Source organism: Microbacterium esteraromaticum (assembly GCF_900163815.1).
GTDB classification, from domain to species: Bacteria; Actinomycetota; Actinomycetes; order Actinomycetales; family Microbacteriaceae; genus Microbacterium; species Microbacterium esteraromaticum_B.
The window spans coordinates 56,039-113,709 of sequence record NZ_FUKO01000011.1; the positions used below are offsets into that span (position 1 = coordinate 56,039).

Here is a 57,671-nt window from a genome sequence, read left to right on the forward strand (position 1 = left end):
CCGATCATCACCAGCCGGTCAGCTTTGGCGCGCAGTGCCCGAGCGCCGGCTTCGATTTCGGCGACCGCGGTGCTGATATCGAAGGGGTTCGCCACGATGTCGCCGGCGTCGGCGACCTGGTGGGCGGCGAAGGGCGATACGTCTTGCGCCGGGTTGTAGGGGCGGAGCAGGCGCGAGGCCTCACGCACATGCGCAGGGCCGAAGCGGGCTCCGGGTCGGTAGCTCACTCCGCTGTCGAAGGGGATGCCGGCGATCGCCACCTCTGCACGCTCGACCTCGTCGAGCCTCGGCAGCCGGGCGAACGTTGCGATACCGGCGAAACGCGGCACGACGCTCGCGTCGACGGGTCCGCGGGGTGCGATCCGATCGGTGGATGCCGGCGAAGCCGCGCGCTGGGAGGGGACGGTGTTTTCGTCGGAATTGTGCGACTCAGGGTGTTGCATATTTGACAACCTTTGGTACGTTAGAAGCAACCTTTCCCCGAACCTAGTCGCGCGGCACACGTGCGTCAAGGTCATCGCCTGGAATCTGGAGCAACGATGCGAGCGATTCATCCCCATGCAGATGCGAATGCCACCCCGATCGGGGCGAAATTGCGGGCCGCGCGCACCGGTCAGGGCATGTCGCTCAGTCAGCTCGCTGCGACCAGCGGGCTGTCGAAGGGTTTCCTCAGCAGGGTGGAGCGGGATGAGACCTCACCCAGCGTTGCGACTCTGGTGCAGCTGTGTCAGGTGCTCTCGTTGCCTGTCGGAGCGCTCTTCGCCGAGCCCGAGATTCAACGCGTTACGTTTGCCGACGCACCCCGCATCAATCTCGGCGGTATGCACGCCGACGAACGGCTGCTCTCTCCCCGCAGCGAAGAACGCGTGCAGCTGCTGCGCTCGGAGTTGGAGCCTGACGCGCATGGCGGATCTGAGCTCTACACGATCAACTGCGACGTCGAGGTGCTGCATGTCGTGTCTGGAGAACTGACGGTGCGATTCGCCAGTCGGTCGGTCGAGTTGCAAGCCGGTGACGCTCTGACCTTCCCTGGGCGCGAGCCGCACACTTGGCACGTCACCGGTGATGCGCGGGCGAGTGTGATGTGGGTAATCGTTCCCGCACCGTGGAGCGGGTCGGCTTGATCGCGGCGCCGCGACGCTGCTTGTGATGCCGGCGCGGTAGCCCCAGCCCGCCGAGAAACCACCTCCTGCATGAGAAACCACCGCAGGGGTGGTTTCTCGTGCGCTATGTGGTTTCTCGGCGGTGCGCCTGACCCGGTCGATGTTCGGTCATGCGTAGCGTTTGACCGACTCTCTGATCTCCGGCGCGTGCGCGTAGATTTCGTCGAGTTCCGAGATGGGATGCCTCGTTTCCACCTTGTCGTCATCTAGCAAACCGAGATATTTTTGCTTTCCGTTAAAGTGCAGTCTCGCCACGGGCTTCCGGTTGTTGTCATCGAGCAGGATCGCGAAGTAGCTCTTGGCGTCGCGCTGCGTAATGCGCTGAGGTTTCACTTCGCCGCACGCGATCGCCTTCACAATCTGATATCCCTCGAGCTCTTCCAGCGTCGTCTCGATCTCAGTGTCTCGATCCAGATCGGCTTCGACTACTTCCGCGCTCGAAGTCGGCGCCTCTGCAGCGTGGTTCGTGCCACTGACCCCGAGCGCAGCCTTGAGCCGGTCGTTGACGCGCTCGGTCAGGAACTGCTGCGCCGCCTTTCCAACGAGACCCGTAAACTGCTGCCGAACTCGTTGAGTGAACATCCCCTCATAAACCCGTGCGGTGAAGAACTTGATCCACTCGTCAGTCGGCTCACGGAACTGCGCTGCGATCTCTCTCTTGAGCGCCCCGATGTATTTCAGCTCTTCCGCTGAACTAATGATCGACTCGAGATCAAAACTGTCTCTGCTGAGCTTCTGAATTTCCGTAATCAAGGTCTCGTCGATATCCAACAGGTCGAGCACGAGGAAGGGCTTCGCGTCCATCCGATTGGGGGCGTCAAGGTCCGTGTAGAAGTGCCACTGGACACCGTTAGTCAACACGGCGATGCGGGCATTGGTCACCGCGAAGTATCGAAACAGCTGCGAAGCGTGCTCAATTTTCAGAACGCCCAACGAAGGCTTGCACTCAATAAGGATCTGCACCTCGCCGTCACGCATGATGGCGTAGTCGACCTTCTCTCCCTTCTTCAGGCCGACATCTGCAGTGAACTCCGGGACGACCTCCAGCGGGTCGAACACGTCGTAACCCAAGATGCTCGAGATGAACGGCATGATGAACGCATTCTTCGTAGCCTCCTCGGTGCCGATCGCCTCTGCCTGGTTCCGCACCTTGACCGCGAGGGAACTAAGTCGTTCCGTGAATTCCATCCACCGCTCCAATCTCCGCTGACCGAATCTGGTCTCGACCATATCGGACGTCAGTCGTTTCATTTGGTGACCGCTCCCGGCCCGCAACACTGAACCATGCGTGCTCAGTGTTCGATCGCGAGTCGCCGCTCCTCTGTCCCGAGCCGTCGATAGGCTGGCCGCGTTCCCATCGAAGCTCGGAGTGTCAGTGAAAAAGCAGATCAACGTCGTTGGGGCCGTCGTCGTGTGCGACGGCACGATTCTGGCGGCACAGCGGAGCCCATCGATGTCTCTCCCCGGGATGTGGGAGTTCCCAGGCGGCAAAATCGAGCCGGGTGAAACACCACAGCAGGCGCTTCGCCGCGAGATGCAAGAGGAGCTTCTCTGCGTCGTCGAAATTGGCGACGAGATTGAGATCACTAGTCACGAGTACGACTTTGGAATCGTCACGCTAACGACGTTTTACGCGAAGCTCACCAAGGGACAGCCGAAGCTCACTGAGCACTCAGAAATTCGCTGGATCCCCGCCGCGCACCTCGACTCCGTCGAATGGGCACCGGCCGATATTCCCGCGGTCAATCGCATTATGCGCGACTTCGCGGCGTAGGTCAGGACATGGAAACACCACTCCAGCAGCTCCGCCTCGACAACGCGTTCGGATTCCTCGACAAGTCTGTCCAATCAGACCAGCTGTATCACCCGCTGCTCGTCGCCAACAATGGCGCGAACACGATGCTCCGCGCCATTCGCCACGAGCTGCGGCGCTCACTGACGTTCACATTTTCGACAGCGTTCGTCACTACCAGTGCGATTGCAATGCTGAAGCAGGTGCTCCTGGATTTCCCCGGTAAGGGGACAATCATCACATCCACCTACTTGGGCTTCAACTCGCCCGCCGCCTTCCGCGAGCTACTCAATCTTCCGGGCGTCGACGTATTCGTCTACTCGTCGGTCCGTGGCGGGTTCCACGCCAAGGGCTATCTGTTCGAGCAGCCGCAGAGCACGACGGCTATCGTCGGCAGCTCGAACCTGACGGAAACCGCACTCCTCACAAATCAGGAGTGGAACCTGAGGTTCTCGGCATTGCCTGATGGAGATATCGTCGATCAGCTTCAGCGAGCTATCAACACGCAGCTCACTACATCGGTGCCGCTCACGCAGTCATGGATCGCTGATTACGAGAAGACTTACGTCCCACCCGCTCCGCGCACGATCCTCGCACCGCGCACTTCTGCCACCACTTCGCCCCTCGGTCCTGTCACTCCGAACGCTATGCAATCCGAAGCTCTCCTGCAGCTTCAGAAGGTTCGGGACGTCGGCGAGCGACGCGCAGTGATCGTCTCCGCAACGGGCACGGGAAAGACCATTCTGTCCGCGCTAGACGTCCGGTCTGTGGCACCCGAGCGGATGCTTTTCGTCGTGCACCGTGAACAGATCCTTGACCGCGCGATTGAGGAATTCAGTCGAGTCCTCAACGCTCCCATCCAAGACTTCGGCAAGTTCGTTGGAACCCAGCGGGAACTTGACCGCAAGTACGTTTTCAGCACCATTCAGTCGCTCTCACGCGCCGAGAACCTGCTCGACATTCCCGCTGGGCACTTCGACTATGTCCTGATCGACGAGGTGCACCGTGCTGGCGCCGCTTCCTACCGTCGCGTGATCGATCATTTGAAGCCAGATTTTCTTCTCGGGATGACTGCCACGCCGGAGCGTACCGACGACTTCAACGTCTTCGAGCTTTTCGACTTCAATGTGCCGTACGAAATTCGTCTGCAGCAGGCGCTCGAGGAGGACATGCTCGCTCCGTTCCACTACTACGGAGTGACCGACTTCATCCAAGGCGATGACGTCATCGACGATGCCAGCCAGCTGGCGATGCTAGTCGCACCCGAACGCGCCGACCACATCATTTCCGCGATCGAAACATACGGGCATACCGGCAGCCCTGCGCGCGGCCTAATGTTCTGCAGTCGCAAGGAAGAAGTACGTGAACTAGCCAGTCTGCTGAACACCCGCGCCATTCATGGACGCAAGCTGCGGACAACCGCACTCACCGGCGACGACCCCATCCACGTTCGCGAGTCCGTGGTCACGCAACTTGAAAACGGTGAGTTGGATTACATACTCACCGTTGACGTCTTCAACGAGGGAATCGATATTCCCAGCGTCAATCAGGTCGTGATGCTGCGGCAGACAAAGTCCAGCATCGTTTTCACGCAACAGCTCGGCCGTGGCCTTCGGAAAGCCGCGGGGAAGGACCACCTGGTGGTCATCGACTTCATCGGGAACTACACCAACAACTATTTGATTCCGATTGCCCTGTTCGGCGACAACAGCCTCAACAAGGATTCAATCCGCAAAAAGATTATTGACGCGCAGGAGGCCGGCGCGATCTCCGGACTCTCCAGTGTGAACTTTGACAAGATCTCCCGACAGCGAATCTTCTCCTCCCTGGCCGCGACCAAACTCGACAGCATCCAGAACCTCAAGCGCACCATCGCAGAGTTGGAGAACAGGCTCAACCGGCCTCCAGCACTCTTGGACTTTGCTCGCTTCGATACAGCCGATCCGGTCGTCGTGGCATGCAAACGTGGAAACTACTGGAACCTCCTACATGCGTTGAAGAAGACGAACCGCGCGCCCTCCGGGTCGCAGACTGCCTGGCTGACGTTCATCTCAAACGAGATCCTCAACGGCAAGCGTCCACACGAACTCATACTGATCAGGGCGCTCCTCGACGCTCCTGGTCGTGCAATCACCGAATCGGCTTACCGCCAGCTACTGCTCGACAGCGGCGCGTCGACCGAACCCGCAACTCTTTCGTCGGTGATGCGCATTGTCACTCTCGAGTTCTTCACTGAGGCAGAGCGAGCTAAGTATGGCTCTCCCATCGCAATGGCATCCGACCACCAGATCACTTTGAATCCGGAATTGGCCGCCTCGCTCAACGGCGATGGCGAGTTCGCGGGCCACTTTGAAGACGTCATCGAGACAGGGCTATACCTGGCGCGTCATCGCTACCAGTGGAGCAACGGCCTGGAGGTTGGTCAGCGGTACTCCCGTAAAGATGCTTGCCGCCTACTCAACTGGGAGAAGAACGAACAAAGCACGATGTACGGCTACAAAGTCGATTACACCTCGCTGTCATGCCCGATCTTCATTACGTACCACAAACATGAGGACGTATCCGCGAGCACAGCATACGGTGACGAGTTCCTCAACGAATCCAGCCTGCACTGGTTTACGCGCAGCCGTCGAACTCTCCAGAGTGGCGAAGTGAAGGCCATTGTTGAGAACCGCATACCGCTCCACCTCTTCGCCAAGAAGGATGACGCGGAGGGTACTGACTTCTACTACCTCGGTGAAGCACGGTCTTCGAATGCACAACAGACGAAGATGCCGGAGTCGGATGGCGCGCCGTTGGATGTAGTCACCATGACTCTCGGCATGGAGTCTCCACTGGAGCAGAGTCTCTACGAATACCTCGTCGGCGCCGGCTCTTAGAACAGCATCTGCTCTCTGCTACCGTCGCTCCCATGCCCACTCCCGCCACCCTCGCCGCGCTCCGCGCCTTCGTCGCCGAGCGTGAGTGGGATCAGTTCCACTCCCCCGAGAACCTGGCGAAGTCGATCTCGATCGAGTCCGCTGAACTCCTCGAGCTCTACCAGTGGGGCCAAGAACCAGACCAGGAGCGCGTCGAAGAGGAACTCGCCGACGTGCTCACGTACTGCATCCACCTGGCGAACAAGATCGGCGTCGACATCGACGAGATCATCCTCAACAAGCTTGAGAAGACGCGCGCCAAGTACCCGGTCGAACTCGCAAAGGGGAGCATGACCAAGTACACGGAACTCAAGCCATGAGCGGCTTCAGCATCGAGCGACTGCCGTTCGAGCGCGAGGCTGTGAACACCTGGTCACGAAACAGCGGTCAGCACACCGACTGGCCCGTGGTCTACGTCATCGATGGCGAACGCGCACGACGTCAGCCCGCCCTCTACGTCGGTGAGACAGTCAACGCAGCATCCCGCATGCGTCAGCATCTTGCCGGCAACAAGCAGCACGAAGGCCTCGAATCCATCCGCGTCGTCATCGACGAGACGTACAACAAGTCCGTCTGCCTCGACCTTGAATCTCACCTGATCCGCTGGTTCCACGGCGACGGTCAGTACAGCATCCTCAACGGCAACGACGGTCTCAGCAACGCGCGCTACTACGACCGCGAGATCTACCGCGAGTCTTTCCGCGATGTCTTCGAAGCGCTGCGCACCGAGGGGCTGTTCAGCCGCAGCATCCCGCAGATCGAGAACACCGATCTCTTCAAGCTCTCGCCATTCAAGGCGCTCACCGACGACCAGGCCATCGCAATCGAAGACATCGTCGAAGGACTGCTCGCCGATCTGCAGCATCCTGATACCCGCTCGACGCTCGTCGTGCAGGGCGATCCGGGCACCGGCAAGACGATCATCGCGATCTTCCTGATGAAGCTGCTCGCCGACATCCGCGACTACAGCGATATCGACGACGTCGAAGCCGACTCGATGTTCGCCGAATTCTTCACCCCCGAGAATCGCGAGCTGCTACGCGACCTGAAGATGGCGCTCGTGATCCCCCAGCAGTCGCTGCGCCAATCGGTCAAGCAGGTGTTCAAGAAGACTCCGAAGCTCGACCCGAAGATGGTGCTGACACCGTTCCAAGTCGGAGAATCGGATGCTGAATTCGACCTGATCCTCGTCGACGAGACCCACCGCCTGAATCAGCGGGCGAACCAGGCATCCGGTGTGCAGAACAAGAAGTTCGGGCAGATCAACGAGCGGCTCTTCGGTGCCGACGATCAGCGATACACGCAGCTCGACTGGATCAAAGCCCGCAGCAAGCACCAGCTGCTGCTCATCGACGGCGCGCAGAGCGTGCGCCCGCACGATCTGTCGCCCGCCGTGCTCGAACGCGAGCTGCGCCACGCGGCCACCGACCACCGGCACTTCCGGCTTACGACACAGATGCGCGTCCAGGCAGGTGCGGATTACGTCGAATACATCCGTGCGATGCTGCGCGGAGAGCGTCCGCCCCGCCCCGCGCTCGGCGAATACGACCTGCGCCTCTTCGACGACCTCGGCGAGATGCGTCAGGCGATTCGCGAGCGCGACGTCGAGGTCGGGCTGTCGCGGCTCGTCGCCGGATACGCATGGGACTGGAAGTCGCGACGCGACCCGCAAGCTTTCGACATCGAGATTGACGGCGAGCGGATGCGATGGAACAGCACAGATAAGGACTGGATCAACTCACCCGGTTCGCTCGAAGAAGTCGGGTCGATTCACACGGTGCAGGGCTATGACCTCAATTACGCCGGCGTCATCATCGGGTCGGATATGCGCGTCGACGCGGATCTCGGCGAGATCGTCGCGAGCCGTGACGACTACCGCGACAAGAAGGGCAAGGAGAACACTGGGCATCTGAAAGACGCCTTCGGCGACGACGATCTGCTCGTGTTCATCCGCAATATCTACGGCGTGCTGCTGACCCGCGGGATGCTGGGGACGTATGTGTACGTGTGCGACCCGGGGCTGAGGGCGCTACTCTCGAGCTAGCGCCAGCCATACGCCTGATTCAGGCGTGATGCAGATGCGGCTCCGACTCCCATGGAAAGTCGATGTCGCTATTGCCCGCAAGGATCGCACGATACGTCAGCTCAGCTGCGTTCTCGAGGTTCAGCGCACGCCGCAACGCCATATCGCAATCGTCACCAACGGTCGTTGACCCATGGTTGCCCATGATCACGCAGTTGTGTTCGGCAAGCTGATCGGCGGCGGTGTCGGCCAATTCGTCTGAACCGTTCGGAAAATAGGGCGTACGCCCCACCGATCTCACGTAGTACGCGTGATCGAGCGTTACCAAACGGATGGGGTGGCGAAGCGCATCTAGAAGAATTGCATGGGCCGGATGCACATGGACGACCGAACCGATGTCGGCGCGCGCGCGGTACGCGCGCTGATGCAACTTCCATTCGCTAGAGGCCTTCGCCGCCCCTGCCATGACGTTTCCATCCAGGTCCATGACCGCGAAGGACGTTTCCTCAAGACGGTTGAGCCAACTGCCTGAAGCCGTCACGACGAAATGGTCGGCATCGACGCGTATCGAAAGGTTGCCTGCACTGGCCAGCGCCAGACCGGACTGCACGATCTCTGAGCCTGCGCGGATGAGCTGCTCTATCGCGTCGCCGACGGGCATGGAGTGGTTCGTCATTGAAATATGCTCCGATCACTTACTACCTGTTGTCTGACAACGATAGCGGATCGAGTTAACCACTGAACCGCTTACGCATGCCGGATGATCGAGAACGTGTAGCGACCGTCAATGAAATACGTACGCGAGTACGCGATCGCATGATCGGTCTGGTCATAGTGCACCTGATCGAGCAACAGGGCCAGGCCAGACCGGCTGGGGGGCGCGTCCCAGATGACGTGCTCGGACACTACCGGGTGGATCTCGGCGACAGCGCGCACGGGAATGATCCCGCGCACATCGCGCAGATACTCGAAGACCGAACCGTTCAGCACATCGGGCGACTCACCTTCAGGAAAGACGCCGATCGGTAGAAGGTCATACGAGTAGGCGACGACCTCGTCATCAGCAAGGATCACACGTCGAGTCTCAAGCGCTAAGTCGTTGGCTGTCAGTTCGAGCTTCGCCGCCTCCTCGGGCAGAAGAGGCCTGATAGTGCGGCTACGGTAGCGCATGCCGGGCTCGCGGCCGGTGCGGCGAATCGACTCAGTGATGGATTCAAGGCGCTCGAGCCCCGCCGTCACGACGGGCGGCTCCGCGACGAACGTCCCGACGCCATGACGTGTATACACGAGCCCGGCGGTCTTCAGTTCGCTCAGCGCCGCGCGCACCGTCGGGCGTGACACCTCAAAGCTCTCGCCGAGTTCCGACTCGGTCGGCAGCCGATGCCCCACCGGGTAAGTTCCGTCACCGATACCCGCCCGGATCCCGGCCACCACTGCATCAACGCGGGATGCCCTTCGTGCCATCGCGAGCTCTCCCTTGCTGCCCTGTCGTTCTGAACTCAGCCGCGGCAGTGCGGTCGCGGGCCGTAGAGACATCATGTCAGATCGACATGTTGTTTGTTCTGATTGACTCGGTTGTCCGACAACTGTTAGCATCCCGCTGTGCCCATAAATGGAGCGCATCGAAAGGAGAAGCACACGATGGTTAAAGCGATCGAATGGTTTGAGGATGCCGACGGCCCGGCCGTGCGGATCATCGATCAGACTGTCCTGCCGGCCATCGAGGTCTACCTTGACCTGCGCACCGTGGACCAGCTTGTAGACGCCATCGCGCGTCTCGCCGTGCGCGGTGCCCCCGCACTGGGTGCCGCGGGTGGATACGGAGTTGTCCTTGCCGAGCGCCAAGGCACCGCCGAGGGCTGGAGTGCAGACCGACTCGACGCCGAGATCGAGCGGGTTGCCCTGGCCCGACCCACCGCGGTGAACCTCGCATGGGGCGCTCGCAGAGTCGATGCAGTACGTCGCGAAGGCTCCGGGGACACGCTGGCGGAAGCGCATCGAATTGCTGAGCAGGACGAGGCCGCAAACCGGGATCTGTCACGCGCCGGTGCCGACTGGCTGCTCGAACGCATCGGCAAGCGCCCGTTGCGCGCCCTGACCCACTGCAACACCGGCGCACTGGCGACAACAGCGTGGGGCACCGCGTATGGCGTACTCAAAGAGCTGCACGCGCGCGGCGCTCTTGAATTCGTCTACGTGGACGAGACTCGTCCGCTGCTCCAGGGGACACGGCTAACGAGTTGGGAGCTCGCAAAGGACGGCATCCCTCACGTCGTCGAGGTCGATGGTGCCGCCAGCAGCACGATATTGCGCGGCCTGGTTGACTTCGCCGTGATCGGAGCTGACCGCATCGCGGCCAACGGCGACACAGCAAACAAGATCGGTTCAGTCGCCGTGGCACTAGCCGCTCACCGCGCTGGCATCCCGTTCCTCGTCGCGGCACCCCTCTCGACCGTCGATGCCACTCTGGCCTCGGGCGACCTCATCGAGATCGAGGAGCGTGACGAGAACGAGGTGCTCGCCTTCGGCGGCACCCAGATGTCGGCCCCCGGCGTGCGCGGATTCAACCCGGCCTTCGACGTCACACCGCACGACCTGATCAGCGGCATCGTCACCGAGCACGGCGTGGTCGAGCCGACGGTCACCCAACCCGCTTTCGCCTGAACGCGATCAGCCGAAGCATCCAAGAAAGGAATCGCAATGAAGCGCATGTCATCCCGGAGCCTGCGGCGCAGGCTCGCCGCGACCGGAACGGTCGGACTGACCGCCGTGCTGGCACTCACCGCCTGCAGCCAGGGCGCGCCGGCCACACAGGAGTCCGCCGACTCCGGTGCTGTCAGCGAAGCGACCAGCGAGATGCCCGCCGAGCTGGTGGGCGCTAAGGTCGCCATCGTGCAGCAGTCCGGTCAGGGCGACTACTTCCAGCAGTACCTCAACGGCACGCGCCAGCAGGCCGAAGCCCTCGGCTTCGAACTGTCGGCGTATGACGCCCAGGGCGACAACGCCACCCAGGCCACTCAGCTCGAGCAGGCGATCTCGTCGGGCGTGGATGCGATCATCGTGCGCCACGGCTTCCCCGACACGCTGTGCCCCGGCGTGAACGACGCCATCAGCAAGGGCATCGCGGTCATCGCCTACGACGTGAACGTCTCGGAGTGCGCCGACGGCGTGATCCAGACCCAGCAGTCCGACGAGATCATGGCCCAGCTGGTGCTCGACCGCATGCTCGAAGACATCGGCGAGGGCGCGGCCGTCGGCTACGTCAACGTCGAGGGCATCGCACCGCTCGACCGCCGTGACGCCGTCTGGCGTCAGTTCGTCGCTGACAACGGTTGGGACCAGCTGTTCAAGACCGGCTCGTTCACCAGTTCGTCGGCCAGCGACAGCGCCCCGATGGTCGCCGCCGCCATGCAGGCCAACTCCTCGGTCACCGCGATCTACGCTCCCTACGACGAGTTCACCAAGGGCACGCTGACCGGTCTCGACCAGGTCAGCGGCAGTGACGACGTGCTCGTCTACGGCGCCGATATCTCGAACGCCGACATCGAGCTGATGCGTGCCGAAGGCAGCCGCTGGGTCGCCACCGGCGCGACCGACCCCAACGCGATCGGCGCCGCTGTGCTGCGTACGCTCGCGCTGTCGATGGCCGATGAGCTCGACGCCCAGCTGGTGGAGTTCCCGCCGGTGCTCGTCACGCAGGAGATGCTGCGCGAGGACGACATCAAGAACATGGAAGACCTGCGCGCCGCGGTCTCCGAGTTGAACCTCTCGCAGGTGTCGACCGCAGACTGGATGTCGGTCGTCAGCTTCTGACACTCCGCCGGTGGGGCGACGGCCTCGTCGCCCCACCGCACCCCACAGACCCGATCCGCTCAGCGAGGAGCAACCACATCATGACAACGCCGCGCGACGCCCGAACGTCGCCCGCCCCGGTGCTGGAACTGCGCGACATCCGCAAGTCGTTCGGCGCGAACACCGTTCTGAAGGGCGTGGATCTCACCCTCCGGCCCGGCCGGATCACCGCGCTCCTGGGAGCGAACGGCGCCGGGAAGTCCACCCTCATCAAGGCCCTCTCTGGCGTGCATCAGCCCACCGGCGGAGACATCCTGCTCGACGGCGCCCCGGTGCAGCTGGAGAACCCGATGGCCGCCTCCCGGCTGGGGGTGCGCACCGTGCACCAGCGGATCGACGACGCGATCATCCCCGGCCTCAGCGTCGCCGAGAACCTCGTCTTCGAGCAGATCGCGCTCGGCGAGACCCCCTCTGTCGCTTCGCCCAAGTCGCTGCTGCCCCGCGCCCGCAAGGTCGCCGCAGCCCTCGCACTCGACTGGGACGACGCGTTCCTGCGCCAAGACGTCTTCGAGCTCGGCATCGCCGACTGCCAGATGCTTCTGCTGGCGCGTGCCCTCGTCACCGACCCCAAGGTGCTCATCCTCGACGAGCCCACCTCGACCCTGTCGCAGTCCGAGGCCGAGCGACTCTTCGAGACCATCCTCGAGCTGCGCGACCGGGGCGTCGCGATCTTGCATGTCTCGCACCGGCTCGCCGAGATCGACCAGCTCGCCGACGACATCGTGGTGCTGCGCGATGGTCGCATCACGGCGGCGCAGGAACGCCCGTTCGACTTCGCGGCGGCCGTTACCTCGATGCTGGGCGAAGGCGCCGAACGCGACATCGAGCAGCTGGTGCACCTGACCGGCGAGCAAGTCGCCCTCGAGATCGACGGCCTGCGGGTCTTCCCCGAAGCACCCGAGATGTCGGTGGCGCTGCGCAGCGGAGAGGTCACCGGTGTGATCGGACTGATCGGCGCCGGCAAGACCGAGCTGGCCGAGTACGTGTTCGGCGAATCCACGGCGACCGGCACCGGCACGATGAAGCTCGGCGGCAAGGCGTACGCTCCCCGGCATCCGAAACACGCGATCGCGCGAGGGGTGTTCCTCGTGCCCGAGGACCGCGCCGCCCAGGGCATGCTGCCCGGCTGGTCGATCGCCCGCACCTTCTCGCTTCCCTTCCTCTCGCGCTTCGCGCGCGGCGCGATACTGCAACAGGGCTCCGAGACGACCCGTGCGGCGCAGGCGATCGCCGACTTCGGGGTGGTCTCGACCGGGCCCGGACAATCGGTGGATGCCCTCTCGGGCGGCAACCAGCAGAAGGTGATGGTGGCGCGCTGGATGCAGACCCCGCCCGAGGTGCTGCTGCTCGATGAGCCGTTCCGCGGCGTCGACATCGGCGCCCGGCGCGAGATCGCCAAGCGCGCACGCGAACAGGCGGCCGACGGCAGCTGCGTGGTGATGCTGTGCAGCGACGTCGACGAACTGCGCGAGATCGCCGACCGCGTGCTCGTCCTCGTCGAGGGACGCATCACCCTCGACGCCCGTATCGACACAGTTTCCGACGATGAGATCGTCCAGAGCATGACGGAGGTGGCCTGACATGGCCGACACCACGACCGTTCGCGCACAGCAGCGCGAGACCCACCTGGGCGACGTCGTCCGTGACAGCGTGGTGAAGTACGGCTTCATTGCGGTGACGATCATCGCGTTCGTCTTCTTCGCCTTCACCCAGCCCGCATTCGCCACCTCCGAGTCGCTGTTCTCGATGCTGAAGTTCGCATCGGTCACTGCGATCCTCGGGCTCGGCGTCATGTTCAGCATGATCGTCGGTGGCCTCGACCTGTCGATCGGCTCGGTCGCCGGGCTGGCCGTGCAACTCGTCGCCGTCACGATGGTCTTCTACAACCTCACCGGCGTCACCGCAGTGAGCGTCGCGCTGATCGCCGGGCTGCTGGTCGGCGTGCTCAACGCCTTCCTGATCGTGGTGTGCAAGATCCCCGACCTGCTCGCGACGCTGGGCGTGATGTTCGTCATCCAGGGTGTGAAGCTCATTCCCGTCGCCGGCCAGTCGGTGTCGTCCGGAATGATCCTGCCCAACGGCTCGACCGCCCCCGGCAAGTTCGACCCGACGTTCCTGCTCATCGACCGCGGCACCATCGGCCCGGTGCCGATCCCCGTCGTCATCATGCTCGTGCTGGTCGTCGCATCCTGGTTCGTGCTCACCCGCACCACCTGGGGCCGTGTGCTCTACGCGGTCGGCGCGAACCCCGAGGCGGCGCGCCTTTCGGGCATCCGCGTGGGGATGTACCGCGGCAGCGCGTACGTCATCTCGGCACTGTTCGCGTCGGTCGCCGGCATCATCCTCGTCTCGCGCATCGGACAGGGTGATGTGAACGCCGGATCGTCGAGCCTGCTCGAAGCCGTCGCGGTCGCCCTGGTCGGCACCTCGGTGCTCGGGATGGGCAAGCCGAACGCCTGGGGCACCCTGCTCGGTGCCGTGCTCATCGCGATCGTGCTGACCGGTATGACGATGGCCGGATTCCAGTACTACTTCCAGGACACAGCGAAGGGCCTCGTGCTGATCGTGGCGCTGCTGTTCTCGTTCACCCTGTCGCGCCGCAAGTCGCGGTACTCGCCCGCCACATAAGCGACAGCATACCCATCCATCCCGCTACGAAGGAACGGACACATGTCCCAAGAGTACGAATTTCTCGCCGAGGCGAACATCGGCGAGTACATCACCGCTCACCCCGAACTGCGCCAGCGCATCGACGGCGACAACCTGGCGCAGATCCGCGAGATCGGTGATGGCAACCTCAATCTCGTCTTCCACGTCCTCGACAACAACGGTCGCTCGCTGATCCTGAAGCAGGCGCTGCCATACGTGCGCATGACAGGCGAAGGCTGGCCGATGACTCCGGACCGTGCGCGGCGCGAGGCCGAGTCGCTGGTCGCCCACGGCGCGGTCAATCCCGACCTCGTCGTCGAAGTCATCAGCTACGACAACGATCAGTACATTCTCGCGCTCGAAGACTTGTCAGACCACCGTGTCTGGCGCGGTGCGCTGAACGACGGCGAGTGCCACGACGGGGTCGCCGCGGAACTCGGGCGCTACGTTGCAGGGGTTGCTGTGGGCACCTCGGTACTCGGGCAGCCCCGCGGGGAGGTCGCCGACATCGCGGCGCGTTCGCAAAACGCGGAGTTGTGTGTCGTGACCGAGGATCTGGTCTTCACCGAGCCGGTCTTTGATATCGGTCGCAACACAGTGCTGCCCGATAACGAAGCCGACGCGGCGGCTCTTGCCGCGGATGCGACGTTCGCAACGGCAATGAGCGAGGCCAAATGGCGCTTCATGACGAGGGCCGAGGCACTGATCCACGGTGACCTCCACACGGGATCGGTCATGGTGCGCGGCACGGGTCTGCGCGGTGAGACCACCGAATCGGTGAAGGTGTTCGACTCGGAGTTCGCGTTCTACGGCCCCGTGGCCTTCGACCTCGGAGCGCTCTTCGCCAACTACGCCTTCGCCGCTGCACGCGCTCAGGCGCTCGGCGAGCGCGAGCGTGCCGAATGGGCGCTATCGCTGATCGAGCAGACCTGGCAGGGGTTCGAGGAGACTTATCTTGCCGGCGCAAAGAGTTGGCACGAAACACGTCTGTTTGATGGCGCGTTTGCGCAACGCCGCATAGCTGACACACTTCGCGAGTCTGCGCTGTTCGCTTCGGCGAAGATGGCCCGGCGCATCGTCGGAGCGGCGAAAGTGGCAGACATCGAGACGCTGGACTCGTCTGTGCGCGCCCCGGCCGCCCGCTCGGTACTCACCGCCGCTCGGGCTCTGGCAGCGGCGTGGACAGAAGTATCTTCAGTCTCCGACATCCGCAACACTCTCAGCGCTCACTTGTTGCAGTGACTTCGTGGGCTGGCCACACCCGCGGACCCGTCGAATGACGGCGAGATCCTCCGATGATCTCGCCGTCATTGCGCAAACCGGCACGCGGTCGGCTAGCCACCTGCCTGCCCCGCATGAAACGCCAACGCCCGCCCGAGCCATTCCCCGAGCCCCGGCCCTTCGAGCACGTCCGACCGGACGCTGATCCAACCCGCACCCATCGGCCGATCCGCCCCCATCAACGCCTCATGCGCACCCGGCTCGTCAAGCAGGCGCTCACTGTCCGCCGGATCAATGCGCAGCAGCAACTCACCGTCGTTGCGGACGGCAACCAGCATCCGCTCGTCGACCATGAAAGAGACGCCGCCGAACATCTTCACCTCGCGGGGGCTTCGATCGCGTAGCGCCTCTCGGACGCGCCGCATCAGGTCAAGCTGTGCGCTCATGAACGCACCCCACGACCGAGCACCGCGAAAACGCCGCGCGCATCGGCAAGCAGAGCAACAGCCACAGCCCCTCCTCAGCACGGCATCGATACCTGAGAATCGCACCCATACCCGCCGAGATCAAGAGGTCTTGCGATCACCGCCTCATCGCGGGCGGTTGCGCACGATCCGCGTCTTGCCGGGGGCGTGCGGGTCGATCACGTCGGTTGAGGGCGCGACCGTCGGCCCCACCGGAATCGCCGCCAGCGACCGAGCCTCATCCAACAAGAACACCGTCTCGGTCGACCTGATGCAACGCCACTTCGCCAACTGACCCGAAACCAGCTGATGAAGCTCGGCCACATCGGTGGCCCGCACCAGCAGCATCGCGTCGTGCTCGCCGGCGATCGCGCCGAAGTATTCGAGCCCGTCGATCTCGCCGATCGAGCTGCGGAACTCATCCCACCGGTTCTGCTCGACCGTCACGAACACCATCGCGGCGATGCCCAAGCCCACCGCCCGCGGGTCGACCTGCGCGCTGAAACCGGTGATCACCCCCGAGTCGACCAGCCGCTCCAGCCGCTGGTATGCATTCGACCTCGAGATGCCGAGTTGCACCGCGAGCGTGTTGACCGAGAGACGGCCATCGTGCCTCAGCAGGTCGATCATCCGGTGGTGAATTTCGTCGAGTTTCATTCTGTCCTCGCATTCCAGGCAACTGGCTCCGAATCCTGGACAAAATGTCTCATCCGTATGATCGGTGCGCACATAGCGCTAATATTAGCCGACGAGTTGGCACAAAACGGCGGCAGTGCGTCATACTTTCCCCTAGTGAGCTTGCAAGGAGGCAACGTGGCGAAGTATGTGGCGAAGCGTGTTGCTTTCATGCTCGTTGCCCTGTGGATCATCGCCACCCTCACCTTCTTCATGATGCACGCGGTGCCCGGCGGCCCCTTCACCTCCGACCGCAACCTGCCGCCCGCAGTCGAGGCAGCACTGCAGCAGAAATACCACCTCAACGACCCGATCCTGGTGCAGTACGGCAACTACATGCTCGGCCTGCTGAGGCTCGACCTGGGCCCGTCGTTCAAGTACGAGGGAATGCAGGTGAACGAGCTGATCGCCTCGGGCTTTCCGCTCTCCGCCCAGCTCGGCGCCCTCACCGTCGGCTTCGCCCTGCTGATCGCCCTCCCCCTGGGAGTGATCGCCGCCGTGCGCCACGGACGCTGGCAAGACCTCGTGACCATGGTGCTGGCGACCATCGGCGTCGCCCTGCCCTCGTTCGTCATCGCGACGCTGCTGATCTACGTCTTCTCGCTCAAACTCGAAGTGCTGCCCGCCTTCGGCCTTGACAGTCCCGAGGCGTACATCATGCCGATCATCGCCGGCTGCGGGTTCGCGCTCGCCTTCATCACCCGCCTGGTGCGCGCGAGCCTGCTCGATGAGATGGGCCGCGACTACATCCGCACCGCGAAGGCGAAAGGTCTGCACCCGGCCGCCATCGTGCTGCGCCACGGTCTGCGCAACGCCCTCATCCCCGTGCTCGCCGTGCTCGGCCCGATCCTCGCCGGCCTCATCACCGGGTCGTTCGTGATCGAGAAGATCTTCGCGATCCCCGGCCTCGGCCAGCACTACGTCAACTCGATCTCGAACCGCGACTACACCGCGATCATGGGCGTCACCGTATTCTACGCCGCGATCCTCATCGCAATGATGTTCCTGGTCGACATCCTCTACAGCATGATCGACCCGCGAATAAGGCTGAAATGAAAGCATCCGAGATGAGGTCCGCGCAGTGACCCAGGTCATGGACCCCCTTCTGACGACCGACCCCTGGGCGCCGGCAATCCGCGCCGATGACATCCAGACCCGCCTGAGCGGACCCAGCGAATCGTATCTGCGCACCACCCTGAAGCGTTTCCTGCGCCGGCCATCCGCCATCGTCGGCGCCGTCGTGGTTCTCTTGCTCGCGCTCTTCGCCTTCGTCGGCCCGCTTCTGTCGCCCTACTCCTACGACGAGCAGAACCTCGACCACGTCAACCTTCCCCCGGTTATCACCGCCACCGAAGTCGACGGCCGCTTCTTCGCCCCGACTCAGGGCCTGGGCCTGATCGAACTGAGCTCGTCCGGTCACCTGCTCGAGACCATCGAGTCCGGCGTCGATGATCCCGTTGCGAAGCGCATGACGTTCACCGTCAGCGGCGGCAGCGAGATCGCGATCAATTACCGCGTCAAACCGCCCGTGCTCATGCAGAACGGCAGCACCCTGACGAGCACCACGCTGATGTGGAACGCCGACCACGTGTTCGGCACCGATGGGCTCGGCCGCGACATGCTCACGCGTCTCATGCTCGGTCTGCAGATCTCCCTGCTCATCGCCATCATCGCCATGGCCGTGAACCTCTTCATCGGCGTCATCTACGGCGGCATCTCCGGCTACCTCGGCGGCAACGTCGATGCGGTCATGATGCGCATCGTCGACATCGTCAGCACCATCCCGCTGATCCTGTACGTCGTACTGATCCAAGTGCTTCTGTCGAGCTCAGCCGGGTTCCTGAGTATCGTCATCGCCCTGTCGACGGTGTACTGGGTCGACATGGCCCGCGTCGTGCGCGGGCAGGTGCTCACCATCCGTCAGCGAGAGTTCGTCGCAGCGGCGCAGACGATGGGCACCAGCAATGCGCGCATCCTTGGGCAGCACATCATCCCGCACGTGACGGGCTCCATCGTGGTCACCGCGACCATGCTGATCCCCTCTGCGATCTTCATCGAAGCGTTCATGAGCTTCATCGGGCTCGGTGTCGCCGCTCCGATGGCAAGCCTGGGCACCATGGCCAACGACGCGCTGGCGACTCTGCGCTCTTCGCCCTTCCAGCTGTTCATCCCGGCCGGGGCGATCGCCGTGCTCATGTTCTCTTTCAACTTCATCGGCGACGGTCTGCGTGACGCACTCGACCCGCGGCAGAACAGGTAGAGGAATGAGCGCGAACATACTCGAGGTCGAAGACCTGCACACTTCCTTCTTCACTCGCAAGGGAGAGGTGAAGGCCGTGCGCGGCGTCAGCTTCGATCTGGCAGAAGGCGAAACACTCGGCATCGTCGGCGAATCCGGCAGCGGCAAGAGCGTCACCGCGATGTCGATCATGCAGTTGCTCGCCCACAGTGGCCGCATCGTCGGCGGATCGGTGCGCTTCGATGGCGACGACCTCGCCACCCTCAGCGACCGACAGCTGCGCGCTGTTCGCGGTGCACGCATCGCGATGATCTTCCAAGACCCGATGTCGAGCCTGAACCCGCTCATCCCGGTGGGCAAGCAGGTGCGCGAGCTGCTCGACACTCACACCGACATGACCAAAGCGCAGGCTAAGGAACGTGTTCTCGAGCTGTTCCGCATGGTGCGGATCTCCGAGCCCGAACGGCGATACTCCTCCTACCCGCACGAGTTCTCCGGCGGGATGCGCCAGCGTGTGATGATCGCGATGGCGCTGGCCTGCGAACCCGATGTGCTCATCGCCGACGAACCGACCACCGCGCTCGACGTGACGATCCAGGACCAGATCCTGCGCATCCTGCGTCGCCTGCAGGCGGAACTGGGCATGAGCGTGATCTTCATCACCCACGACCTCGGCGTCGTCGCCGAAGTCTGCTCACGCGTGGCCGTGATGTACGGCGGTCAGATCATCGAAGAGGGCACCCTCGAAGAGATCTACACCAAGACCGCCCACCCGTACACGCTCGGGCTGCTGAACTCTCGGCCGCGGATCGACGGCGACCGCGACGAACGCCTGGAATCGATCCCCGGGACTCCGCCCGACCTGATGTTCCCGCCCCGCGGATGCGCGTTCGCCGATCGCTGCGCATTCGCGCGGCAGATCTGCCAGACCACGCCTCCCGAAGTCACCCAGCTGTCTGAGACGCACACCTCGCGCTGCCACTTACTCTCACCCGATGCCCCGATCGAGAACAACCCGTTCACCGAGCTGAGGACTGCACATGCTTGAGGTCGAAGGCCTGGTGAAGCACTTTCCGGTCAGCGGTAAGCGCGGCTCAGTCGTGCATGCCGTCGACGACGTGAGCTTCTCAGTGGGCGCCGGCAAGACGCTCGGCCTCGTCGGCGAATCCGGATGCGGTAAATCGACCGTCGCCCGCACCATCATCCGCATGTACGAACCGACCGCCGGCAGCATCCGCATCGACGGCATCGAGATCGCCCATATGAAGGAGCGTCAGCTGCGGCCCATCCGGCCGAAGATCCAGATGATCTTCCAGGACCCGGCCTCATCGCTGAACGACCGAATGACCATCGGCGAAGTCCTCGCCGAGCCCTTGATCGCACAGCGGATCGTGCGCAGCGTCCGCGAAGGGCGCGAGCTCATCACCGACATCCTCGAAGCGGTGGGCCTCTCCGCCCAGCACATCGGGCGCTATCCGCACGAGTTCTCGGGCGGGCAACGGCAGCGCATCGGCATCGCACGGGCGCTGATCCTCAACCCGCAGGTCATCATCGCCGACGAGGCGATCTCGGCGCTCGACGTCTCGGTGCAGGCGCAGGTCATCAACCTGCTGCGCGACATCCAAGAGCAGCACGAGATCACCTACCTCTTCATCGCGCACGACCTCGCCATGGTGCGGCACGTCTCCGACCAGGTCGGCGTGATGTATCTCGGGCAGCTCGTCGAGCTCTCCGAGAGCGAAGAGATCTATCAGAACCCCCTGCACCCCTACACCCAGGGGCTGCTGCGCGCCGTGCCCGCGGCCGATCCGTTCACGAAGCGGGCGCGCACCGAAGCATCCATCGACGGCGACATCCCGAGCCCCATCGAGCCGCCCAGCGGATGCCGATTCCGCACCCGCTGCCCACTCGCCCAAGAGGTCTGCGCCGCCGTCGTGCCCGAGATGCGCGACGTCGGCGGCGGCCATCGCGTCGCCTGCCACATGGTCGCCTGAATTCTCTACCCTGCACCCCTGCTACCGAAGGAGATATAGATGAAGAAGTACGTTCGCGGCGCCGCAGCGCTCGTCGCGGCTGCGCTCGTGCTCAGCGGCTGTTCCGCTGGGAATGACAAGGCCGACGGCAACGCCCCCGACCAGAAGATCGTGTTCGCGGTCAACGAAGAAGCCGACAGCCTCGACCCCGGCGTGACGAGCAACAGCTTCGCCTCACCGGTGATCATGAACGCGTTCGAGCCGCTCGTCACCTACGACGCCGAGAACAACCTCGTCGGCGGTCTCGCTGAGAAGTGGGACGTCAGCGACGACGGCCTCGAGTACACGTTCCACCTGCGCCCCGACCTCAAGTGGTCGGACGGCAGCGCCCTCACCTCAGAGGACTTCCTCTACTCGTGGTTCCGCGTGCTCGACCAGGAGCTCGCCGGCCAGTACGCGAACCTGCTGACCGACTACATCGTCGGCGCCGAAGAGTTCTACGCCGGCTCCGGTGACAAGGATGCCGTCGGCATCTCGGCCCCCGACGCCGACACCTTCGTCGTGAAGCTCAAGACCCCGACGCCGTTCTTCCTGCCGATGCTGAACATGTTCCCGTTCAACGCAGTCAAGCAGGACGTCGTCGAGGGCAACGCCGACACCTGGGCGAAGAAGGCCGACAGCTACGTCAGCAACGGCGCGTTCATGGTCAGCGACCTCACCTTCGGCAAGAGCATCACGCTCACCAAGAACCCGAACTACTGGGATGCCGACAACGTGAAGCTTGAAGAGCTCACCTTCCGCGTGATCCCCGACCAGTCGACGGCGCTCACCGCGTTCGAATCAGGACAGATCGACGGCATCTCCACGGTGCCGACCGATGACCTGCCGCGTCTGAAGACCGAGAGCGAAGATCTGTACACCGTGCCGCAGTTCGGCACGAGCTACTTCATCATGAACCTCACCAAGGCTCCCTTCGACGACCCGAAGGTGCGCAAGGCGCTCAGCCTCGCGATCGACCGTCAGGCGCTGATCGACAAGGTTCTGCAGTCGACCGACCAGCCGGCCACCGGAATCGTCGCCCCCGGCTACGTGCTCGATGACGAAGACTTCACCGCCGACCGCCCCGACTGGGGCATCGACCCGAAGGGCGACGTCGACGCAGCCAAGAAGCTGCTCGCCGAAGCCGGCTACCCCGATGGTGAGGGCCTGCCCGCCATCGAGCTGTCGTACTACACCGACGACACGGTGAAGAAGGTCACCGAGGCGATCCAGCAGATGTGGAAGAAGAACCTCGGCATCGACATGGCGATCACCACTCAGGAGTGGAAGGTCTACTACGACGGCGTCAAGGCCGGCGATTTCGACATCGCCGCGATGGGCTGGGGTGGCGACTACCTGCACCCGATGACGTTCCTCGCCGGCTGGGGAACCAACTCCGAGCTGAACAACGCCAAGTACTCGAACCCGGAGTTCGATGCCCTGCTGGCGCAGATCAACTCCGAGACGGATGCGGCAAAGGGTGCCGAACTCATGCACCAGGCCGAGGAGATCATGATGGGTGAAGACAGCGCGCTGATCAACACCTACTACCGCGCCCGCAACGTGATGTTCAAGCCGAGCGTCGAGGGCTGGCGACTGACACCGCTGAGCACGCTCTACTTCAAGGGCGTCACTGAGGTCAGCGTCGACTGACACCGAACACGACGAGGGTGGGGTGTGCGGCAGCCGCGCACCCCACCCTTTCGTGAATCCTGCGGTGCGAAATCACCCCCACCCGCGCCGCACCTCACTGCTATGGTGACCGGTGACGCCGGGGAAGGGGTGGGAATCGTGCTGGATGTCTCGCTTCTCGGCGCCGTAAAAGCCAGCACTGCTGGTCGCGAACACGCGCTCGGCGGCCCGAAACAGCGCGGCCTGCTCGCTCGCCTCGTCGTCTCGCGCGGCCGCTCGCTGCCCGCCGAGCTGCTCATCGATGATCTCTGGGACGACGAGCCCCCGCACAATCCGACCCACGCGCTGCAGGCCCGCATCTCGCGCCTTCGGTCGGCGGTGCCGATCGAGATCGAGCTGATGGACGGCGGCTACCGCATCGATCCATCGGTCATCCAGACGGATGCTGCGCGCTTCGAGCAGCTCTGCAAGCAGGGAAGCACCGCACTCAACGACGGCGATTTCGCGCAGGCGGCCGAGCACTTCAGCAGCGCACTGCAGCTCTGGCGCGGCCAGGCGTTCACCGGGCTGCTCGACATCACCGCCCTGCGCGCAGAAGCAGCCCGCCTCGAGCAGCTGTGGTCGGCCGCCCGCTCCGACCGCATCGACCTCGACCTCGCGCTCGGCCGCAGCGCCGACGTCATCTCCGAGCTGCACTCCCTCGTCGAAGAAGACCCCTTCACCGAGCGGCACTGGAGCCAGCTGATGACGGCGCTCTACTGCGACGGGCGCACCAAAGACGCACTCGACGCCTTCTCGCGGGCACGCATGACCTTCACCGAGCACCTCGGCGTCGAACCGAGCAGCGAGCTCGGTCGACTGCACCTCGGCATCCTCCAAGAGCAGGAGCCCGTATCGCTGTTGCGCCTACCGTCCACCGCCCCGGGGGCCGCACCCGAGGTCGCGCATGCGCCCGGCAGAGCGGATGCAGAACGACCCGCCGCATCGGTGCAGCGGCTCACCTCCAATCACCCCGATACCCTGGCATCCGCTCTGCGCGATCGGCGCGCGCTGCTGCTCACCGGGCCGGACGGCATCGGAAAGACCCACCTGCTCCGCGCCCTCCGCGCCCGCTACGAGGCGCAGCGCTACGCGGTGCCGCTGCTGACGGCGAGTCCGCTCAGCCGCGCGGTGCCGCTGGGCATCTTCATCGGCATCCTGCCCGAGAAGTGGACGACTCCGGCCGCACTCGTCGATCACTTCACCCGCAACCGCGCATCGACTCTGCTCCTCGTCGACAACGTCGACCAGCTCGATGACGCTTCGCTGTTCGTCATCAGCCAGCTGCTGCGCAACTCGCGGATGCCGACGATCCTCACCACCACCGATCTCGCCGAGGCGCCAGACGACATCCGCGCGCTCTACGACAGCGGAGACATCACCGAGATCGCCGTCAATCCGCTGACTCCCGCCGACGCCGACGACCTCGTGCTGCACACACTGGGCGGCACGCTCACCCCCGAGTCGCGCCCACGCATCTTCGCCGCCGCACAAGGCAATCCGCTGCATCTGCGCGAGATCCTGACCGCCTCCGTCGAAGAGGACCGCCTGGTCGACACGCCCCACGGATGGGAGCTGCGCGACGACCCAGCCTCGACGCCCCGGCTGACGCAGCTGGTCGGCGAGCGGTTCGCGAACCTCGACCGCGATGCGCTCGAAGCCGCGGCGAAGATCGCGATCGCAGGCGAATACCCGGCGTTTGCGCTGGAGACGCTGGAGCGGCGGATGCTGGCCCGCGCCGGTGTCGTCGAATACTCCGCTCCCGACTGGCTGCGACTCACTCACCCACTCGACGGAGAGTTCCTGCGCGCGCAGTGCTCCGACGCCCTGTGGCACGACCTCTGCCGGGAAGTGCTGGCCGTGCTGCGCAGCGACCTGGCGTCTGGAGTTCCCGCCGCGGTGCGCCGAGCACAGGTGCTTGCCCTCGATCTGGGTGACGAGCCGCTCGATATCGATGCGACACTCGCCCTCGCAGAACACGCTCTCGCCGCCTTCGATGAGCGCCTCGCGCTGCGCGCAGCATCCGCCGTCATCGCCCTCGCGCCCGACAACGTCTCCGCCCAGCGCATCGCCGGCCTCGCGGCATCCGCCTTGGGCGACCTCGACGACGCCACCGCCCATTTCGAGAGCGCGTCCAGCGCGACGACAACGGATGCAGAACGCACCGCTGTCGCCCTCGCACACGCGCAGCACCTCGGCCTGCGCCACCACGACGCCACCGCGGCCCTCGATCGAATCGAGCGGGCCGTCGTCGACGTCGACGACGCGAATGAGATGCGCAATCTGCAACGCGATGCCATCCGGTGGGCAGCTGTCGCCGGAACCACCCGGGGAATGGCCGCGGCGGAACCCGGCGATGCCAGCGACGCGGCGGCCGCGCTCGGTCTGATCACCGCCGCGCTGTCCGGCGTCATCACCGGACGACTCGACGACGCCGTGCACACCCTGCGGCGCCTGCGCGATGTGCCCGACGAGATCATCGCGCTGATTCCCGGCGGCGCAGCGATGGTGGAGCTCACGTCGATCATGGCGCTGTCGAACTCGGGCGACCTCGACTCCGCACGTCGGCGCCTGCACCAGGCGATTGCCGAAGCCGAAGCGCACGCGCCGGAATCTCTCGGCGCCTGGGAATATGCGCTGGGCTTCTCGGAGCTGCTCTCGGGCGACGTGGAGCGCGCCGAAGAGATCGCGACATCGGCGGTCGCGCACCTGCAGTGGCGAGACACTACCGGGCTGCTGCCTGCCGCGCTCGCGCTCACCGGCGCCGCCGCTGCCGTCTCTGGCCGGTCCGAAGAAGCCGCAGCTCGATTCGATTCCGTTCCCGCCGCCGCCGACGGCGATCCCAAAGTCATCATGCTGCGGGCGTGGGCTGAGGCGTGGGGCGAGAAGACGGCAGGGCATCGAGGCGACGCGGCCCGACGACTCATCGAGTCAGCCCGAGGACTGCTTCACGCTCAGCACAGCTACTTCGCGGGGATGCTTGCACACTGCGCTGTCCGCACCGCGGCCGTCATGGGCGGCAAACTCGCCGCGGATGCCGGCGACGGTGACGACGCCGATCGGTCGCAGTGTCTGGCCGACGCGTCGGCTGTGCTCGACGAAGCACAGGCCATCGCCGGCGGGGGCCTGCTGGAGTTCTTCGTGCGGCATGCCGTGGCGACAGCATCCGACAACCGCAGTGAGCTCGACACGATCGCCGCTGACGCCGAGACGCTCGGCATGACCTCAACCGCGGCCGACACCCGGCTGGTGCTCGCACGCGGCGATGACTCCGTTCCCGAGCAACTCATCGCGCATCACCGTGAGGCCGCCGAGCGGCTCATCGCCGCCGCCCCGACGATGGCGCTGTGGTCGGCCGAAGGGCTCAGTTCTCCGCAGGAGTGACGGTGTACCCCACGATCGAGCCCTCTTCATCGTCGTTCGACATGATGGTGACGGTCACGTTCAGGTCGCCCTTCTTATAGATCGCGCTGATCATCTGTCCGAGGTCGGTGGAAGCGACTTCTTCCCAGTCGGCGAAATCAGACTTCACCTGAGCGGCGATGTCCTTGAGGCCGCGGGAGTCCATCACGACGACCATCGTCCCCTCCTCGACCGTCATGCTCTGCATGATGTCGTTCGAGACGAGCGGGATCTCCTTGGGGAAGTCAGCGGGCAGCTCACCGAACTCGATCTTGCTGTCGCCACCGGTCATGCCCTCGACGATCTGTTCTGCGGCATCCTTCGCCGACGACTCCGACACCTTGTTCACGATGTCATCGAGCGGGTTGGCGAAGCAGCCGGTCAATGCTCCCGCGATGACGACGGCGAGCGCGCCGCCAGCAACGCGCACACGGATGGATCGCTGTATTCTGCTGTGGCTCATCGTCTTCCCCTGCCATTCGCTGCGAATGTCTTGCCTCTGCGCGTATTTCAGCATTCGGTGCTCACAAACCGCTCACACGGTACACGGCACATGGCATACGTCCGCGACGAACGTGAGCGGTTTGTGAGCATCGGCTGGTTGCCTTTCTGCAGGTGGCATCTTGCACGCCACATTCTGCACAAGGGGAGAACATGGACCTGCACTCAACGCAGCAGCTCGTAGTCATCATGGCGGGCGCAGCATGAGGCCCCGGGCAGGCATCCGCGGGGCAGTGGCCGCTCTTTCTCTGGTGATGATCTTCGCGCTGACCGGCTGCGGTGATGACGACATCGATCAAGCCGCGAGCGCCAATGGCGGAGCCGCATCGGATGGCGACAACGCACCGGATACCGATGCCGACGCCCCGACGGATGCCGAAGACGACGCGGAAGAAGCAACAGACATCGAATCCGCAGATGTTCCCGCGGGCGTGGAATGCCTGTACGGCAATTGGTACGTCGACAACGACGCGTTCAAGGAGATGCTGAAGAAGGCGGGTGGAAGAGCTCTCAGCGTCAGCGGGTGGGCGATCGTGACGTACAACCCCGACGGAACGAGCTTGGCGACTTTCGACGAGTGGACCACCGTGACTCAGGAACAGGGCGCCAAGGCGACCATGGTGAGAAACGGTGAAGATCAGGCCACCTACGTCGTCACTGGCGATCAGATCACCACGACGGAGACCGTCGGCAGTTCTGTGCTCATGATGACGATGCAGATGGAGGGTAAAGACGCGATCACCGTGGAAGCCCCGCACGAACCGTTCAGCGTGACGACTGGCACGTTCACCTGCACCGCAGAGACCCTCACGGTTAACGCCAACGGAGCCACCAGCGTCTTGCTGCGCGAGCACTGAGGCCGTTGACTGCGGAGCAACCTCATCTCGTTCCCGCCAGCTACCCGCTCGGCGCGGCTACACTCGTGCGATGCGTGAGAACCCTCGGACCGACGCCTTCGTCCGCGTGCGCGGAGCCAGCGAGAACAACCTGCGCGATGTCGACGTCGATGTGCCGCGCGATCAGATCGTCGCGTTCACCGGAGTTTCGGGGTCGGGAAAGTCGTCGCTCGCCTTCGGCACCATCTTCACCGAAGCGCAGCGTCGGTATCTCGAATCGGTCGCACCATATGCGCGGCGCCTGATTCAGCAGGGTCACGACCCGCACGTCGACTCCATCACCGGGTTGCCGCCGGCGGTCGCGCTGCAGCAGCGCCGCGGTGCGCCGAGTTCGCGGTCGAGCGTCGGCACCGTCACGACGCTGTCGAACTCGCTGCGCATGCTCTTCTCGCGTGCCGGCACCTATCCCGAAGGTTTCACTACCCGACTCGATTCCGACGCATTCTCGCCGAACACGGTGGTCGGCGCATGCCCGCAGTGTCACGGCATCGGCGTCGCCCGGGACGTGACCGAAGCATCGCTCGTTCCCGACCCGTCGCTCAGCATCCGCGACGGAGCGATCGCCGCGTGGCCGGGAGCCTGGCAGGGCAAGAACCTGCGCGACATCACCATCACGCTCGGCTACGACATCGACCGGCCGTGGCGAGACCTTCCGCAGGCCGACCGTGACTGGCTGCTGTTCACCGACGAGCAGCCTGTCGTGCGGATCATCCCGCTGCGCGACCGCATCGAGAAGCCCTACAAGGGCAAGTTCTGGAGTGCGAAGAAGTACGTCTTCCACACGCTCGCCGACTCGCAGAGCGAGATGATGCGCAAGAAGGTGCTGCAGTTCGTGCGCTCGGGCCCGTGCCCGCTCTGCCACGGCACCGGGCTTCGCCGCGAAGCACTCGCCGTCACTTTCGCCGGCCGCTCCATCGCCGAGCTCAATGCGCTGCCGATGACGGAACTCGCGGCGGTCATCCGCCCCACCACCGAACTCACCGACCCGGCCGCAGCCCTGCCCACGAACCGCTCCGGCGAGCGCACCGATGTCGCGGTCGCCATCACTACCGATCTGCTCGCCCGCATCACCGTGCTCATCGATCTCGGGCTCGGATACTTGGGTCTCGGTCGCGTGACCACGACGCTCTCCCCTGGCGAGATGCAGCGACTGCGCCTGGCGACGCAGCTGCGATCGGGGCTCTTCGGCGTCGTCTACGTGCTCGACGAGCCATCGGCTGGGCTGCACCCGGCTGATGCCGAGCAGCTGCTCGAGGTCTTGGAGCAGCTGAAGTCGTCGGGCAACTCGGTGTTCGTGGTCGAACACAACATGGATGTCGTGCGGCATGCCGACTGGATCGTCGATGTCGGCCCCAGTGCTGGCGAGGGCGGCGGCGAGGTGCTCTACAGCGGAGAGGTTGAAGGCCTCGCGGCGGTCGACGCATCACTCACGCGGCCGTACCTGTTCCCGGCGCAGCATACCCATCGCCGCGAGGCGCGTGCGCGACGCGAGCCGACGCAGTGGATCGACGTCGAGGGCATCTGCCTGCACAACCTCACCGGTATCGACGTCACCGTCCCGCTCGGGGCGCTCGTCGCGGTGACTGGCGTCTCGGGCTCGGGCAAGTCGACGCTCGTCAGCCGCGTGCTCTACGACGTCGTGCGCGCGAAGCTGCATCCGACCGCCGATGACGAGGGGTCGTTGGGCGCTGATAGCGAGCCGGCGGACGAGTCGGGCGTCGCCGAGGCGACCGTGCCCGACGCTCGTGCCGATGCGCTGACCGTGCGGCGCACGGCGGGGCTGGAGCACATCGGCCGTCTGGTGCGCGTCGACCAGAAGCCGATCGGCCGCACCCCGCGATCGAACCTCGCGACCTACACCGGCCTGTTCGATTCCGTTCGCGCCGCCTTCGCCCGCACCGACCTCGCCGTCGAGCGCGGGTACACGGCCAGCCGCTTCTCGTTCAATGTCGCCGGCGGTCGCTGCGAAACCTGCCTCGGTGAGGGGTTCATCTCGGTGGAGCTGCTGTTCCTTCCCGGAAGCTACGGCAGATGCCCGACATGCCACGGCGCCCGCTACAACCCCGAGACGCTCGAGATCACCTATGACGGCAAGTCGATCGCAGACGTGCTGGGTCTGACGGTCCAGCAGGCGGCCGACTTCCTCAGCGGAATCCCGGCAGCCTCACGGAGCCTGAAGACTCTGCTCGACGTGGGTCTCGGCTACCTGCGCCTCGGGCAGCCGGCCACCGAGCTCTCGGGCGGCGAGGCGCAGCGCATCAAACTCGCCACCGAACTGCAGCGGATGCGGCGCGGCCACACGCTCTATCTGCTCGACGAGCCTACGACCGGCCTGCACCCCGCCGACGTGCAACGGCTGCTCACGCAGCTGCACGCCCTCGTCGATGCCGGCGATACGGTCGTCGTCGTCGAGCACGACATGGATGTCGTCGTCGACGCTGATTGGGTGATCGACCTCGGTCCCGCGGGCGGAGACGCCGGTGGGAAGATCGTCGCGGCGGGAACCCCGGATGCTGTCGCCGAGAACCCGCGCAGCCGGACGGCGCCGTATCTGGCCGCGCGACTGGCGCGGTGAGCGCGACACGACCGCAGACCGACCCGCCGCCTACTCTCGTCTAGCATGAAGCCATGCGCACATATACATCTCTGATGGTGCTCGGTGCGGTTCATCAGTTCCAGCCAGTCCACGGATATTTTCTGCGCAGGGAATTGTCGACCTGGCATGCGGATGAATGGGCGAACACCCGACCAGGGTCGATCTACAACGCACTGAAGTCGCTGGTTCGCGATGGGTACATCGAAGAAGACGGCACGACCTCTGAGGGCAACTACCCCGCACGTACGACATATCGGATGTCATCGACCGGGGAAGTGGAATTGCTGCGCATGGTGCGCGATGTGCTGTGGGATGTGCAGACGTTCGACACGAGAGGCGCTCTCGCGCTGACATCCTTCATGTTCGCGCTCACCCGAGCCGAGGTGATCGCCGGTCTCGAGCATCGGATCGGCAAGATCGACGGCCTGATCACCACCAACACATTCCATGTCGAGGACACACTGAAGTCCGAGACGACGCCGAAGTATGTGCGCGAGATCTTCGACCTCGCCTCGGCCCGACTGCGTGCCGAGCAGACGTGGGCTCAGACACTGCGGGATCGGGTGAGCTCAGGCGATTACCAGTTCGCCGGGGAGTGACTCGGTACAACCGCGACTAAGTCGCGAACGGCTGATGCGCTCAACGCAGTGGGCTGGGCACCCCGGTGCTGAGCCACGATCGCCCCGGCTGCGGCACCGTCGAGCGTCGCAGCACGGAGGCCGTCCCCGCGCGCCAGAGCAGCGGCGAAGCCACCACAGAAGGCATCTCCCGCACCAGTCGTGTCCACCGGTTCGATCGGGAATGCTGGCACATGGAACGGCTCGTCTCCATGGCCGAACACCGAGACGCCTTCCGCCCCCCGAGTCTGCACCACCGTCGTGTGCAACCGGAGCGCGTCGAGCCCGCCCAGCGCGGCAGCCTCAGACTCATTGACGATGAGGATATCGACGAACGGCAGCATCTCCCAGGTCGCGGGGTGCGCGGGCGCGGCGTTGAGTACGGTGGTGACCCCGTATGAGCGCGCCGCGCGCAGCGACTCTGCAGCCACCTCCGTCTGGATCTCCAACTGAGTGAGCAGTACCCGTGCGCCACGAACGGATGCGACAGCATCCTTCAGCCGCAGCTGCGCGTTTGCACCCTGTGCGACGACAATGCTGTTTTCGCCACCCGGGAGCGAGAAGACGTACGCGACTCCGGTGACACCGTCGACCTCGACGACATAGTCGCAGTCGATTCCGCTGGCCCGCATCGCCTCTCGCAGCATCGCGGCATCGGGGTCTGAGCCGACCGCTCCGCACATGCGCACCTCGGCGCCGCACCGGGCAGCCGAGATCGCCTGATTCAGGCCTTTGCCCCCGGGGTACATCCCGAGGCCGGCGCCGAGGACGGTCTCGCCCGGCTGGGGCAGCCGGGCGAGACCGGCGTAGCGGTCTGCGTTGATGCTTCCGACGACGCAGACGGGTCCGACGTTCATCAGACCGCGATCGCGGGGGCCTGCGCGCGGTACGAAACAGCTGGGTGGTCTCCGGTGATGGTCGCTTCGTCCGATTCGACCAGTCGCTCACGCAAAGTCGCGCCACGGCTCTCGCCGAGCGCGCCGCGCTCGCGCAGGATCGGCAGCACCTTCTCGACGAAGTCGATCGTCGAGCCGGGCTGGATCACCGGAGCGAGAAGGAAGCCGTCCAGGTCTGCGCCTTCGGCGAGTTCGATGATGCGGTCGGCGACCTGCTCAGCGGTGCCGACGAACGCCTTCGAACCCGCGCCGTGCTCGTGCCAGTCCTTGAGCACATCTCCCACGGTCATGCCGGCGAATCGCGACACCTGCGACTGCGACAGCTCGGTGTGCAGATCAGTCATCGGAGTCGCCGGATCGTACGCCGACAGATCGAGCCCGGTGAACCACGCGTACGATGCCACCGTGACCTCAGGCGTCTGCGAGTCCAGCACCTCCTGGTAGAGGCGCTGTGCGTCCTCCTCGGTCTCACCGATGATGCAGCGGAATTCCGCCATGACGCGCACGGACCCCGCATCCCGTCCGGATTCCACCGCCGCCGCTCTGATCGCCCGACTGTGCTGAGCGAGCTGCTCGACGCTGCCGCCGCCGACGAACATGCACTCGCCGTGCTTGCCACCGAATGCCCGGCCCGCCGGAGAAGAGCCGGCTTGGAAGAGCACCGGCGTGCCCTGCGGCGAGTATGCGGAGTTGCCGTAACCCTCGCTGCGGAAATAGGGCCCCTCGTGGGAGATCGCGTGCACCTTGGTCGGATTGGCGAAGGCACCCTGTTTGTCCTTGGTCAGTGCGTCCGGCTCCCAGGCGCCTTCCCAGAGCTTGTAGACCAATTGCACGAAGTCGTCGGCCATCGCGTACCGCTCATCGTGCGCGACCATCGGCACGCCGAATGCCTTCACAGCGGTGTCGGCAGTGCCAGTGGTGACGATGTTCCAGCCGACGCGTCCCTTCGAGAGCTGGTCAAGCGTCGCCATCCGCCGGGCGAAAGCATATGGCTGCTCGAGCAGCGTGGACCCGGTCATGACGACACCGAGCTTCTCCGTGTGCGCCAGAATCGCGGATGCCACGATGAACGGATCCAGGCGCGGCAGGTCGAGCCCCTCGATGGAGGCGACGTCGGGACGCACGCCATTGACCTCAGCCCAGCCCCAGGCGTCGGCGAGGAACAGGAAGTCCAGTCCGCCCTCTTCGCAGATCTTCGCGATCTTCAGCCAGTACTCCAAGGTGTCGTACTGGTCGCGCTGATTGTCGGGGTGCCGCCAGGTGGCGCGACCGGTGTCGTTGGCCTGGGCGTTCTCGAACAGACCGAAATGCAGTTTCTTCACTGTTTCTTCCTTTCACTACTCATGTCTCGAATGCTGCTCACTGCGCGGTCGGCTCGCCGTCGCTCCACCACAGCACCCGTTTGCGCACGATGGCGAGGACGCTGATCAGGAGGACGCCCATCAGGCAGAGCATGAAGATGCTGGCCCAGGTGACTTCGAGGTTCGCCTGCGCAGCGGATGTGGTGACCAGAGAGCCCAGCCCGGCAGCGGTACCGGCGGCGACGAACTCGGCGACCGCTGCACCGACTACGGCCAGGGGAAGGCTGATGCGAAGCCCTGCAAAGAAGTAGGGCATCGAACCGGGGAACCGCAGGTCGCGGAAGATCTCCCAGCGCGACGCATGAAGCGTGCGGAAGACGTCACGCGCCCGCGGGTCGACACTCCGAAGTCCGGCCAGCGAATTGACCAGCACGGGGAAGAACACGACGATGCCGGTGATGATGTACTTCGGCAGCATCCCGAACCCGAAAGCGACGACCAGCGCCGGTGCGATCGCGATCACCGGGGTAACCATGACGAGCACGATGAGCGGCATCAGAGCCCGCTCGACGATCTCGAATTCGCTCATGACAACAGCGATGCCGTATCCGAGGACGATCGCCGCTCCGGCTCCGACCGCCACCTCCTGCAGAGTGATGAAGAAGTTCTGCCAGTACATCGCCGGGTCCTCCAGCAATGTCACGACGACGGCGCCCAGCGACGGCAGGATGTACGGGTTCGTGAGAGCAACAAGCTCCCAGAGCAACGCGACAGCAGCGAAGACGATCGCCGTCGGCACCCAGACGCTGGGCCGGAGCCACCTGCGGAAACCGAATCCGCGAGGATAGGCGCTGTGTGCTCGCTGCGCGACGACAGCCTGTGTCGCCGAGACATCCATGGTGCTAGACATGCGCGTCCTCCTCCATTACTGCGGCCAACCGGAGCCGCACATAGGCCTCGAGATCCCGGAAGGCGTCACTCGCGTACGCGTCCTCGTGACGGGGGCGCGGCAGATCGACATCGATGATCTCGGCGATGCGTCCTGGGCGTGCGGCCATCAGCACGATGCGATCCGAGAGGACGATCGCCTCAGGCACAGAGTGCGTGACGAACATCACCGACTTGCGGTTGGACTGCCAGAATTCGAGCAGTCCCATGCGCTGCTGGTCGCGATTGATCTCGTCCAGCGCCGAGAACGGCTCATCCATCAGCAGGATGCTCGGGTCGAAAGCAAAGGCGCGCGCGATTGCGACTCGCTGCTGCATTCCACCCGACAGCTGCTTCGGATACTTGTCGAGTGCGTGTCCGAGCCCGAACGATCTCAGCAGCTCATCCGGCTCCCGCAGCACCCGCCCGCGATTCCCGCGCGGGTTGATGCGCACCGGAAGCTTCACGTTCTCGCGCACGGTACGCCAGGGCAGCAGTGCCGGCGCCTGAGGGACGAGCCCGATCGACTTGCGCTTGGTCGCCACGCGCACGCTGTCGGTTCCGATCTGCACAGAACCGCCATCAGCATCCAAGAGCCCGGCGACGACCTTGAGCAGGGTCGATTTGCCGCATCCGCTCGGCCCGATCACCGATACGAACTCACCGGGCGCGACGTTCAGGCTCACGTCGTCGAGCGCGAGCATCTCCTGACCGGGAAGACCGAACTTCTTGACGAGGTGCGAGATCTGCACGCCCTCGCCGATCGTGTCCGCCGTCATTTCGATGCACCCGGCCAGATCAGCTCACCGCTCGAGTCGTACAGCGACGCAACGATTTCAGTATTGATGACGTCCTCGATCGCCGGGACCGTCTTGGCCGTGCCGAACTCCTTCACAAGGCCAGCGGCATGCTGCCACTGCTCAGCGTTCTGCATTCCGGGCGCACCGACCGTGCTGTCGCGCACCCACTGGGACTCAACTGCCCATGTGCGCTCCTGCTGCTCGCGGGGGAAAGCCTTGCCCTGGCCGTTCTTCTCGGCGAGCTCGGTGATGCGATCGATGCAGTCGGCTTCATCCTCGAGGCAGTGCGCGAGCGCCTTCAGGCTTGCACGCATGAAATCGGACACTGCTTCCGGGTGAGCCTTCAGGAATTCTGAGTTGACCTCCATGACGTTGTACGTGCCGTCGATGTCGAAGTCCGCGGGCAAGAACTTGGAGTACGCGTCTCCCATTGCGTCCAGCGTCGCGCACTGGTTCGACGCGTAGCCGACAACCGCATCCACTTGTCCGCGCAGAACGACTGTCGGGTCATAATTGGTCATCTTGATCATGTCGATCTCGGATTCATCGGCACCAGCAGCATCCAGCATCGCGCCGGCAACCGGAGTGAGGTTGATGAAATATCCGAGCGTGCCGCCTTCAAGGTCTTTGAGGGACTTGATGCGCTCGTTAGCGAAGATGCAGAACGGCGATGTCGTGCCATAGGTCGCCACTGCGGTGATGTTGCGGCTGTTCGCCGCTGCCATCAGCACGTCCTCGGCGGAGCCCAGCTCCGTGAATTGTGCTTTGCCGGACGACACGAGCTGCTGTCCGTTGCCACCGGCAGCATTGATCTCCACGTCCAGGCACAGGTCGTCGAAGTATCCGAGTTCATCTGCGATGAACACGTCGAGCTGGCCAGCGCTGGCGGAGTAGCCGTAGCCGGAGATGTAGGTGAGGGTACCGGCATCGGCATTGCGTTCACACGCTGCCTTGTCGATCAGACCGTCAGCGCTGCCCGCGCCGTCATCAGCAGGGGTGCCTCCGCAAGCCGCGAGCGCGAACGCTCCGAGAAGGACCCCGGTCAGGACGACAGCCTGTCGTCCTCGGTTCTTGAGGTTGTTCAAAGCGCTTGCCTTTCGTCATTGAGGGCTGGTCGAGATGACTCTAGTCAAGTTTGAATGCTTGGGCAAGAATCAATTTCGAATCGTCTCCGACTATCGGCGTGCAACCCTCAGCCGTGCTAGCGTTATTAGACAAGTTTGACTAGTCACCAGGAGAATCGATGTCGATTGAGAACCCCCCGTCCCCGGGCCCGATGGACCTGCGACTGCGCCGCGCCTTCTCTTCGTTCCCGACCGGAGTCGTCGCTGTGTGTGCGTTGCGGGACGATGAAACTGAGCCGATCGGCATGGCCGTGAACTCGTTCACTTCAATCTCACTCGAGCCCGCACTGGTAGCGATCAGCGTCGCGAATACCTCGCGGACTTGGACGAAGCTCGCGGCAGCGTCGTCCGTCGGCTTGAGTGTGCTCGGGCACGGCCAGGAGCAGGCGAGCCGCAGTCTTTCCTCGCGAGATGGTGACAGGTTCGACGGCGTCCGCTGGGTGGCTCAGGATTCCGGTGCCGTGCACCTCGAGGATGCCGCGCTGTGGCTGACCTGCCACTTCGAGAAGCTCGTCGCAGCAGGCGACCACACCATCGTCCTGCTCGCCATCGATGATGTACAGCACTTCGACGACATCGAACCACTCGTCTTCCATCAGAGCCGCTATCGCTCGATTGTGGCGTAGGGGTGCAGGCGTTGAGGATCACAGGCACCGTCGTACACGGCGACGGACGCGGCCACGGACTCGGGTTTCCGACGGCCAATCTCCAGGTCTCCGAACTTTCCTGTCCGGACGGCGTCTACGCCGCCTGGGTGCGGCTCGCAGCTGAATCCTCGTGGCGGGAGGCGACAGTCAGCATCGGCGACAATCCGACCTTCGACGACGTCACCGACACCCGGGTCGAGTGCCATATCCACGACTTCAGCGGAGACCTCTACGGCGCAATGGCGACGATCGTCCTGGTCGGTCTGATCCGTGAGATGCGGGCTTTCGGCGACGTCGCCGGGCTTATCGAGGGCACGGCCGCCGACCTGCTGATCTCCCGTCGGATGCTGTCGGCTTCGCCCCCTCCGACACCATGCGCCGAAAGTGCTGGCGACTGCGTCGAGCCCGGACTCGAATAGTTCCCGATGCTCATCGCGACCGACCTGGATGGCACGCTGATACCGAACGCCGCTACCGAGGTGCCAGCGTTCACCGCCCGCGTCCTCCGGCGTCTCGATCGACAAGGTGTGCCTGTCGTGTTCGTCACGGGCCGGCCGCTGCGCTGGATGGACGGACTCTGGCCGCATGTGGGAACGCATGGCTTAGCCATCGCCTCTAACGGCGCGATCACATTCAGTGTGCCCGAGCGCAAAGTCGTGCACTTGTCAGGCATAGAGCCCACAGAAGGACTCGCCCTGTGCGATCGCATCTCGCAGTTGGTTCCCGGCGCACAATTCGCAATCGAATGCGTCGACGGGATCCGACTAGATCAGCGCTATCCGGCTTTGCCCCCACAGGGCCACGACGTTCCCAGAGCGCCGCTGCGAGATATCTGGGATGCACCAGCCGCCAAGCTGCTCGTGAGGCACCCGAACTTGGAATCAGCAGACTTCCACAGCCAGATGACGGAAGCGGTCGGCCATCGAGCGACCCTCACGTGGTCGGTCAGCGGGCTCGCTGAGATCAGCGCTCGCGGTGTCACCAAGGCCAGCGCTCTGGCCGAACTCTGCCGTGGCCTGAACGTCTCAACCAAGGACGTTGTCGCCTTCGGCGACATGCCCAACGACATCGCCATGCTCACGTGGGCCGGAACAGCGTTCGCAGTCGCCGACGCACACGAGAGCGTCCGCGCCGTCGCCCACGAAATCGTGCCATCATGCGCTGAAGAGGGCGTCGCCCGGACTCTTGATCGCCTCGTGCGCTGAGGCAGGCCGAGAGAGATGTGCACTCGGCCCCGTGATGGCACACTCTCCACCGACGCCGCAACCCCCTCCCTCTATCAGCACGCACACGGCATCGTCGCCTTTAGATGTCGCGCGCAGTCCGCGGGCGACGGGAAGGAACGCATGATGGCTGACACCACAGACGACCGCCAGAAGGTTGCTGACCTGATCAAGGATTTCCGCTTCGCGATGTTCACGACCCGGCACGCCGAGGGCAAGCTGGTCTCGCGTCCGCTGACCGTGCAGGAGACCGAGTTCGACGGTGACCTCTGGTTCCTGGTGCCGAAGAGCTCGTCGCCCGTCGCCGAGATCGCCGCCCACCACGAGGCATGCGTCTCGCTGAGTTCGAACGACTCGTGGGTCTCGCTTTCTGGAACCGCACAGCTCGTCGACGATCGCAGCAAGATCGAGCAGCTGTGGAATCCGATGGTCGACGCGTGGTTCCCCAACGGGCCCGACGACCCCGACGTCGGAGTGCTGAAGTTCACCGCCGACTCGGCCGAGTACTGGGACACGCCTGGCGGAAAGATCGCCACCGTGTTCAGCCTCGTGAAGTCGAAGGTCACCGGCGAGCGCTACGACGGCGGCGAGAGCGGCACCGTGGAACTGTGACTCTTTGACGAAGCCCCCGGTGATCTCCGGGGGCTTCGTCGTTCGCTGACAGACTGAACCCAATCGATTCCCGGAGGATGCCATGAACGCCCCGAACATCGTGATGCTGCACGTCACCGATCGCCCCGAAGACGTCGCCCGCGCGATCCTTTCCGCACGCACGCTGCACAAGGCTCGGCCGGCCTACAGCATCCGCATCATCGTGAACGGCGCTGCGCTGGCCGGACTCACGACGGATGCCGCGCCGCTCGACATCGAACACCTGCCCGAGACCGCCACACTCGAGGCCTGCGAGGTCGGCATGCAGGTGCATGACATCGCGCCCGCTGCCCTGCAAGACGGGGTCGGCACGACAGCATCCGCCATCGCCGCGCTCAGCGAAGGTCAACTCTCCGGCGCCGCATACATCCGCATCTGAGGCCCGCGCGCTGGCTTCCTTGGCGCTACTGGTTCGTCCCGCGCATCCACCGAGAAACCATTTCCTGCGCGAGAAACCACGCCACACGTGGTCTCTCGGGCGGGAGGTGGTTTCTCGACAGGTTGCTCACCGAGACCGGGCGATGAGGGCCGCCAGACGCGTGCCCGCGACGCCGGTAGACTGAACACGCCCCGCCGGCCCCTTCCTTTGGAGTGCGCGTGACCGCAAACACCCCCACCACTCACGTCCCCGACTCAGTCGAGAACGCCCTCGCGACTCCTGAGAAGGAGCAGCCGTACGGCGCCCTCGGGTTGAAGGACGACGAGTACGACCAGATCAAGACGATCCTCGGCCGTCGCCCCACGTCGGGCGAGCTGGCGATGTACTCGGTGATGTGGTCGGAGCACTGCTCTTACAAGTCGTCGAAGAACTACCTGCGCCGCTTCGGCGAGAAGGTCTCTGACGAGATGAAGGAGCGCCTCATGGTCGGCATGGGCCAGAACGCGGGCGTCGTCGACGTCGGCGAGGGCTGGGCGGTCACCTTCAAGGCCGAGTCGCACAACCACCCCTCGTTCATCGAGCCCTTCCAGGGTGCGGCCACGGGTATCGGCGGCATCGTCCGCGACATCATCTCGATGGGCGCGCGTCCCGTCGCCGTGATGGATGCTCTGCGCTTCGGCGCCATCGACCACCCCGACACTCCCCGCGTGGTGCATGGCGTCACCGCCGGCATCAGCTTCTACGGCAACTGCCTCGGCCTGCCCAACATCGGCGGCGAGACGGTCTTCGACTCCGTCTACCAGGCAAACCCTCTCGTGAACGCCCTCGCCGTCGGCGTGCTCCGCCACGAAGACCTCAAGCTCGCCAATGCCGAAGGTGTCGGCAACAAGGTCGTGCTGTTCGGCGCCCGCACCGGCGGCGACGGCATCGGTGGCGCGTCGATCCTGGCATCCGACTCCTTCGACGACGGCGGACCCACCAAGCGGCCCGCCGTGCAGGTCGGCGATCCCTTCGCCGAGAAGGTGCTCATCGAGTGCTGCCTCGAGCTGTACAAGGCCGAGCTCGTCGAGGCCATCCAGGATCTCGGGGCCGCCGGCATTTCGTGCGCGACCAGCGAGCTGGCGGCGAACGGCAACAGCGGCATGCACGTGTCGCTCGACAATGTGTTGCTGCGCGACCCGTCGCTGACCGCCGAAGAAATTCTGATGAGCGAGTCGCAGGAGCGGATGATGGCGATCGTCGCGCCGGAGAAGCTCGACGCGTTCCTCGAGGTCGTTGCGAAGTGGGACGTCGAGACCAGCGTGCTCGGCGAGGTCACCGGCGACGGGCGCCTCATCATCGACTGGCAGGGCGAGCGCATCGTCGACGTCGACCCGTCGACCGTCGCCGTCGACGGCCCGGTCTACGATCGCCCCGTCGCGTATCCGACGTGGATCGACGCACTGCAGGCGGATGCTGCCGAGACACTGCCCCGCTCGAACGAGCCGGCCGTGCTGCGTGAGCAGTTCTTCGCGCTGCTGGGCAGCCCGAACCTGGCCGACACGAGCTGGATCACCAACCAGTACGACTACTACGTGCTCGGCAACACGGCACTCTCGTTCCCCGATGACGCCGGCATGATCCGCGTCGATGAAGAATCGGGTCTCGGCTTCGCGATCGCCACCGACGCCAACGGCCGCTATTGCCAGCTCGACCCGTACGCGGGCGCGCAGTTGGCGCTGGCCGAGGCGTACCGCAACGTCGCCGTCACCGGCGCCACCCCCACCGCGATCACCGACTGCCTCAACTTCGGCTCTCCGGAGAACCCCGAGGTCATGTGGCAGTTCGGCCAGACCGTCGACGGCCTCGCAGACGGATGCTACGAACTCGGCGTCCCCGTAACCGGCGGCAACGTCTCGTTCTACAACCAGACCGGCGACACCCCGATCCACCCCACGCCGCTCGTCGGCGTGATGGGCATCATCGACGACGTGTCCCGCCGCATCCCCTCGGGATGGCAGGACGAAGGGCAGAACATCTATCTGCTCGGCGTCACCTCGACCGAGCTCTCGGGTTCTGCCTGGGCCGAGACGGTGCATCAGCACCTCGGCGGACGCCCGCCTGCCGTCGACCTCGCCGGCGAGAAGCGGTTGGCCGGGCTCATCGGCGCGGCCCGCGACGAGTGGCTCATCTCTTCCGCGCACGATCTGTCTGAGGGCGGCCTCGGCCAGGCCCTCGCCGAAGGCGTCATGCGCTTCGGCGTCGGCGCCCGCGTCTGGCTGACCGAGCTCATGGAGCGCGATGGGGTGGATGCCGCATCCGCTCTGTTCTCCGAATCGGCCGGCCGCGTCATCGTCACGGTCCCCCGCGAAGACGACGTGAAGTTCCAGGGTCTGTGCGAGGGTCGCGGCTACCCGGTGCTGCGCATCGGCGTCACCGACCGCGAGCCTACGCTCGAGGTTCAGGACGTCTTCACGGCAACAGTCGACGAACTGCGCGAGACGTCGCGTGCGACTCTGCCCGCGGTCTTCGGCCCGACCATCACGGAGCCGGTCTCGCGATGAGTGATCTGAAGCCCCATGACGAGGACTACGGCGACCTCGGTGAGCGCCGCAACCGCCGCATCCGCATGGTGGCGTGGATCGCAATCGGCTCGATGATCCTCGTCGGCGGCGGCTCGACGGTGTTGACGCTGCTGATCGGATAGCGCGCTTCGCAACCAACGACGAGGGGCTGGTGCAGTGGAAACACTGCACCAGCCCCTCTCTTGTTCACTGCGTCACGGCATTGCAGGACCATCCGGTCCGGTGCCCGGCAGCGGGTAATAGAACGGCGGCTCGTCCTCCCACGCCGAAGGCAGCATCAGCAGGGTGTCGTAGTGGTGCATCGCCACTCCGCCGAATGAGCTGTCTGACTCGAAGGCGTCATAGACCTTGTCGAGCTCCGACTCGAGGTACGTGCGCCCTTCTTCCCAGAAAGTCACGGTCTCGGGGTCGCCGGTGCCGGAAAGATCCTTCGTCTCGATCCCGATCACCACCGAGTTCGGCTTGCCGATGCTGTTGGCGTAGTCGATCTCGTTCTGCGCCTGATTGATGATGCCCGCACCACCGTCGGCGGTGTCGCGATAGTCCATGATCGAGATGTAGTCGGTCATGTCCTGGATGTGCTCACTGAGAGGCTTGGTCTCGCCCTCCCACGTGATCGACGTGCAGCAGTCCGACGTGTCGAGCCAGCGCGGGATCGCCGGACCCACCAGCACCGGCAGTCCGGAGGCGTCGCGACGGTCGATCAACCCGTCGAGCGTCTTCAGCCAGCGAATGGGAAGGTCATTGTCCGGCTGCTTCCATGCGGTGAGGATGTAGGGTTCGATGTCAACGTTGATGCCGTCGAATCGTGCCTCGGCAGGAACAGCCAGGTTGTAGTTGAGCACCTTCTCGAACTCCGCCACGGCGAAGTGCTCGAACTCTTCGAGGGCTCCGAGGTACGGGGGCTGAGTGCCACCTGCCACGGTGGCCTGCACGTGGTAGCCGCGCTCGCGGGCCCAGGTGACGAAAGCCGCGACTTCGTCGCGCGAGTCGCGAAGCATGTCACGATCGCCGTACTTGTCGACACCGAGGTAGATGGTCTTGATGGGGTCGGAGTCGAACGTGTCCGTGTCATCCATCATCGCGCCCAGGCGATCGCGTGCGGCCGTGTCGAACACCGCCTCGTACGAGGCCCGCTCCCAGATCCACATCGCACGATCCTGGTCGTACACTTCCGCCGTCTGGCGCTTGGCGCCGTTCATCGAGACATAGGTCGTCGGTGAATAGCTGGTGTGTCCCTTGCTATCGGTCGCTCGCGCTTCGATGCTGACGAACTCGCGCCGCAAACTGCTGTGCTGCTGAAGATAGGTCGACTGGCCGATCCGCGCCGCCTTCTTCCATTTGCCGCCGTTGACCCTCACCTCGACGCGCTTCACAGCGTGATCCGAGTCGACCGCGACCTTGATGGGAGCCACGCCCCATCGGGTCTTGCCGTCTTTCGGCGACGCGATCGTCACCACAGGCGCGGCGGCCTCGGGGTTGTTCACGTCGACGTTGACGAATTCCGACCACGTCGTATAGAGCGAGGTGAGGTCCCTTGCCCGTACGGCGAGCGACAGATCGCCGTGCACCTGTGAGATGTCGATGTCGACCGACCACTCTCCGCTGGTGCCGGATGTCTCGATCGGCACGAGCTCCTGAGCTCCGACGACGAGGTTGAGCTCTGAGGTATTCGAATGCGTGCCGGTCACCGTCAGCGTCTCACCGGAGACGACATCGCCACCGCTTGGTGAGCTGATCTCGATGGATGTCGGCTCGTCCGCGGCCGCGGCACCGCCTCCCATCACCAATAGCGCTGACACGAGTGCGCCCGCGACTCCGATCGCTTTCAATCGTTTGAGAACCACGTTGTTCCTCTCTTTGTTGATCTTCTGCTCTGTTCGTCAGCCCTTGACGGCGCCCGCCGACATGCCTGTCACGAGGTTCCGCTGGATGATCATGAAGAACACCACGACGGGAATCGAGAAGAGGGTGGCGGCGGCCATCTGGCCCCCGTAGTCGACGCCGATCTCGCCGGCGACAACGACCGTGAAGGAGTTCAGCCAGACAGGGAGCGTGTAGTCGACCTGATCCTTCATGAAGGTGTACGCCACGATGTAGTCGTTCCAGGCTGCGATGAAGGCGAAGACGCTGCTCGCGATGATTCCAGGCATCACCAGTGGAAAGAGAACCTTGGTCATCAGCTGCCAGGTCGAGGCCCCATCCATTCGTGCGGCTTCATCGATCTCGATCGGGATGGCGAGGAAGAACCCGCGCATGATCCAGATCGAGAAGGGCAGCACGCCCGCGACGTAAGCGAAGATCAGACCCCAATAGGTTCCGATGAGGTTCAGGGAGTTGAAGATGATGAACTGCGGAATCAGCAGAGCGGCCCCGGGGATCATCTGCACCATGAGGATGACGATGAGGATGATGTGGCGGCCGCGGAAGCGGAACCGGGCGAGCGCTGCGGCAGCACCCAGGCCCAGAGCGATCGACAGTAAGACGGCACCCGCCACGACGATCGTCGAGTTCTTCAGATAGTTGAGGAAGTCGCCCTGGAAGATCGCGGTCGCGAAGTTGTCGAGTGTCGCATTCAGCGGCAGGAACTGAGGCGTGGAACTGAGCACGTCGGCGCGAGGCTTGAACGCCGTGTTGATCATCCAGTAGATCGGAAAGGACCAGATCAAGCAGAAGGCGACTGCTATTCCGCTGCTGATCCACGGAACGCGACGTCCTCGCCTTCTTCTCGTTTTGCCGGTCGTGAGCAGCTCGGTAGTAGTCACAGGTCCTCCCCCGTGCGCACGAGAGTGCGAATGTAGAGCGCACTCAGGGCCATCAGGATCAGCGTGGATGCCACGGCGATCGCCGATCCTGTTCCGATCTGCAGGTTGCCGGAGAACGCGGTTCGATAGGTGAATACCCCCAGCGTGGAGGTCGCGCCGTCGGGGCCGCCCTCGGTGATCAGCCAGATCTGGTTGAAGATGTTGAAGTCCCAGATGATCGAGAGCATCGTCACCAGGAGCAGGGTGGGTGCGATGGCAGGCAGGATGACGATCCGGTAGACGGTGACCTCAGAGGCGCCGTCGAGACGCGCCGCCTCTTTCAGATCGAGCGACACCTGCGTCTCGGCTGCGTACAGCGTCAGAGCGATGAACGGCACCGCACTCCACACCACCAGCAGCCAGATGCAGATCCAGGCCAGAGTCGGGTCAGCAGCCCAGTTGGTGCTGGTCATGTCGCCGAAAAGACCCGTCTGGGTGAGGAGCCAGTTCAGCACGCCGTACTGCGGTTGGAAGAGCCATGACCACACCAACGACGCCGCCACGTTCGGCATCGCCCAGGCCATGATCAACACGACCGTCACGCAGTACCGAAGCGCATTGGGCAGGCGCGTCATCAGGTGCGCGATTCCCGCCCCGATGAACACGCTGCCCACCACTAGCGCGGTGGTGAACAGCACCGTCTTCACCAGTGACCACCAGAACGCACTATCGGTGAGGATCGTGCGGTACTGCTCGGTTCCGACGAACTCGAAGACGCCGGTGAAGAGTGTGCGCTGACCGTAGTTGGTGAACGAGGTGAAGATGAGGAAGCCGATCGGCAGCCCGACGACGAGAAGCATCATCAGCGCCGCGGGGCTGATCATCCAGAACGGCGCATTCGTGTGCTGCGGCCCCTTGCGGGTTGCGCGAGGGATGCGCTGCGCTTCAGGCTTCGACTTCACCGGTTTTTCAGTGGTCAACGTCATTTTTTCGTCCGATCCCATCGCGGAGGTGCCGCAGATCATCTCTGCGGCACCTCAGCGGGTCACTTGAGGTTGAGTACCTTCTCGAGCTGCGCGTCGAAGTCTTCTGCAGCCTGGTCGACGCTCTTGGAGCCGGAGACAACCGACTTGAAGACGTTCTCGATGTCCTTGTTGTTCTGGATGGTCGTCCAGTTCGGGTTGGCGGGCGTCGCACGCGACTTCAGAGCTGCTGCGAAGAAGCCCTTCTTCACCTCGGGCACATCGGCATCTGCGGCCTCGATGGCCTCCGTGCTGTTCGGGATCCAGCCGTCGACGGCGAAGACGTACTCGTCTTGGATCTCGGGGCTCGCCGCGATCTTGACCCAGTTGAGTGCGAGCTCGATCGCCTGCGACCGCGCCGGGATGGCCCAGTCCGACCCACCCAGCATCACCGGCTGTGCGCCGTCGCGACCGGGCAGCGGGAAGGTGCCGAGGTCACCTTCGAGATCCGGGTTGACCTTGAGGATGCCGTTGGTGTTCGTGTTCAGGATCGCCGACGTCTTGCCATCGGCGAAGATCTGGTTCTGGTCCGGCTCCGTGGTGTTCAGTGTTGCCGATGCGGCCGAAGAGTACGCGTTCTGGAACGACTTGAACTCCTCAAGCCCCGCCTTGGCGTCATCGCTGGAGAAGCCGCCCGACCAGGTTCCGTCCTCCTCGGTGGCGATCTCTCCGCCCGCGTCCCAGACGAACTGAACGCCGGCGAACCAGTACTGCCCGGGCAGGTAGAACGCCGAGAAGTCAGAGACGTCGGCGTTCGCGGCCTGCACCTTGTCCAGCGCCGCCGTCAGCTCGTCATAGGTCTCGGGCTCTTCGGTCACCCCGGCGTCGGCCCACATCTTCTTGTTGTAGATGACCGCGCGTGCTCCGGCGAAGCCGGGTACGCCGTAGAGCTGGCCGTCGATCGTCGCAGGATCGACGAGACCATCGAGCCACGTCCGACCCTGTGCCAGGTCATCCTTGAAGGGTGTCAGGTCGTAGAGTCCGCCGTTCGCGGCGTAACTGGCGATCTGTGTGTTGCCGACATCGAGGACGTCGGGCGGGGTGTCGGTCGCGAGCGATGTCGCGATCTTCGTTGCGATGCCGTCCCACGTCTGCACCTGCAGGTTGACCTCAGCCCCGGTCTCCTCGGTGAACCGCTCGTTGATAGCGGTCAGCGTCTCTTCTGTGTAGTCGCCGTCCATGACCCAGACCGTAACCTTCTGGCCGGCACCGTCGACCTCAGGAACCGTCCCATCGCCAGCGTCAGGCCCGCCGTTGCCGGTGCCTGTGCTGGAGCACGAGGTCAGCACGAGCGCGCTGAGAACGAATGTCACTCCGATGAGCTTTTTGGTTGCCACTGGACTCTCCTTCGGTTCGAGACGCCGACCAGCAGCCGGCGATGAGCGTTATTCCGACCGGACCAATCCGGTGCGCTTGTTTGGTCCTGCATTAGTGCAATCGGTTGCATTGATTACACCGTCCGGATCTGTGAATGTCAATAGCTATTTGGATTCTGTCCCGCTTCGGGCGGTGCAACCGATACCCGCCGACAGTGCTAACACCCGCGTCAACGCCTGAATCGAGCCTCCTGCTCGCGGATCGATTCGAGCACCTTGATCGGCGCCAGAAGCTGCTCGTACGCCACGGGCGGCGTCCCCGTGCGCAACATGTTGAGGAAGGCTTCGACCCCCGGGGCGACGTAGTCGTCTCCGAGGCGGATCTCACCCGCACTCACTCCATGTCGACCCACAGCCATGGCGCGAAACGGCACACGCCCGTCGTCGTCGGGTCGGACCAGCTCCAGCGTCACGAGCACATCATTCGCGACGTAGCGTGCGACCACTGCGTCGCGGGTGAGCTGCACGTCGACAGCATCCGGTGTGCCCGGCACGATGCGCTGCGCGACGTCGGCGGCATGGATTCCGTAGAAGAAGATTCCGCTGTACTCGCTCGTGGGGTCTGCCGGACCCGTCACCGTTACTGTCTGCAGTTCGCCGATGTGCTCCATCCCGGCGACGATCTCGTCGGTATCCGGCACCCAGCGCACCGCCGACGACGAGGTCAACGGCGCATGGCCCCGATGGGCAGCGGCGATGATAGCCTCCGCATCGGCGGTCGAGGCTGCCAGCGGCTTGTCGACCCAGACCGGATACCCGGACTCGAGGAAAGGCACAGCGTGGGCACGGTGGTGCGCTCCGTCCCGCGAAGTCACGATGAGCGCATCGACTGTGCCGAGCAGATCCGCTGACGTCTCGGCGATCGTCTCGATTCCGCCGAGTCGGCTGAGCTGATCTGCGCGGTCGCTGCCATCGCCGACGATCGCGCTGATACGGGCACCTCGTGCGCCAACGTGCTCGACGTTGAGGTAGTGGATGATCTCTTCGGCATGGCTGTTCTCGATGCCGACAAGGCCAACGTTCAACGGGTTCACTGCGTCACCTGCTCTCGAAGATCGACGGGCATTCCCGTGCGAGCGGACTCATACACGGCCAGTACGACACGCAGCGCCCGCCTCGCATCGTGGGTGGTCACCGCGGGCGCCCGCCCGTTTTCGATCGCCTCGAGAACGTCGGCATACTGGTCGCGGTGCGCAACATCGACCTGCGACCAGCCCTCCGGAGCATCCGCTGTCGTCGACGGCAGAGCAGGAGGGTCCTCGGTGTGAGCCGAAGAAAAGTAGTCGAGCTCGTCGTTCTCCATCACCGCTGTCCCCGCGTCGCCGTGCACCGCCAGGCGCACCGGGCGACCTGGGTACGCGGCGGTGCTGGCGAGCAGCATCCCGATCGCGCCGCTTTCGAACTCGATCGTCGCACCCGCGACGTCTTCTACGTCGATGCGTTCGTGCGCCAGCCTGCCGGTGCGGGCGCTCACCGAAACCGGCTCGCCCAGCATCCACAGAAGAAGATCAAGGGCGTGGATACCCTGGTTCATCAGCGCACCCCCGCCATCGATCGCGAGCGTGCCACGCCATCCGCCCGAATCGTAATACTCCTGTGAGCGGAAGAACGCGGACTCGACGATCCCGGACGTCATGCGTCCGAGGAGGCCGCGATCGATCGCCGTCCTGATGAAGGATGCCGCCGGCTGGAATCGACGCTGGCTGATCACCGACACGGTTCGCCCACTGTCGAGTTCGACTTCGCGGATGCGATCAGCGGCTTCGACAGTGATGTCGATGGGCTTCTCAATGATGACGTCGAGCCCACACCGCATGGCGGTGATCGCGACGTCTGCATGCAGCGCGCTCGGTGTGCACACCGACGCGAGATCGATCTTCGCCTCTAGATAAGCCTGCTCAGCCGAGGTGAACCAGGGAACCCCGTACTGCTCCGCTAGCGCCGAGGCGCGGGATTCGTCGTCATCGACGATCGCTCCCAGTGTCGCCTGCGGCAGCGACTGAATCAGTCGCGCGTGAACTGCGCCGATCGCTCCGGCGCCGACTACAGCAATGCGTCGTGACATCATCTGCTCTCCTCATCGATGGCTGTTCGTGTTGTTCTTGTCCAGCGCATGGCGCTGCCCGAATCAGCGGCGCGCTGAGCGAGAAGCGCGAGACGCGTAATTGCGATCGCATCCGCGGTAGTCGAGTACGGGGGCACGGCTCCGTCCTCGAACGAATCGAGAGCATCCTGTGCGGGCCGCCGACCTTCCGGCAGCGACAGGGCGCGAGTCGGGCGTTCTTCTGTCGTGACGTCGACTCTCGACCGCGCCCAGTGGATCTCTGCTGTGCCTCGGGTGCCGACCAGCCGCATTCGGTATTCGCCGTGGACGTCGGACGCCTGGGGCGTCATCCAGCTGACCTCCGCGGTCACAATCGTGCTCTGAGTCTGCATGGTTGCGACCCCGTATCGAGCGAATCCCCGATGATCCCTCCCCGCCACGGCGCCGTGCACGACGGCCGTGTCGGCCGGCGCGAACAGCAGAGCCGCGTCGAGATCATGCACGGCGAGGTCACCGATGATGCCGCCGTACTGCGTGGGATCGAAGAACCAGTCGGGCCGGGCGGAGGCGTTGAGCTTGTGCGGTCCGGAAGATGTGATCCCGACGATGTCGCCGAGCTCGCCGGAATCGACGACCTCGAGTGCGGCGATGGTCTCGGGGTATCCGCGCTTCTCCAGCAGCAGAGTCAGGGTGAGGTCGGTTCCATCGATCGCACGCTCGATCTCGTCCAGCTCATCGAGAGAGGTGCAGAGCGGTTTATCGGCGATGACGTGAGCGCCAGCGCGAAGCGCCGCCAGGGCATCGCGGCCGCGCTCGCCGTAACGCCCCGCGAGGTACACGACAGCGGGCCCAGCGTCGAGCAGGGCTTGCGTTTCGGCGAACGCCGTCGACCCCATCCGCTCGGCGTAGCGTTCGGCCAGAGCCGGGTCGGTGTCGGAGATGCCGAGCAGCTCCCACGCGCGCCGATCAGGACGAGCGAGCTCGTCGAGGACATATTCCACATGCGCGTGAGCGGCGCCCACGATGGCGATCTTCGGCATGCCGGAAGTAAAGCATGCGACCGGTTGCAGGGTCAACCTGTCTGCTGCGGGGCGACGTCGGTCGTTGCTCGCAGCACGAGATGGGTGGGGATCACGATGCGCGTCGACTCCCGCTCTCCTGATCGCAGGATCGCGAGGAGCAGTTCGGCCGCGGCATCACCGGCGGCGGCGGAAGCGGCCGAGATCGTCGTCAGCGCCGGGTGCGTCCCGCTGGCCAGGGTGTCATCGCAGCCGATCACGCTCATTCGCGCGGGCACGTCGATGCCCCGCAATGACAGCCCCGACATCACTCCTTGGGCGACCACATCGTCGAATGCGATCACTGCCGTAGCACCGGAGGAGAGGATGCCGGATACGGCATCCCGCCCGGCTTCCGAACTCGGGCGGCCGAGTTCGAGGATGATCACGTCCATCCCGGCGGAGTGCGCCGCCGTCGCCAAAGCTTGTCGACGCTGCTGATCTGACCACGACTCGGCGGGGCCGGATAGATAGACGACCCGCTGGTGCCCGAGCCGATCCAGGTGCGCGATCGCCTCATCCATTCCGCCGGAGGGGTCGATCAGAACCCTTCCCAACCCCTCTACGTCGCGGTTGACCAGCACGATCGGGCGCTGAATGTCCAACTCGCGAATGCGATCCTCATCCAGGCGCGGAGAGGCGAGCACGAATCCTTCGACCTGCGCACTGAGGCGTTGCGTCAGATCTGCTTCGCGGTCTGCCACCTCGTCGGAATCGCCAAGGAACACCGCATAGCCCTCGCGGTCAGCGCGCGCCTGCACGCGCCTGACGAGCGGGGGGAAGAACGGGTTGGCGATGTCGGGCACGACCACTGCAATATTGCCGAACCGCCCGGTCGACAGGGCCCGAGCCGCGTGATTCACGACATAGCCGAGCCGCTCTGCGACCTGGCGCACTCGCGCGACCGTTGCCGGGTTCAGCAGCTCCGGCCGGCTGAAAACGCGCGAGACGGTCGACCTCGATACACCCGCGAGATCCGCGATGTCACCGATCGTCACCCGGCCGCGGGGTCGTTTGCTTTGCGTCACACAAGACACACTATGCCTGCTCGTCTCCCGGTGCATCCGGAAAGCAAATGGGTTGACTTTGCAAACGGTTGCATTACTCTATCCAGACATGAGCTTCACTTCATTCGCGCTCCGCGCACACGAAGACCGCAAGCAGATGGGCCGGGCCGCTGCTCAGTCGGCGGCGCGAACCATTCGTGACGCGGTGGACCAGCGTGGATCAGCACGCATGATCGCCGCCTCCGCGCCCAGCCAGCTCGATGTCTACCGCGCTCTCGCCGAAGAGCCCGACATGCCGTGGGATCGTGTCACGGTGTTCCATATGGATGAATACCTCGGACTCGACATCGCGGCACCGCAGCGCTTCGCCAACTGGCTGATCGAGCATTTCGTGGGGCGAGTCAATCCGCAGCACTTCCACCCGATGCGCACTGAGTCCGAGGACCGCGGCATGGGCGAGTATGTGGACCTGCTTCGCGCCGCACCTGTTGATCTGGTCTGCCTCGGAATCGGAGTCAACGGCCACATCGCCTTCAACGAGCCACCGCACGCCGACCTCGATGACGCCAAGCCTGCGCGGATCATCGAGCTCGATCACGTCAGTCGTGTGCAGCAGGTCGATGACGAATGCTTCGCGACGCTGGAAGACGTCCCGACCCAGGCGCTGACTCTTACGATCCCTACGCTCATGGCGGCTGCCCACCTGGTGTGCGCCGTCCCGGGGCCTCAAAAGGCTGCTGCGGTCCGTGCACTCGTCGAAGAGCCCGTTGGCGCCGACTGGCCGTGCACGGTGCTGCGGCGCCATGGTCGTTGCGAGGTGCATGTCGACCGTGAGGCCGCCGCCCTGTTGGGGAGCACCGCGTGAGTCAGCAGACTTTCACCGGCAAGGATCCGTCGACCGGCACCCGGGTGCGGATCGATGTTCACGATGGCGTCATCGTAGGGATCGAGCCCGCGGCGCAGCCCGAGGACGACGAGCCGTGGATCGCCCCCGGCTTGATCGACCTCCAGGTCAATGGCCATGCTGACGGCGACGCCAACGCCGCCAATCCCTCGCCCGCGCAGATCGAGACGATGGCTCGCACTCTCGCCCAGAAAGGCGTTACACGTTTCCTGCCGACCATCATCACGGGTTCGAAAGACGAGATGCGAGACCGTCTCATTGCGATCGTGTCCGCCGTCTCGGAATCTCTGGATGCACGCAGAGCCGTCGCCGGGATACACGTCGAGGGTCCGTCACTGTCGCCGGAAGACGGCCCGCGAGGTGTGCACCCGCGTGAACATATCCGCCCGCCCTCGATCTCCGAGTTCGAGAGCTGGCTCGACATCGCCGGTGATTTATTGAAGGTCGTCACTCTGTCGCCGCACCACGACGGTGCAGTCGAAGCCACCCGCTTCCTCGTCGAACAGGGCGTGCGGGTAGCGATCGGGCACACCCATGCTGACGAAGAAGCCATACTCGCGGTCGTCGACGCGGGGGCGACACTGTCGACTCACCTGGGCAACGGGGCGCACCAGGTGCTCCCCCGGCATCCGAACTACATCTGGACGCAACTGGCCGAGCCGCGCCTCGTGGCCGGCGTCATCGCCGATGGCCATCACCTGCCCGACAGCACGTTGAAGAGCATCCTCGCGGCCAAAGGTCGGGACGGCGCTTTCCTCGTCAGCGACGCGGTCTCGACTCCTGCCGCGCTCGTCGAAGACGGTCGCTCGACGATCGGCGGCGACGTTCGTCTGACAGAAGAGGGCGCGCTGCGGCATGTGGCGACCGGCCTGCTGGCCGGTTCCGTGCAGACTCTCGACGTCGGCGTCGCGAACACCGCGCGCGTCACCGGTTCCCTCGATGGCGCCCTGTACCTCGCGACGCAGGCCCCTGCTCGCGCCATCGGCCTTCCGGACGTGTGGCGAATCGGCGCCCGCGCCGACATCATCCGCTTCTTCTGGGCACCGGGCGACTCGGCCATCCAGCCGGCCGAGGTAGTCGTCGCGGGCGAGAGCATCCGGATCCCCTCGTGATGAGCCCGTCCTCAAGGGCGCCGCGAACTGTGCACCCGCCGGCACGGCTCGCTCACCTCGGTCTGGGTGCTTTCCATCGTTCGCACCAAGCATGGTTCACCCATCATGCGAACAGCAGCTGCCCCGAAGACCAGTGGGGGTTCGTCTCGTTCACCGGCCGTTCTGTTCGCACGGCCGACCAGCTGACGAAAGCCGACGGCGTCTTCACCCTCATCGAGCGATCTGCTGACGGCGACCGCCTGGAGAGAATCGAATCGATCGTGCGAGCGGAGCGCGGCGATGACTTCCACACGTGGTGCTCCACACTCGCGAACCCCGAGATCAAGGTCCTCACGGTGACGGTCACCGAATCCGGCTACGCCGAAGGGGCGATCCCTCCCGACCGCATCGCCGGGGCTCTGATCGCTCGAGCAGCCGTGAATGCCGGCCCGATCTCCATCGTGAGTTGCGACAACCTGAACGGCAACGGCGCTGCTCTTCGCCGAGCGGTGTTGAGGGCTGCTGGCGATCAGGCCAAGGAAGTCGACAAGATCGCATCGTTCGTCGACACCGTGGTCGACCGCATCACTCCTGCGGCGACAGCCGAGGACATTCGGTGCGTGCGTGAGCTTTCGGGCTTCGATGACCCCTCCGCCGTCGTCGCAGAGCCCTTCGCCGAGTGGGTCCTGACCGACAACTTCGCGGATGCCAGGCCCGCCTGGGAGGCGGTTGGAGCACGCGTCGTCGAAGACGTGACACCGTATGAACAGCGCAAGCTGTGGTTGCTCAACGCCGGCCACACTTTCCTCGCTGCTGCCGGACGACTGCGACGATACGAGACGATCGCAGAGGCCTACGCCGACCCGGACCTCAATGCCGAGGTCGAAGCGCTCTGGGCAGAGCAGCGCAGAAGCATCCGTCTCGATGACGCCGAGATCAACGATTGGCTCGCAGCCCTGCGCGTGCGCCTCGCAAACCCTCGAATCGCGCATCGTCTGGAGCAGATCGCCCAGGGCAGCTCAGCGAAAATCGCACCACGCCTCCTCACCGTGCTTCGGCATCAGACAGAAGCCGGAATGACAGCCGGCGAAGCCCAGCTCAGCGCGCTGGACACGTGGGTGCGTTCCATCGTCGAGCTCGAGCCTCTCGATCAGCCCACCGCGGGTCTTGCCCGCGACCTTGAGACCGTTGCTCGGCGAGATCGGGTCACCGCCCTCATCGAGCAATTCACACCGGCAGGAGCATCATGATCATCGACAAAGCCGAAGTCATCGTCACCAGTCCCGACCGCAACTTCGTGACCCTCAAGATCACGACACGCGACGGCCACACGGGGCTCGGTGATGCAACCGTCAATGGACGCGAACTCGCCGTCGTCAGCTATCTCACCGATCATGTCGTGCCTTTGCTGATCGGCTCCGACGCCGCACGCATCGAAGACACCTGGCAATTCCTCTACCGCGGCGCGTACTGGCGTCGCGGCCCGGTCACGATGGCCGCGATCGCCGCCGTCGATATGGCGCTGTGGGACATCAAGGGCAAAGCCGCGGGAATGCCCGTCTATCAACTTCTCGGCGGTGCCTCGCGAAACGGTCTTCTGGCATACGGACACGCGTCGGGCAAGGAACTCCCCGAGTTGTTCGACTCGATACGCGCGCACCAGGAGAGCGGTTTTCGGGCCATTCGCGTGCAGACGGGAGTCCCCTCGCTCAAAGCCATCTACGGCATCGCAGCGCAGGGCGGCGACGTCGGCGACGCCAGTGTGCGCTACGACCACGAGCCCGCGCGTCGTGGGGCTAAGCCGGTCGAAGAGGATTGGGACACTCGTGCCTATCTCAACCATCTGCCAGGTGTGTTCGAGGCCGTGCGCAACGAGTTCGGTCCTGATCTTCCGCTGCTGCATGACGGGCATCACCGGATGACGCCGATCCAAGCCGCCCGTCTGGGCAAGGATCTCGAACCTTACGATCTGTTCTGGCTGGAGGACTGCACACCCGCCGAGAACCAGGAAGCTCTTCGACTGGTGCGCCAGCACACCACGACACCGCTCGCCATCGGCGAGATCTTCAATACGGTCTGGGACTTCAAGGACATCATCCGCGACCAGCTCATCGACTATGTGCGCGGTGCGGTCACGCACATGGGCGGGATCAGCGCGCTGAAGAAGACTCTCGATTATGCCGCGCTCTACCAGATCAAGTCCGGCATGCACGGGCCCACCGATATATCTCCGGTCGGGATGGCAGCTGCGATGCATCTCGGGCTCGCGATTCACAACTTCGGCATTCAGGAGTACATGCAGCACGGTGCCCAGACGGATCAGGTGTTCGAGCAATCCTTCACGTGGAACGACGGATACCTGCACCCGGGCGACAAGCCCGGCCTGGGCGTGGAGCTGAACATCGACGAAGCGGGCAAGTACCCGTATGAGCAGGCCTACCTGCCCTATAACCGCCTGCTCGATGGCACGATTCACGATTGGTGACGCGGGTGCATGACCGGGATGCCTCCGGCGCGGTCCGGCACCCGATCGTAGTGATGGGGGTCTCGGGGGTCGGCAAGACGACCGTGGCTCGCCTCGTCGCCGAACACCTCGGAATGCCGTTCGTCGACGCCGACGACCTGCACAGCGCATCGAACCTCGCGAAGATGAGCAACGGCATCCCGCTCACGGACGAAGATCGGATGCCGTGGCTGCACGCAGTCGGCGATGCCCTTGGCCAATCCCCGGCATCGGTGATCGCCTGCTCCGCCTTGAAACGTACCTACCGCGACGTACTGCGCGAACACGCGCCGAACGCGCTATCCGTCATGCTCGACGCGGATCCCGCTCGGCTTGCCGACCAGATAGCGCGCCGGCGTGGACACTTCATGCCCCCGGAGCTGCTGCAATCGCAATTGGACGCGCTCGAGCCGCTTCAACCCGACGAAGCAGGCATCATCATGGCCGTCGATGACGACCCGCTGCCGCTCGCGAGACGCATCGTCAGCGCGTTGTGACGAATGCGCCACGCGCGGCTCGCCGCCGTGCAGAATGTGGCGACGAGAGGACGCTGGACTACCTTTAGCTCATGACTTCACCGCCGAAGGATTCAAAAACGTCCGCTCCAAAGCGCATTCTGAAGGAAGTCACGCACCCCGCGTTGATTCCCGGCATCGGTGTCGAAGACACCCCTCGCATCTTCAACACCAACTGGTTCGTGTTCGGAATCGCGGGAGTCCTGGTACTGGCCGTGGTCGTGTGGGGCTTCTTCGCTCCCGACAGCATCAGCGCGACCGGAGCCGCGTCGCTCGAATGAGTGACGACCAATTTCGGCTGGTTGTTCTCGCTGCTCGCGATCGTCGTCGTGGCCTTCATGCTGGTCGTCGGATATGGGCGCACGGGCGCGATCCGCCTCGGCGCCGACGATGAATCCCCCGAGTTCTCCACGGTGTCGTGGATTGCGATGCTGTTCTCGGCCGGCATGGGCATCGGCCTGCTGTTCTTCGGCCCGGCAGAACCGCTCGGCTACTTCAACGACGTGCCGCCCGGGTTCACTTCGAAAGCCGGTACGCCGGATGCCATGCTCGACGCGCTTGCGCAGTCGATCCTGCACTGGGGTCCTATGGCGTGGGCGTTCTACGCACTCGTCGGCGGCGCGATCGCCTACGCCGCCTACCGGCGAGGCCGCGCCCCGCTGATCTCGGCGATCTTCCGGCCGATCTTCGGCGAGCGCACGGAAGGCTGGCTGGGCGCCGTCATCGACGTGTTCGCCATCATCGTCACGCTGTTCGGCACCGGAGTCACCCTCGGCATCGGCGCGCTGCAGATCTCACGGGGGGTCGAGGTGGTCAGCGGCCTCGGACCACTCGGTAACAACGCCCTGATCGTGATCATCACGGTGCTCACCGCAGCATTCGTCGTGTCGGCCGTATCGGGGATCAAGCGCGGCATCCGCATTCTGTCGAACATCAACATGGTGCTCGCCGGTCTGCTCGCGCTGTTCGTCTTCATCGCCGGCCCGACGCTGTTCCTGCTGAATATGATTCCCGCGAGCGTCTCGACATTCTTCGGCGACCTCTGGCTCATGCTCTCGCGCAATGCCAGCCAGGGTGAGGCTTCGGCAGAGTTCGTCTCGACCTGGACGAACTACTACTGGGCGTGGTGGATTTCGTGGACGCCCTTCGTCGGCATGTTCATCGCCAAGATCTCGCGCGGTCGCACGCTGCGCGAGTTCGTCACCGTCATCATCGTGGTGCCCTCCACCGTGTGCATCGTCTGGTTCGGCATCCTCGGCGGTGCGGCGATGTACTTCGATTCGAAGGACGGAAGCATCAGCGGAGTCGGCTCGTCAGAGGGCGTGCTCTTCGCGCTGTTCGAGCACCTGCCGTTCGGCATCGTGCTCTCGGTGATCGCGATGCTGTCGATCGTGCTTTTCTTCGTCACCTCGGCCGACTCGGCCGCGATCGTGATGGGCTCGATGAGTCAACGCGGCAAGCCGGAACCGGCGACCTGGGTGACACTCACCTGGGGTGTTCTGCTCGGGGCCGCAGCCCTCGCTCTGCTGCTCGCCGGTGGCGAGAGCGCGCTGTCGGGCCTGCAGTCGATGATGGTCGTCTCGGCGCTGCCATTCGCCTTCATCGTGATCGGCATCATGATCTCGTGGGCGAAAGAACTCGCCACCGACCCGTACATGCTGCGCCAGCGCTACGCCCGAGCAGCCATCGCCCAGGGCGTGCGCCGCGGCATCGCCGAGCACGGCGATGACTTCGTGTTCGGGGCGACCGAGGTTGACGCGGCAGAAGGCGCGGGAGCGTCGATCGACTCCGACGACCCGGCACTGACCGAATGGTACGAGGCTGCCACCGGGCAGATGCCCATCGTTACGGCAGAAGATGTCACCCGCACGCTGGATCCGGGCCGGATTCAGCGTGCGGGCCCCCACGACCCCACGCACACAGCATCCGGCGACGCATCGTTGACCGTCGGCGAAGACCGGCGGTCGCTGCGCCGGCAGCGCCGGGAGGGGCAGTCACCGGAGCCAACGCGGATAGACGCTGATCCGACTCGTGACGCTGGGCCGTCCGGCACCGAGCCGGATGACACCGTGGGACGCTAGGCGGTATGACCCCTGACGCGCAGCCGGAGACTCCCATCGTCGTGATGGGTGTCTCCGGCGTCGGCAAGACGACGCTCGGCAAGCTGCTCGCCGAGCGACTCGGGATGCCGTTCATCGACGCCG

The 57,671-nt window shown here is 64.4% G+C and carries 54 protein-coding genes (2 of these 54 running past the window's edge); 34 read left to right on the forward strand and 20 right to left on the reverse strand.

Annotation, left to right across the window (positions count from 1 at the left end; translation table 11 throughout):
- Positions 1-443: the beginning of an agmatinase gene (gene speB, locus FM104_RS03015; RefSeq protein WP_087129981.1), read on the reverse strand. Its footprint begins 604 nt before the window's first position; 443 of the gene's 1,047 nt are visible here — the first part of the coding sequence; its start codon is at positions 441-443; the stop codon falls past the left edge of the window.
- Positions 444-539: 96 nt separating this feature from the next.
- Between speB and FM104_RS03020 the strand changes: the two genes are divergently transcribed.
- Positions 540-1,124, forward strand: coding sequence for a helix-turn-helix domain-containing protein (locus tag FM104_RS03020; protein ID WP_087129982.1), 585 nt, complete (start codon positions 540-542; stop codon positions 1,122-1,124).
- A 147-nt stretch (positions 1,125-1,271) separates the two neighbouring features.
- On the opposite strand, the gene FM104_RS03025 is transcribed toward FM104_RS03020, so the two are convergent.
- Positions 1,272-2,351 carry a type I restriction endonuclease gene (locus FM104_RS03025; RefSeq protein WP_087130042.1) on the reverse strand — a complete coding sequence of 360 codons (1,080 nt, stop codon included), beginning with the start codon at positions 2,349-2,351 and terminating at the stop codon, positions 1,272-1,274.
- 187 nt (positions 2,352-2,538) lie between these two features.
- Here FM104_RS03025 and FM104_RS03030 point away from each other — a divergent pair, with 187 nt between their 5' ends.
- Genes FM104_RS03030 through FM104_RS03045 form a run of 4 tightly spaced genes read left to right on the forward strand, consistent with a single transcriptional unit; the run spans position 2,539 to position 7,917 of the window.
- On the forward strand, positions 2,539-2,937 hold the full coding sequence (locus FM104_RS03030; protein ID WP_087129983.1) for a (deoxy)nucleoside triphosphate pyrophosphohydrolase: 399 nt from the start codon (positions 2,539-2,541) through the stop codon (positions 2,935-2,937).
- Positions 2,938-2,945: 8 nt separating this feature from the next.
- Positions 2,946-5,834, forward strand: a complete 2,889-nt coding sequence (locus FM104_RS03035) for a DUF3427 domain-containing protein (protein ID WP_087129984.1) — start codon at positions 2,946-2,948, stop codon at positions 5,832-5,834.
- Positions 5,835-5,866: 32 nt separating this feature from the next.
- Positions 5,867-6,193, forward strand: a complete 327-nt coding sequence (locus FM104_RS03040) for a nucleotide pyrophosphohydrolase (RefSeq protein WP_087129985.1) — start codon at positions 5,867-5,869, stop codon at positions 6,191-6,193.
- Positions 6,190-7,917, forward strand: a complete 1,728-nt coding sequence (locus FM104_RS03045; protein ID WP_087129986.1) for a DUF2075 domain-containing protein — start codon at positions 6,190-6,192, stop codon at positions 7,915-7,917. The genes FM104_RS03040 and FM104_RS03045 overlap by 4 nt, the downstream gene beginning before the upstream one ends.
- 19 nt (positions 7,918-7,936) lie before the next feature.
- On the opposite strand, the gene FM104_RS03050 is transcribed toward FM104_RS03045, so the two are convergent.
- Both FM104_RS03050 and FM104_RS03055 read right to left on the reverse strand, forming a co-directional pair.
- Positions 7,937-8,572 (reverse strand): class II aldolase/adducin family protein, encoded by a 636-nt coding sequence (locus FM104_RS03050; RefSeq protein WP_256971494.1) that lies wholly within the window; start codon positions 8,570-8,572, stop codon positions 7,937-7,939.
- A 71-nt stretch (positions 8,573-8,643) separates the two neighbouring features.
- Complete coding sequence (locus FM104_RS03055; protein ID WP_143738236.1) at positions 8,644-9,534, reverse strand: GntR family transcriptional regulator; 891 nt, start codon at positions 9,532-9,534, stop codon at positions 8,644-8,646.
- 3 nt (positions 9,535-9,537) lie between these two features.
- On the opposite strand from FM104_RS03055, the gene mtnA reads away from it, so the two are divergent.
- The 5 genes from mtnA (at position 9,538) to mtnK (ending at position 15,639) form a co-directional block, all read left to right on the forward strand.
- Positions 9,538-10,560 (forward strand): S-methyl-5-thioribose-1-phosphate isomerase, encoded by a 1,023-nt coding sequence (mtnA, locus tag FM104_RS03060; RefSeq protein ID WP_087129988.1) that lies wholly within the window; start codon positions 9,538-9,540, stop codon positions 10,558-10,560.
- A 36-nt stretch (positions 10,561-10,596) separates the two neighbouring features.
- The gene (locus tag FM104_RS03065) at positions 10,597-11,709 is read left to right on the forward strand and encodes a substrate-binding domain-containing protein (RefSeq protein WP_218778544.1); all 1,113 of its coding nucleotides are present in this window, start codon (positions 10,597-10,599) and stop codon (positions 11,707-11,709) included.
- A gap of 80 nt (positions 11,710-11,789) precedes the next feature.
- Positions 11,790-13,328 carry a sugar ABC transporter ATP-binding protein gene (locus FM104_RS03070; RefSeq protein ID WP_087129989.1) on the forward strand — a complete coding sequence of 513 codons (1,539 nt, stop codon included), beginning with the start codon at positions 11,790-11,792 and terminating at the stop codon, positions 13,326-13,328.
- Position 13,329: 1 nt separating this feature from the next.
- Positions 13,330-14,376: an ABC transporter permease gene (locus FM104_RS03075; protein WP_087129990.1), complete on the forward strand. Its 1,047-nt coding sequence runs from the start codon at positions 13,330-13,332 to the stop codon at positions 14,374-14,376.
- A 42-nt stretch (positions 14,377-14,418) separates the two neighbouring features.
- Entirely contained in the window at positions 14,419-15,639 is a 1,221-nt protein-coding gene (mtnK, locus tag FM104_RS03080; protein WP_087129991.1) for an S-methyl-5-thioribose kinase, read from the forward strand.
- Between the two features lie 92 nt (positions 15,640-15,731).
- Here mtnK and FM104_RS03085 read toward each other — a convergent pair whose 3' ends face one another.
- Together FM104_RS03085 and FM104_RS03090 are read right to left on the reverse strand one after the other, a co-directional pair.
- On the reverse strand, positions 15,732-16,064 hold the full coding sequence (locus FM104_RS03085) for a TfoX/Sxy family protein (protein WP_218778545.1): 333 nt from the start codon (positions 16,062-16,064) through the stop codon (positions 15,732-15,734).
- A 144-nt stretch (positions 16,065-16,208) separates the two neighbouring features.
- A complete protein-coding gene (locus FM104_RS03090) occupies positions 16,209-16,739 on the reverse strand; it encodes an Lrp/AsnC family transcriptional regulator (RefSeq protein ID WP_087129992.1) in 531 nt (176 codons plus the stop codon).
- A 156-nt stretch (positions 16,740-16,895) separates the two neighbouring features.
- On the opposite strand from FM104_RS03090, the gene FM104_RS03095 reads away from it, so the two are divergent.
- The 6 genes from FM104_RS03095 (at position 16,896) to FM104_RS03120 (ending at position 26,063) form a co-directional block, all read left to right on the forward strand.
- Complete coding sequence (locus FM104_RS03095) at positions 16,896-17,813, forward strand: ABC transporter permease (protein WP_087129993.1); 918 nt, start codon at positions 16,896-16,898, stop codon at positions 17,811-17,813.
- Between the two features lie 25 nt (positions 17,814-17,838).
- Positions 17,839-19,017 (forward strand): ABC transporter permease, encoded by a 1,179-nt coding sequence (locus FM104_RS03100; RefSeq protein ID WP_218778546.1) that lies wholly within the window; start codon positions 17,839-17,841, stop codon positions 19,015-19,017.
- A 4-nt stretch (positions 19,018-19,021) separates the two neighbouring features.
- Positions 19,022-20,044, forward strand: a complete 1,023-nt coding sequence (locus tag FM104_RS03105) for an ABC transporter ATP-binding protein (RefSeq protein WP_087129995.1) — start codon at positions 19,022-19,024, stop codon at positions 20,042-20,044.
- A complete protein-coding gene (locus tag FM104_RS03110; protein WP_179206650.1) occupies positions 20,037-20,990 on the forward strand; it encodes an ABC transporter ATP-binding protein in 954 nt (317 codons plus the stop codon). Before FM104_RS03105 ends, FM104_RS03110 begins: the two co-directional genes overlap by 8 nt.
- Positions 20,991-21,029: 39 nt before the next feature.
- On the forward strand, positions 21,030-22,661 hold the full coding sequence (locus FM104_RS03115) for a peptide ABC transporter substrate-binding protein (protein ID WP_087129997.1): 1,632 nt from the start codon (positions 21,030-21,032) through the stop codon (positions 22,659-22,661).
- A gap of 105 nt (positions 22,662-22,766) precedes the next feature.
- Positions 22,767-26,063 (forward strand): AfsR/SARP family transcriptional regulator, encoded by a 3,297-nt coding sequence (locus FM104_RS03120; protein WP_256971495.1) that lies wholly within the window; start codon positions 22,767-22,769, stop codon positions 26,061-26,063.
- Here FM104_RS03120 and FM104_RS03125 read toward each other — a convergent pair.
- Positions 26,044-26,544 carry a hypothetical protein gene (locus FM104_RS03125; protein WP_143738237.1) on the reverse strand — a complete coding sequence of 167 codons (501 nt, stop codon included), beginning with the start codon at positions 26,542-26,544 and terminating at the stop codon, positions 26,044-26,046. The two genes, FM104_RS03120 and FM104_RS03125, sit on opposite strands and share 20 nt — an antisense overlap.
- 241 nt (positions 26,545-26,785) lie before the next feature.
- Between FM104_RS03125 and FM104_RS03130 the strand changes: the two genes are divergently transcribed.
- From FM104_RS03130 to FM104_RS03140, 3 genes are all read left to right on the forward strand, one after another.
- Positions 26,786-27,439 (forward strand): hypothetical protein, encoded by a 654-nt coding sequence (locus FM104_RS03130; protein WP_143738238.1) that lies wholly within the window; start codon positions 26,786-26,788, stop codon positions 27,437-27,439.
- Between the two features lie 70 nt (positions 27,440-27,509).
- Positions 27,510-30,053 (forward strand): excinuclease ABC subunit UvrA, encoded by a 2,544-nt coding sequence (locus FM104_RS03135; protein WP_087130001.1) that lies wholly within the window; start codon positions 27,510-27,512, stop codon positions 30,051-30,053.
- Positions 30,054-30,106: 53 nt separating this feature from the next.
- Positions 30,107-30,673, forward strand: a complete 567-nt coding sequence (locus tag FM104_RS03140) for a PadR family transcriptional regulator (protein WP_087130002.1) — start codon at positions 30,107-30,109, stop codon at positions 30,671-30,673.
- Here FM104_RS03140 and FM104_RS03145 read toward each other — a convergent pair.
- Genes FM104_RS03145 through FM104_RS03165 form a run of 5 tightly spaced genes read right to left on the reverse strand, consistent with a single transcriptional unit; the run spans position 30,652 to position 35,700 of the window.
- Positions 30,652-31,548 (reverse strand): ribokinase, encoded by an 897-nt coding sequence (locus FM104_RS03145; protein WP_087130003.1) that lies wholly within the window; start codon positions 31,546-31,548, stop codon positions 30,652-30,654. The genes FM104_RS03140 and FM104_RS03145 overlap by 22 nt on opposite strands.
- On the reverse strand, positions 31,548-32,909 hold the full coding sequence (locus tag FM104_RS03150; RefSeq protein WP_087130004.1) for an NtaA/DmoA family FMN-dependent monooxygenase: 1,362 nt from the start codon (positions 32,907-32,909) through the stop codon (positions 31,548-31,550). Before FM104_RS03150 ends, FM104_RS03145 begins: the two co-directional genes overlap by 1 nt.
- A gap of 37 nt (positions 32,910-32,946) precedes the next feature.
- Entirely contained in the window at positions 32,947-33,798 is an 852-nt protein-coding gene (locus FM104_RS03155) for an ABC transporter permease (protein WP_256971496.1), read from the reverse strand.
- A complete protein-coding gene (locus FM104_RS03160) occupies positions 33,791-34,594 on the reverse strand; it encodes an ABC transporter ATP-binding protein (protein ID WP_087130006.1) in 804 nt (267 codons plus the stop codon). The genes FM104_RS03155 and FM104_RS03160 overlap by 8 nt, the downstream gene beginning before the upstream one ends.
- A complete protein-coding gene (locus FM104_RS03165) occupies positions 34,591-35,700 on the reverse strand; it encodes an ABC transporter substrate-binding protein (protein WP_087130007.1) in 1,110 nt (369 codons plus the stop codon). The genes FM104_RS03160 and FM104_RS03165 overlap by 4 nt, the downstream gene beginning before the upstream one ends.
- A 158-nt stretch (positions 35,701-35,858) precedes the next feature.
- Between FM104_RS03165 and FM104_RS03170 the strand changes: the two genes are divergently transcribed.
- The 7 genes from FM104_RS03170 (at position 35,859) to FM104_RS16440 (ending at position 41,325) form a co-directional block, all read left to right on the forward strand.
- The gene (locus FM104_RS03170) at positions 35,859-36,365 is read left to right on the forward strand and encodes a flavin reductase family protein (protein WP_087130008.1); all 507 of its coding nucleotides are present in this window, start codon (positions 35,859-35,861) and stop codon (positions 36,363-36,365) included.
- Between the two features lie 11 nt (positions 36,366-36,376).
- Positions 36,377-36,805 (forward strand): riboflavin kinase, encoded by a 429-nt coding sequence (locus tag FM104_RS03175; RefSeq protein WP_179206651.1) that lies wholly within the window; start codon positions 36,377-36,379, stop codon positions 36,803-36,805.
- 6 nt (positions 36,806-36,811) lie between these two features.
- Positions 36,812-37,591: an HAD family hydrolase gene (locus FM104_RS03180; RefSeq protein ID WP_087130010.1), complete on the forward strand. Its 780-nt coding sequence runs from the start codon at positions 36,812-36,814 to the stop codon at positions 37,589-37,591.
- A 144-nt stretch (positions 37,592-37,735) separates the two neighbouring features.
- A complete protein-coding gene (locus FM104_RS03185; protein WP_087130046.1) occupies positions 37,736-38,221 on the forward strand; it encodes a pyridoxamine 5'-phosphate oxidase family protein in 486 nt (161 codons plus the stop codon).
- Between the two features lie 82 nt (positions 38,222-38,303).
- Entirely contained in the window at positions 38,304-38,639 is a 336-nt protein-coding gene (locus tag FM104_RS03190; RefSeq protein ID WP_087130011.1) for a DsrE family protein, read from the forward strand.
- A 218-nt stretch (positions 38,640-38,857) separates the two neighbouring features.
- Positions 38,858-41,182 carry a phosphoribosylformylglycinamidine synthase subunit PurL gene (gene purL, locus FM104_RS03195; protein ID WP_087130012.1) on the forward strand — a complete coding sequence of 775 codons (2,325 nt, stop codon included), beginning with the start codon at positions 38,858-38,860 and terminating at the stop codon, positions 41,180-41,182.
- Positions 41,179-41,325: a hypothetical protein gene (locus FM104_RS16440; RefSeq protein WP_179206653.1), complete on the forward strand. Its 147-nt coding sequence runs from the start codon at positions 41,179-41,181 to the stop codon at positions 41,323-41,325. Before purL ends, FM104_RS16440 begins: the two co-directional genes overlap by 4 nt.
- Before the next feature lie 72 nt (positions 41,326-41,397).
- On the opposite strand, the gene FM104_RS03200 is transcribed toward FM104_RS16440, so the two are convergent.
- From FM104_RS03200 to FM104_RS03235, 8 genes are all read right to left on the reverse strand, one after another.
- The gene (locus FM104_RS03200; RefSeq protein ID WP_087130013.1) at positions 41,398-43,050 is read right to left on the reverse strand and encodes an Ig-like domain-containing protein; all 1,653 of its coding nucleotides are present in this window, start codon (positions 43,048-43,050) and stop codon (positions 41,398-41,400) included.
- Positions 43,051-43,086: 36 nt separating this feature from the next.
- On the reverse strand, positions 43,087-43,845 hold the full coding sequence (locus FM104_RS03205; RefSeq protein WP_087130047.1) for a carbohydrate ABC transporter permease: 759 nt from the start codon (positions 43,843-43,845) through the stop codon (positions 43,087-43,089).
- Positions 43,846-43,964: 119 nt separating this feature from the next.
- A complete protein-coding gene (locus FM104_RS03210; RefSeq protein ID WP_218778547.1) occupies positions 43,965-44,927 on the reverse strand; it encodes a carbohydrate ABC transporter permease in 963 nt (320 codons plus the stop codon).
- 65 nt (positions 44,928-44,992) lie between these two features.
- Positions 44,993-46,306 carry an extracellular solute-binding protein gene (locus FM104_RS03215; protein WP_218778548.1) on the reverse strand — a complete coding sequence of 438 codons (1,314 nt, stop codon included), beginning with the start codon at positions 46,304-46,306 and terminating at the stop codon, positions 44,993-44,995.
- Between the two features lie 209 nt (positions 46,307-46,515).
- Positions 46,516-47,379: a Gfo/Idh/MocA family oxidoreductase gene (locus FM104_RS03220; RefSeq protein WP_087130015.1), complete on the reverse strand. Its 864-nt coding sequence runs from the start codon at positions 47,377-47,379 to the stop codon at positions 46,516-46,518.
- The gene (locus tag FM104_RS03225) at positions 47,376-48,413 is read right to left on the reverse strand and encodes a Gfo/Idh/MocA family protein (protein ID WP_087130016.1); all 1,038 of its coding nucleotides are present in this window, start codon (positions 48,411-48,413) and stop codon (positions 47,376-47,378) included. The genes FM104_RS03220 and FM104_RS03225 overlap by 4 nt, the downstream gene beginning before the upstream one ends.
- On the reverse strand, positions 48,410-49,429 hold the full coding sequence (locus FM104_RS03230; protein WP_087130017.1) for a Gfo/Idh/MocA family protein: 1,020 nt from the start codon (positions 49,427-49,429) through the stop codon (positions 48,410-48,412). Before FM104_RS03230 ends, FM104_RS03225 begins: the two co-directional genes overlap by 4 nt.
- Before the next feature lie 32 nt (positions 49,430-49,461).
- Positions 49,462-50,475, reverse strand: a complete 1,014-nt coding sequence (locus FM104_RS03235) for a LacI family DNA-binding transcriptional regulator (protein WP_256971497.1) — start codon at positions 50,473-50,475, stop codon at positions 49,462-49,464.
- Between the two features lie 88 nt (positions 50,476-50,563).
- Here FM104_RS03235 and FM104_RS03240 point away from each other — a divergent pair, with 88 nt between their 5' ends.
- The 8 genes from FM104_RS03240 to FM104_RS03270 form a co-directional block, all read left to right on the forward strand.
- Positions 50,564-51,319, forward strand: coding sequence for a 6-phosphogluconolactonase (locus tag FM104_RS03240; RefSeq protein ID WP_179206654.1), 756 nt, complete (start codon positions 50,564-50,566; stop codon positions 51,317-51,319).
- The gene (locus tag FM104_RS03245) at positions 51,316-52,470 is read left to right on the forward strand and encodes an N-acetylglucosamine-6-phosphate deacetylase (protein ID WP_087130020.1); all 1,155 of its coding nucleotides are present in this window, start codon (positions 51,316-51,318) and stop codon (positions 52,468-52,470) included. The genes FM104_RS03240 and FM104_RS03245 overlap by 4 nt, the downstream gene beginning before the upstream one ends.
- Entirely contained in the window at positions 52,470-53,699 is a 1,230-nt protein-coding gene (locus FM104_RS03250; RefSeq protein WP_087130021.1) for a mannitol dehydrogenase family protein, read from the forward strand. Before FM104_RS03245 ends, FM104_RS03250 begins: the two co-directional genes overlap by 1 nt.
- Positions 53,696-54,934, forward strand: a complete 1,239-nt coding sequence (gene manD, locus FM104_RS03255; protein ID WP_087130022.1) for a D-mannonate dehydratase ManD — start codon at positions 53,696-53,698, stop codon at positions 54,932-54,934. The genes FM104_RS03250 and manD overlap by 4 nt, the downstream gene beginning before the upstream one ends.
- A gap of 53 nt (positions 54,935-54,987) precedes the next feature.
- The gene (locus tag FM104_RS03260) at positions 54,988-55,449 is read left to right on the forward strand and encodes a gluconokinase (RefSeq protein ID WP_087130049.1); all 462 of its coding nucleotides are present in this window, start codon (positions 54,988-54,990) and stop codon (positions 55,447-55,449) included.
- Between the two features lie 71 nt (positions 55,450-55,520).
- Positions 55,521-55,748 carry a hypothetical protein gene (locus FM104_RS16710; protein WP_256971498.1) on the forward strand — a complete coding sequence of 76 codons (228 nt, stop codon included), beginning with the start codon at positions 55,521-55,523 and terminating at the stop codon, positions 55,746-55,748.
- Positions 55,749-57,548 (forward strand): BCCT family transporter, encoded by a 1,800-nt coding sequence (locus FM104_RS03265; protein WP_256971499.1) that lies wholly within the window; start codon positions 55,749-55,751, stop codon positions 57,546-57,548.
- Between the two features lie 5 nt (positions 57,549-57,553).
- Positions 57,554-57,671, forward strand: partial view of a gluconokinase gene (locus FM104_RS03270; RefSeq protein WP_087130023.1) — the start only. The gene runs 392 nt beyond the window's last position; the window shows 118 of its 510 coding nt (coding positions 1-118); its start codon is at positions 57,554-57,556; its stop codon lies off the right edge, out of view.

Bases quoted from the DNA above. Each gene is read 5' to 3' on its own strand.
- FM104_RS03190 (WP_087130011.1), top strand. From the start codon at position 38,304: ATGAACGCCCCGAACATCGTGATGCTGCACGTCACCGATCGCCCCGAA.
- FM104_RS03025 (WP_087130042.1), bottom strand. From the start codon at position 2,351: ATGGAATTCACGGAACGACTTAGTTCCCTCGCGGTCAAGGTGCGGAAC.
- FM104_RS03160 (WP_087130006.1), bottom strand. From the start codon at position 34,594: ATGACGGCGGACACGATCGGCGAGGGCGTGCAGATCTCGCACCTCGTC.
- FM104_RS03035 (WP_087129984.1), top strand. From the start codon at position 2,946: ATGGAAACACCACTCCAGCAGCTCCGCCTCGACAACGCGTTCGGATTC.
- FM104_RS03140 (WP_087130002.1), top strand. From the start codon at position 30,107: ATGCGCACATATACATCTCTGATGGTGCTCGGTGCGGTTCATCAGTTC.
- FM104_RS03115 (WP_087129997.1), top strand. From the start codon at position 21,030: ATGAAGAAGTACGTTCGCGGCGCCGCAGCGCTCGTCGCGGCTGCGCTC.
- FM104_RS03105 (WP_087129995.1), top strand. From the start codon at position 19,022: ATGAGCGCGAACATACTCGAGGTCGAAGACCTGCACACTTCCTTCTTC.
- FM104_RS03180 (WP_087130010.1), top strand. From the start codon at position 36,812: ATGCTCATCGCGACCGACCTGGATGGCACGCTGATACCGAACGCCGCT.
- FM104_RS03185 (WP_087130046.1), top strand. From the start codon at position 37,736: ATGGCTGACACCACAGACGACCGCCAGAAGGTTGCTGACCTGATCAAG.
- FM104_RS16440 (WP_179206653.1), top strand. From the start codon at position 41,179: ATGAGTGATCTGAAGCCCCATGACGAGGACTACGGCGACCTCGGTGAG.
- FM104_RS03130 (WP_143738238.1), top strand. From the start codon at position 26,786: ATGAGGCCCCGGGCAGGCATCCGCGGGGCAGTGGCCGCTCTTTCTCTG.
- mtnA (WP_087129988.1), top strand. From the start codon at position 9,538: ATGGTTAAAGCGATCGAATGGTTTGAGGATGCCGACGGCCCGGCCGTG.
- FM104_RS03225 (WP_087130016.1), bottom strand. From the start codon at position 48,413: ATGATGTCACGACGCATTGCTGTAGTCGGCGCCGGAGCGATCGGCGCA.
- FM104_RS03205 (WP_087130047.1), bottom strand. From the start codon at position 43,845: ATGATCAACACGGCGTTCAAGCCTCGCGCCGACGTGCTCAGTTCCACG.
- FM104_RS03125 (WP_143738237.1), bottom strand. From the start codon at position 26,544: ATGAGCCACAGCAGAATACAGCGATCCATCCGTGTGCGCGTTGCTGGC.
- FM104_RS03110 (WP_179206650.1), top strand. From the start codon at position 20,037: ATGCTTGAGGTCGAAGGCCTGGTGAAGCACTTTCCGGTCAGCGGTAAG.
- FM104_RS03240 (WP_179206654.1), top strand. From the start codon at position 50,564: ATGAGCTTCACTTCATTCGCGCTCCGCGCACACGAAGACCGCAAGCAG.
- FM104_RS03090 (WP_087129992.1), bottom strand. From the start codon at position 16,739: ATGAAACTCGACGAAATTCACCACCGGATGATCGACCTGCTGAGGCAC.
- FM104_RS03085 (WP_218778545.1), bottom strand. From the start codon at position 16,064: ATGAGCGCACAGCTTGACCTGATGCGGCGCGTCCGAGAGGCGCTACGC.
- FM104_RS03045 (WP_087129986.1), top strand. From the start codon at position 6,190: ATGAGCGGCTTCAGCATCGAGCGACTGCCGTTCGAGCGCGAGGCTGTG.
- FM104_RS03170 (WP_087130008.1), top strand. From the start codon at position 35,859: ATGTCGATTGAGAACCCCCCGTCCCCGGGCCCGATGGACCTGCGACTG.
- FM104_RS03135 (WP_087130001.1), top strand. From the start codon at position 27,510: ATGCGTGAGAACCCTCGGACCGACGCCTTCGTCCGCGTGCGCGGAGCC.
- FM104_RS03050 (WP_256971494.1), bottom strand. From the start codon at position 8,572: ATGACGAACCACTCCATGCCCGTCGGCGACGCGATAGAGCAGCTCATC.
- manD (WP_087130022.1), top strand. From the start codon at position 53,696: ATGATCATCGACAAAGCCGAAGTCATCGTCACCAGTCCCGACCGCAAC.
- FM104_RS03230 (WP_087130017.1), bottom strand. From the start codon at position 49,429: ATGCCGAAGATCGCCATCGTGGGCGCCGCTCACGCGCATGTGGAATAT.
- FM104_RS03040 (WP_087129985.1), top strand. From the start codon at position 5,867: ATGCCCACTCCCGCCACCCTCGCCGCGCTCCGCGCCTTCGTCGCCGAG.
- FM104_RS03260 (WP_087130049.1), top strand. From the start codon at position 54,988: ATGGGGGTCTCGGGGGTCGGCAAGACGACCGTGGCTCGCCTCGTCGCC.
- FM104_RS03020 (WP_087129982.1), top strand. From the start codon at position 540: ATGCGAGCGATTCATCCCCATGCAGATGCGAATGCCACCCCGATCGGG.
- FM104_RS03075 (WP_087129990.1), top strand. From the start codon at position 13,330: ATGGCCGACACCACGACCGTTCGCGCACAGCAGCGCGAGACCCACCTG.
- FM104_RS03070 (WP_087129989.1), top strand. From the start codon at position 11,790: ATGACAACGCCGCGCGACGCCCGAACGTCGCCCGCCCCGGTGCTGGAA.
- FM104_RS03065 (WP_218778544.1), top strand. From the start codon at position 10,597: ATGAAGCGCATGTCATCCCGGAGCCTGCGGCGCAGGCTCGCCGCGACC.
- FM104_RS03250 (WP_087130021.1), top strand. From the start codon at position 52,470: ATGAGCCCGTCCTCAAGGGCGCCGCGAACTGTGCACCCGCCGGCACGG.
- FM104_RS03155 (WP_256971496.1), bottom strand. From the start codon at position 33,798: ATGTCTAGCACCATGGATGTCTCGGCGACACAGGCTGTCGTCGCGCAG.
- mtnK (WP_087129991.1), top strand. From the start codon at position 14,419: ATGTCCCAAGAGTACGAATTTCTCGCCGAGGCGAACATCGGCGAGTAC.
- FM104_RS03145 (WP_087130003.1), bottom strand. From the start codon at position 31,548: ATGAACGTCGGACCCGTCTGCGTCGTCGGAAGCATCAACGCAGACCGC.
- FM104_RS16710 (WP_256971498.1), top strand. From the start codon at position 55,521: ATGACTTCACCGCCGAAGGATTCAAAAACGTCCGCTCCAAAGCGCATT.